At 47.9% G+C, this 57,065-nt stretch carries 58 protein-coding genes (1 of these 58 running past the window's edge); 20 read left to right on the top strand and 38 right to left on the bottom strand.

Translation table 11 applies throughout. The annotated features are described in order from the left end of the window. The 3 genes in view from PHW04_03545 to PHW04_03535 are tightly spaced (at most 4 nt apart) and all read left to right on the top strand, a layout consistent with a single transcriptional unit that may run on beyond the window. Positions 1-881, top strand: partial view of a CCA tRNA nucleotidyltransferase gene (locus PHW04_03545; GenBank protein ID MDD2714953.1) — the 3' portion only. It extends 424 nt beyond the left edge of the window; 881 of the gene's 1,305 nt are visible here — the last part of the coding sequence; its start codon lies beyond the left edge, outside the window; it ends in the stop codon at positions 879-881. Then, positions 878-1,954, top strand: coding sequence for a GDSL-type esterase/lipase family protein (locus PHW04_03540; GenBank protein ID MDD2714952.1), 1,077 nt, complete (start codon positions 878-880; stop codon positions 1,952-1,954). Before PHW04_03545 ends, PHW04_03540 begins: the two co-directional genes overlap by 4 nt. Before the next feature lie 4 nt (positions 1,955-1,958). Next, positions 1,959-3,731 carry a radical SAM protein gene (locus tag PHW04_03535; GenBank protein MDD2714951.1) on the top strand — a complete coding sequence of 591 codons (1,773 nt, stop codon included), beginning with the start codon at positions 1,959-1,961 and terminating at the stop codon, positions 3,729-3,731. Between the two features lie 210 nt (positions 3,732-3,941). Here the strand turns inward: PHW04_03535 and PHW04_03530 are convergent, their stop codons facing one another. Continuing rightward, positions 3,942-6,095 carry a glutamine synthetase III gene (locus PHW04_03530; GenBank protein MDD2714950.1) on the bottom strand — a complete coding sequence of 718 codons (2,154 nt, stop codon included), beginning with the start codon at positions 6,093-6,095 and terminating at the stop codon, positions 3,942-3,944. Between the two features lie 322 nt (positions 6,096-6,417). Here PHW04_03530 and PHW04_03525 point away from each other — a divergent pair, with 322 nt between their 5' ends. From PHW04_03525 to PHW04_03500, 6 genes are all read left to right on the top strand, one after another. Next, complete coding sequence (locus tag PHW04_03525) at positions 6,418-7,584, top strand: ATP-binding protein (protein ID MDD2714949.1); 1,167 nt, start codon at positions 6,418-6,420, stop codon at positions 7,582-7,584. A 320-nt stretch (positions 7,585-7,904) separates the two neighbouring features. Further along, on the top strand, positions 7,905-9,587 hold the full coding sequence (kdpA, locus tag PHW04_03520) for a potassium-transporting ATPase subunit KdpA (protein MDD2714948.1): 1,683 nt from the start codon (positions 7,905-7,907) through the stop codon (positions 9,585-9,587). Between the two features lie 7 nt (positions 9,588-9,594). Then, complete coding sequence (gene kdpB / locus PHW04_03515) at positions 9,595-11,679, top strand: potassium-transporting ATPase subunit KdpB (protein MDD2714947.1); 2,085 nt, start codon at positions 9,595-9,597, stop codon at positions 11,677-11,679. A 10-nt stretch (positions 11,680-11,689) separates the two neighbouring features. Beyond that, a complete protein-coding gene (gene kdpC, locus PHW04_03510; protein ID MDD2714946.1) occupies positions 11,690-12,262 on the top strand; it encodes a potassium-transporting ATPase subunit KdpC in 573 nt (190 codons plus the stop codon). Further along, positions 12,259-14,952 carry a sensor histidine kinase KdpD gene (locus PHW04_03505; GenBank protein ID MDD2714945.1) on the top strand — a complete coding sequence of 898 codons (2,694 nt, stop codon included), beginning with the start codon at positions 12,259-12,261 and terminating at the stop codon, positions 14,950-14,952. The genes kdpC and PHW04_03505 overlap by 4 nt, the downstream gene beginning before the upstream one ends. A gap of 3 nt (positions 14,953-14,955) precedes the next feature. Next, positions 14,956-15,639, top strand: a complete 684-nt coding sequence (locus PHW04_03500) for a response regulator transcription factor (protein MDD2714944.1) — start codon at positions 14,956-14,958, stop codon at positions 15,637-15,639. Positions 15,640-15,676: 37 nt separating this feature from the next. On the opposite strand, the gene PHW04_03495 is transcribed toward PHW04_03500, so the two are convergent. The 14 genes from PHW04_03495 to dapB all read right to left on the bottom strand — a co-directional run bounded on the left by PHW04_03495 (position 15,677) and on the right by dapB (position 26,617). Continuing rightward, a complete protein-coding gene (locus PHW04_03495; protein MDD2714943.1) occupies positions 15,677-16,162 on the bottom strand; it encodes a tetratricopeptide repeat protein in 486 nt (161 codons plus the stop codon). 14 nt (positions 16,163-16,176) lie between these two features. Beyond that, positions 16,177-16,965 carry an arsenite methyltransferase gene (locus tag PHW04_03490; GenBank protein ID MDD2714942.1) on the bottom strand — a complete coding sequence of 263 codons (789 nt, stop codon included), beginning with the start codon at positions 16,963-16,965 and terminating at the stop codon, positions 16,177-16,179. Positions 16,966-16,995: 30 nt separating this feature from the next. Continuing rightward, a complete protein-coding gene (arsB, locus tag PHW04_03485) occupies positions 16,996-18,054 on the bottom strand; it encodes an ACR3 family arsenite efflux transporter (GenBank protein MDD2714941.1) in 1,059 nt (352 codons plus the stop codon). A 69-nt stretch (positions 18,055-18,123) separates the two neighbouring features. Continuing rightward, a complete protein-coding gene (locus tag PHW04_03480; GenBank protein MDD2714940.1) occupies positions 18,124-18,795 on the bottom strand; it encodes an ABC transporter ATP-binding protein in 672 nt (223 codons plus the stop codon). Positions 18,796-18,805: 10 nt separating this feature from the next. After that, positions 18,806-20,023, bottom strand: a complete 1,218-nt coding sequence (locus tag PHW04_03475; protein MDD2714939.1) for an ABC transporter permease — start codon at positions 20,021-20,023, stop codon at positions 18,806-18,808. Between the two features lie 9 nt (positions 20,024-20,032). After that, complete coding sequence (locus tag PHW04_03470; GenBank protein MDD2714938.1) at positions 20,033-20,848, bottom strand: hypothetical protein; 816 nt, start codon at positions 20,846-20,848, stop codon at positions 20,033-20,035. Positions 20,849-20,924: 76 nt separating this feature from the next. Continuing rightward, positions 20,925-21,629: a cytochrome c biogenesis protein CcdA gene (locus tag PHW04_03465; GenBank protein MDD2714937.1), complete on the bottom strand. Its 705-nt coding sequence runs from the start codon at positions 21,627-21,629 to the stop codon at positions 20,925-20,927. Beyond that, positions 21,630-22,100 (bottom strand): thioredoxin family protein, encoded by a 471-nt coding sequence (locus PHW04_03460; protein MDD2714936.1) that lies wholly within the window; start codon positions 22,098-22,100, stop codon positions 21,630-21,632. Between the two features lie 19 nt (positions 22,101-22,119). After that, the gene (locus tag PHW04_03455) at positions 22,120-22,350 is read right to left on the bottom strand and encodes a thioredoxin family protein (protein ID MDD2714935.1); all 231 of its coding nucleotides are present in this window, start codon (positions 22,348-22,350) and stop codon (positions 22,120-22,122) included. 62 nt (positions 22,351-22,412) lie between these two features. After that, a complete protein-coding gene (locus PHW04_03450; GenBank protein MDD2714934.1) occupies positions 22,413-23,714 on the bottom strand; it encodes a permease in 1,302 nt (433 codons plus the stop codon). 35 nt (positions 23,715-23,749) lie between these two features. Next, complete coding sequence (locus tag PHW04_03445) at positions 23,750-24,064, bottom strand: metalloregulator ArsR/SmtB family transcription factor (protein ID MDD2714933.1); 315 nt, start codon at positions 24,062-24,064, stop codon at positions 23,750-23,752. Positions 24,065-24,169: 105 nt separating this feature from the next. Next, on the bottom strand, positions 24,170-24,988 hold the full coding sequence (gene dapF, locus PHW04_03440) for a diaminopimelate epimerase (GenBank protein ID MDD2714932.1): 819 nt from the start codon (positions 24,986-24,988) through the stop codon (positions 24,170-24,172). Continuing rightward, positions 24,985-25,869: a 4-hydroxy-tetrahydrodipicolinate synthase gene (gene dapA / locus PHW04_03435; GenBank protein MDD2714931.1), complete on the bottom strand. Its 885-nt coding sequence runs from the start codon at positions 25,867-25,869 to the stop codon at positions 24,985-24,987. The genes dapF and dapA overlap by 4 nt, the downstream gene beginning before the upstream one ends. Then, positions 25,862-26,617, bottom strand: coding sequence for a 4-hydroxy-tetrahydrodipicolinate reductase (gene dapB / locus PHW04_03430; protein MDD2714930.1), 756 nt, complete (start codon positions 26,615-26,617; stop codon positions 25,862-25,864). Before dapB ends, dapA begins: the two co-directional genes overlap by 8 nt. Positions 26,618-26,793: 176 nt before the next feature. On the opposite strand from dapB, the gene PHW04_03425 reads away from it, so the two are divergent. Continuing rightward, the gene (locus PHW04_03425; protein ID MDD2714929.1) at positions 26,794-27,495 is read left to right on the top strand and encodes a hypothetical protein; all 702 of its coding nucleotides are present in this window, start codon (positions 26,794-26,796) and stop codon (positions 27,493-27,495) included. Between the two features lie 27 nt (positions 27,496-27,522). On the opposite strand, the gene PHW04_03420 is transcribed toward PHW04_03425, so the two are convergent. Beyond that, positions 27,523-29,238, bottom strand: a complete 1,716-nt coding sequence (locus PHW04_03420) for an ATP-binding protein (GenBank protein MDD2714928.1) — start codon at positions 29,236-29,238, stop codon at positions 27,523-27,525. Positions 29,239-29,432: 194 nt separating this feature from the next. Here PHW04_03420 and PHW04_03415 point away from each other — a divergent pair, with 194 nt between their 5' ends. The 6 genes from PHW04_03415 to PHW04_03390 all read left to right on the top strand — a co-directional run bounded on the left by PHW04_03415 (position 29,433) and on the right by PHW04_03390 (position 34,967). Then, positions 29,433-29,792, top strand: a complete 360-nt coding sequence (locus PHW04_03415; GenBank protein ID MDD2714927.1) for a DUF6431 domain-containing protein — start codon at positions 29,433-29,435, stop codon at positions 29,790-29,792. Positions 29,793-29,915: 123 nt separating this feature from the next. Next, positions 29,916-30,911, top strand: coding sequence for a GNAT family N-acetyltransferase (locus PHW04_03410; protein ID MDD2714926.1), 996 nt, complete (start codon positions 29,916-29,918; stop codon positions 30,909-30,911). After that, entirely contained in the window at positions 30,908-32,443 is a 1,536-nt protein-coding gene (locus PHW04_03405) for a radical SAM protein (protein ID MDD2714925.1), read from the top strand. Before PHW04_03410 ends, PHW04_03405 begins: the two co-directional genes overlap by 4 nt. Beyond that, positions 32,433-33,182, top strand: a complete 750-nt coding sequence (locus PHW04_03400) for an enoyl-CoA hydratase/isomerase family protein (GenBank protein MDD2714924.1) — start codon at positions 32,433-32,435, stop codon at positions 33,180-33,182. Before PHW04_03405 ends, PHW04_03400 begins: the two co-directional genes overlap by 11 nt. Before the next feature lie 16 nt (positions 33,183-33,198). After that, a complete protein-coding gene (fabG, locus tag PHW04_03395) occupies positions 33,199-33,951 on the top strand; it encodes a 3-oxoacyl-ACP reductase FabG (protein ID MDD2714923.1) in 753 nt (250 codons plus the stop codon). Further along, positions 33,948-34,967, top strand: a complete 1,020-nt coding sequence (locus PHW04_03390; protein ID MDD2714922.1) for a beta-ketoacyl-ACP synthase 3 — start codon at positions 33,948-33,950, stop codon at positions 34,965-34,967. The genes fabG and PHW04_03390 overlap by 4 nt, the downstream gene beginning before the upstream one ends. Here PHW04_03390 and PHW04_03385 read toward each other — a convergent pair. Then, the gene (locus PHW04_03385) at positions 34,935-36,815 is read right to left on the bottom strand and encodes an ATP-binding protein (protein MDD2714921.1); all 1,881 of its coding nucleotides are present in this window, start codon (positions 36,813-36,815) and stop codon (positions 34,935-34,937) included. The genes PHW04_03390 and PHW04_03385 overlap by 33 nt on opposite strands. A gap of 151 nt (positions 36,816-36,966) precedes the next feature. Here PHW04_03385 and PHW04_03380 point away from each other — a divergent pair, with 151 nt between their 5' ends. Next, complete coding sequence (locus PHW04_03380; protein ID MDD2714920.1) at positions 36,967-37,686, top strand: response regulator; 720 nt, start codon at positions 36,967-36,969, stop codon at positions 37,684-37,686. A gap of 180 nt (positions 37,687-37,866) precedes the next feature. Further along, positions 37,867-38,511: a response regulator transcription factor gene (locus tag PHW04_03375; protein MDD2714919.1), complete on the top strand. Its 645-nt coding sequence runs from the start codon at positions 37,867-37,869 to the stop codon at positions 38,509-38,511. Here the strand turns inward: PHW04_03375 and PHW04_03370 are convergent. From PHW04_03370 to PHW04_03270, 21 genes are all read right to left on the bottom strand, one after another. Beyond that, positions 38,505-39,464: a response regulator gene (locus PHW04_03370; protein ID MDD2714918.1), complete on the bottom strand. Its 960-nt coding sequence runs from the start codon at positions 39,462-39,464 to the stop codon at positions 38,505-38,507. The genes PHW04_03375 and PHW04_03370 overlap by 7 nt on opposite strands. A 115-nt stretch (positions 39,465-39,579) precedes the next feature. Beyond that, the gene (locus PHW04_03365; GenBank protein ID MDD2714917.1) at positions 39,580-40,275 is read right to left on the bottom strand and encodes a hypothetical protein; all 696 of its coding nucleotides are present in this window, start codon (positions 40,273-40,275) and stop codon (positions 39,580-39,582) included. 9 nt (positions 40,276-40,284) lie between these two features. After that, positions 40,285-40,587 carry a gas vesicle protein gene (locus PHW04_03360; GenBank protein MDD2714916.1) on the bottom strand — a complete coding sequence of 101 codons (303 nt, stop codon included), beginning with the start codon at positions 40,585-40,587 and terminating at the stop codon, positions 40,285-40,287. Between the two features lie 13 nt (positions 40,588-40,600). Next, the gene (locus PHW04_03355) at positions 40,601-41,146 is read right to left on the bottom strand and encodes a gas vesicle protein K (protein MDD2714915.1); all 546 of its coding nucleotides are present in this window, start codon (positions 41,144-41,146) and stop codon (positions 40,601-40,603) included. 128 nt (positions 41,147-41,274) lie between these two features. After that, a complete protein-coding gene (locus PHW04_03350) occupies positions 41,275-42,081 on the bottom strand; it encodes a GvpL/GvpF family gas vesicle protein (protein MDD2714914.1) in 807 nt (268 codons plus the stop codon). Between the two features lie 2 nt (positions 42,082-42,083). Next, on the bottom strand, positions 42,084-42,350 hold the full coding sequence (locus tag PHW04_03345) for a hypothetical protein (protein MDD2714913.1): 267 nt from the start codon (positions 42,348-42,350) through the stop codon (positions 42,084-42,086). A 1-nt stretch (position 42,351) separates the two neighbouring features. Further along, entirely contained in the window at positions 42,352-42,588 is a 237-nt protein-coding gene (locus tag PHW04_03340; protein MDD2714912.1) for a gas vesicle protein GvpG, read from the bottom strand. Positions 42,589-42,590: 2 nt separating this feature from the next. Beyond that, the gene (locus tag PHW04_03335; GenBank protein ID MDD2714911.1) at positions 42,591-43,358 is read right to left on the bottom strand and encodes a GvpL/GvpF family gas vesicle protein; all 768 of its coding nucleotides are present in this window, start codon (positions 43,356-43,358) and stop codon (positions 42,591-42,593) included. Beyond that, a complete protein-coding gene (locus PHW04_03330; GenBank protein MDD2714910.1) occupies positions 43,358-44,125 on the bottom strand; it encodes a GvpL/GvpF family gas vesicle protein in 768 nt (255 codons plus the stop codon). The genes PHW04_03335 and PHW04_03330 overlap by 1 nt, the downstream gene beginning before the upstream one ends. Beyond that, complete coding sequence (locus PHW04_03325) at positions 44,125-45,219, bottom strand: GvpL/GvpF family gas vesicle protein (GenBank protein ID MDD2714909.1); 1,095 nt, start codon at positions 45,217-45,219, stop codon at positions 44,125-44,127. The genes PHW04_03330 and PHW04_03325 overlap by 1 nt, the downstream gene beginning before the upstream one ends. Position 45,220: 1 nt before the next feature. Further along, complete coding sequence (locus tag PHW04_03320) at positions 45,221-47,368, bottom strand: CDC48 family AAA ATPase (protein ID MDD2714908.1); 2,148 nt, start codon at positions 47,366-47,368, stop codon at positions 45,221-45,223. Continuing rightward, complete coding sequence (locus PHW04_03315; protein ID MDD2714907.1) at positions 47,353-48,297, bottom strand: ArsA family ATPase; 945 nt, start codon at positions 48,295-48,297, stop codon at positions 47,353-47,355. The genes PHW04_03320 and PHW04_03315 overlap by 16 nt, the downstream gene beginning before the upstream one ends. A 64-nt stretch (positions 48,298-48,361) precedes the next feature. Continuing rightward, complete coding sequence (locus PHW04_03310; protein MDD2714906.1) at positions 48,362-48,880, bottom strand: Hsp20/alpha crystallin family protein; 519 nt, start codon at positions 48,878-48,880, stop codon at positions 48,362-48,364. Between the two features lie 21 nt (positions 48,881-48,901). Continuing rightward, on the bottom strand, positions 48,902-49,216 hold the full coding sequence (locus PHW04_03305) for a hypothetical protein (GenBank protein ID MDD2714905.1): 315 nt from the start codon (positions 49,214-49,216) through the stop codon (positions 48,902-48,904). Then, positions 49,191-50,144, bottom strand: a complete 954-nt coding sequence (gene gvpN, locus PHW04_03300) for a gas vesicle protein GvpN (GenBank protein ID MDD2714904.1) — start codon at positions 50,142-50,144, stop codon at positions 49,191-49,193. Before gvpN ends, PHW04_03305 begins: the two co-directional genes overlap by 26 nt. Before the next feature lie 58 nt (positions 50,145-50,202). After that, a complete protein-coding gene (locus PHW04_03295; protein MDD2714903.1) occupies positions 50,203-51,009 on the bottom strand; it encodes a hypothetical protein in 807 nt (268 codons plus the stop codon). 57 nt (positions 51,010-51,066) lie between these two features. After that, positions 51,067-51,741 (bottom strand): hypothetical protein, encoded by a 675-nt coding sequence (locus PHW04_03290; GenBank protein MDD2714902.1) that lies wholly within the window; start codon positions 51,739-51,741, stop codon positions 51,067-51,069. Positions 51,742-51,837: 96 nt separating this feature from the next. After that, positions 51,838-52,044, bottom strand: coding sequence for a gas vesicle structural protein GvpA (gvpA, locus tag PHW04_03285; protein MDD2714901.1), 207 nt, complete (start codon positions 52,042-52,044; stop codon positions 51,838-51,840). 74 nt (positions 52,045-52,118) lie between these two features. Beyond that, positions 52,119-52,325, bottom strand: coding sequence for a gas vesicle structural protein GvpA (gene gvpA, locus PHW04_03280; GenBank protein MDD2714900.1), 207 nt, complete (start codon positions 52,323-52,325; stop codon positions 52,119-52,121). 46 nt (positions 52,326-52,371) lie between these two features. Next, on the bottom strand, positions 52,372-52,962 hold the full coding sequence (locus PHW04_03275; protein ID MDD2714899.1) for a response regulator: 591 nt from the start codon (positions 52,960-52,962) through the stop codon (positions 52,372-52,374). 254 nt (positions 52,963-53,216) lie between these two features. After that, on the bottom strand, positions 53,217-55,316 hold the full coding sequence (locus PHW04_03270) for an ATP-binding protein (protein ID MDD2714898.1): 2,100 nt from the start codon (positions 55,314-55,316) through the stop codon (positions 53,217-53,219). A gap of 217 nt (positions 55,317-55,533) precedes the next feature. Here PHW04_03270 and PHW04_03265 point away from each other — a divergent pair, with 217 nt between their 5' ends. Continuing rightward, positions 55,534-56,562 carry a type IV toxin-antitoxin system AbiEi family antitoxin gene (locus tag PHW04_03265; GenBank protein MDD2714897.1) on the top strand — a complete coding sequence of 343 codons (1,029 nt, stop codon included), beginning with the start codon at positions 55,534-55,536 and terminating at the stop codon, positions 56,560-56,562. Beyond that, a complete protein-coding gene (locus tag PHW04_03260; GenBank protein ID MDD2714896.1) occupies positions 56,555-56,977 on the top strand; it encodes a hypothetical protein in 423 nt (140 codons plus the stop codon). Before PHW04_03265 ends, PHW04_03260 begins: the two co-directional genes overlap by 8 nt. Positions 56,978-57,065 lie beyond the last annotated feature (88 nt).

The raw sequence follows: 57,065 nt of genomic DNA, 5'->3' as shown, positions 1-57,065 counted from the left end.
TCTCAGAAGACAGGCTCAGGATGCTGAGAGCAGTAAGAATTTTCACCACCCTTGATTTTACCCTCGACCAGGATCTGCTCGATGCCATCAAGCTCCAGGCAAACCTGATCTGTTCAGTTTCACCTGAACGCATCAGGAACGAACTGTTACAGATTATGGCTGCAACGCCCGGGATGCAGAGGCCAGGCATAGAACTGCTGAGGGAGACCGGCCTGCTGGCTGCCGTCCTGCCTGAGGTACAGAGACTGGTGGGGTTTGACCAGAGCAGCGTCCATCACAAAAAAGACGCGTACAGCCACACCCTCGATGTGCTGGAAAACCTGTCTGGAATTTCCGATTCCGCTCTCTTAAGATTCACGGCTCTGCTGCACGATATCGGTAAACCAGGCACCAGGAGTGGAAAACAGGGTGAATTCCATTTCTACGGACATCCTCTGGCAGGTGCCGAACTGGCAGCAGGGATCTGCTCCCGCCTGAGATTCTCCAGGAAAGATTCGAATCTGATTGAGACTCTGATCAGGGATCACATGCATTTCAAGCTTTTATCCCTCTCCCCCACACCCAGGGCTCTGGCTCGATTCATCAGGAAAAACGGGAGTCATCTTTCAGAACTTCTCATGCTGGGCAGATCTGACATTGAACTGGAAAGTCTGGACTGGCTGGATCAGAAGATCCAGGAGTTCCGCTCTGCATTCAATGGGTCACTCCCTGCCCCGCTGCTCGACGGTTTGGAGATCATGGAGATTTTGAAGATCCCGGCCGGTGCAAATGTCCGTAGAATCAAAGATTTTCTCCTTGAAGAGCAGATCAGGGGGGTTGTAACAACCAAGGAGGAGGCACACAGGATAATCCTGCAGGAATTCGGGGGGAAATTCTTATGAAAACCGGCAGAAAATTTGTATTTTCAACACTTATGATCCTGCTGATAATCCTGAATCTCTTTGTTTTCGGCGAAATCTCCCTCAGAATTTTCCGTCCGCATGCAGTTTTGACGCTCGTTCAGAAAGTGGTCTATCCAAGGGATTCAGAAGAATACAACCAGAAAGTCAGTGAATACAGAGTCGTTCCGGGAAATATCGGCATCATGCATAATCCGGACAGTCCGAATTTCAATCCCCTGGGTATTTACGGCAAGAAAATTCCCGTCAGCCGGGAAACGGGCACATACAGGATCCTGGTGCTGGGGGATTCAGTGACTGACCCGTTCGCCAGTTGTCATCCACCCTATGGCTATACTTTCGTCCTGCAGGACATCCTGAACCGGAAACTTCAGCGCAGGGTGGAAGTGCTGAATTCAGGGGTCGGTGGATACAATACAGTGCAGGAAGCAGCCTGGTTATCAGAATTCGGGCTCAAATCACAGCCTGACCTGATCCTGCTCGCCTATGTCAATAACGACACCTCCCTGGCCGAAAATTACCGCGAGGTCAGTGGAGGTCTCGAATTCTCTTACTACCAGCCCAGGAAAATTCCTCTGCTGATCGACTTTGGCAGATACAACCGGCTGGTCTTAGAGTCTTCGGAGCTGATTCCGTTCCTCTTCATCAGCCTGGAGCAGCTGATCAACAGGAGAGAAATCCGGTATAACTTCAATCTCTATGAACCAGGTTTTGATCAGAACTACGCAGCTCTGGAATCGATCTATCGGATTTCCGTTGAGAATGGCATTCCATTAATACTGGTGCATTTCCCGTTTTTCCATAACTTCAGGGAATATGAAAAAAATGATTTCTATGTCAGACACCTGCTGACAGCCGATTTCTGTGCGGAACGGAAAATTCCGCGGCTGGACCTGCTGGACGTTTACAGGCAATATGCTGAAAAAGAGGTCAGGAATGAAGAAGACCTGAATAAAAACAGCATCTCCAGTCATCCCAACCAGTTCGGGCATCAAGTCGCAGCTGAAGCCATTGCTGAATTTATCCTGAAAAATGTTTTCAACAAGGAAAAGTAATCAGATGATACTGCTCGTCAACCCGCTTCCCTCTTCCCTGGCTCCATTTCCAGAGCGCCTTTCCCTGTCGCTCGGTTCACTGGCAAGCTTCCTGCCGGCAGGGATGGCGGAAATTTTTTACGACAACGGGGATCAAGGCCTCTTCCTTTCCAAAGCGGAATCATTCGAATTCATCGGATTTACAGGCATGACCTATCAAGCCAGGAGGGCTCTGGCCCTGGCTTCTGCAGTTAAAAAGAGATTCCCGGAAAAAAGGACTGTCTTCGGGGGAGTGCATGCTTCGCTCAATCCCGGTATTCTTCTCGAAAATCCAGAGCTGGACTTTGTGATCTCAGGAGAGGGAGAAGAACCGCTCCTCTCGCTTCTCAGTGGCAATCCCGATCATCCTGGGATTTACAGGATCAGAGAAGGGAAAGTCTCTGGAAAACCTGCCGGACCTCATCCGGACATTACGAAGTTCCCGATCATAAACCGGAAACTGATTCCTGATCAAGGGATTTTTTATGATCAGGCTTTTTCAGAAAGGGCAGCGATTGTGATGTTCTCAAGAGGATGCGTGGGCACCTGTACATTCTGTGCGAGCCCTGCCATGTTCGGCCGTAATCCCAGATACAGAACTCCGGAGCAGGCTGTGGAAGAACTTAAATACCTGAGTTCTGAACTCGGTATTAGCAACTTCGCAATTGAAGACGACAATTTCCTCTCTGACGGGGAATTCGCAAGTTTCTTTATCCATCAGATGCAGAAAAGCGGTCTTGGAATACGCTTCAGGATCAACTGCAGGCTTGAGAATCTTAGTTTCGGCATCCTCTTGCACCTGAAAAAAATCGGGCTTTGCAAGATCACTCTCGGCATCGAGCAGATCGACCCGCTGATCCTCAGGCACCTCGGTAAGTCGCTCGATCAAAAAAAACTGGCAGAAGCACTTTCCTGGTGCGATAAGCTTGGCATACTGGCAGCACTGCTTCTGATAGCAGGTGCGCCAGGCGAGACCAGGGAATCACTCAGATTGGTGTCTGAATGGGTTTCAGGATTGAATCCTTCGGGAGGTTATGACTTTCAGATCCTGCAGCCGCATCCAGGGCACAGGATTGCTGAAATCTGCAGAAAGACAGGGAAAATCCTTACAACCGATACGGATGATTTCTTTTCAGACAACATCACTTTCCTGCCGGCAGGTTTCGATGATCCGGCAGAATTCCGCAATCTGGTTCGTGAAGTATCCGGAAAACCCGTCAAAATAGCGGGGGTCCAGGAGAAACCATTTTTAGAGCAGCTCAGGGAAAAAGGTGCGGAGACCCTGGTGATTAACCCGGCTGATTACTCAAGCTCAGATTTCAATCTGGTAACTACACACTGGCAGGGTTCAGAGCGTTGCAGCAGCGGACTCTCGATCATTAAATGCCGGGATTATGGAGGCATTGAATACAACTTTCAGATCAAGGATGCAGCTTCAATCAGCGGCTTTTTTCTCCACGGGCGCTTTGCTTCCCACCCAATGGGTTTTCCGAAGGGAGAGCGGTACAGTTCTGAAATCAAGGTCATTCTTAATGGAGTGGAAGTTTCCAGACAGGTTTTCAAATCCATTCACACTACAGGGGAATATTTGAGAATTTCAATTTACAGACCAGGCGCACTGAAGGAAGGGTTGAACACGCTGCGGCTGGAAGTCCCCAAAGACTCCAGACTCAAAAACGGCCTGAGCATTTTCTGCAAGCCCCTGAATCGGTTCTTCGAACCATATGAAATGCCGCTGATACTTGAAATCTTAAGGTAGCTTACATCAAGGCTGTTCAAAAATGGTCAGATGCAAGGCATGAGAGGCTCTAACAAACTAGTTTGTAAGAGCCTCTACACAACGAGGCAGATTGGCGTTTTTCAACAGCCTTTAATCCCGCTCCGCCTTTTTGTGCTTTGCTCAAAAGGGCTTCGGGGATAAGCAGCTGTAATCAAAATCCTCGCGTAAGCTCGGATTTTGAAACAGCTGCTAATAGTAAAACAGCATCTCGTAATACTTCGGCAGAGGCCACAGTTCGTCGTCAATCACTGTTTCCAGTTCGTCTACTGTCTTGCGCAGGGCATCCAGGCCTGGCATCACCATCCTGCAGTAGATCTCGGCCTTTTTATCCAGATCCTCTTCAGAAACTCCCCGATCCAGACGCTTTTCCAGATCGCCCATCACTGCAATCAGTTCGTTGATTTTCTCTGCGAGATCAGAAAGGAGTTTTTCCTGAACCTGTGATTTGGAGGCGATCATGATGCATCCGGCAAGCTGCCCCTGATAACGCAGAGCAGCAGGCAGTATTTTAGTTTTGGCGATGTCCATCGCTGTCTGTCCCTCAATATGCACTGTCTTACAGTATTTCTCGATTTCCACATGATACCTGGCATCGAGTTCGGAGTGCGAAAAAACTCCGTAACCGATGAACATCTTCTGAAATTCTGGTTTCTGATAAGCTTTCATGGCTTCAGGAGTGCTCTTCAGATTGGGGAGCCCGCGCCTTTTTGCTTCTTTCTGCCATTCATCTGAATAACCGTCGCCCTCAAAAAGTACGGGGCGCACTTCAGGGATCACTTCTTTGAGTACTGCGACCACTGCTTCAATCTGCCCGAATCCCCTGGCGAGTTTATCTGAAATCTTGTCCTTCATGAATTCCAGGGATTCAGCCACAGCAGTGTTCAGGAAAGTGACAGGAATTGAGATCGACTGCGAGGAACCGACAGCCCTGAATTCGAACTTGTTGCCTGTGAAAGCGAACGGTGAAGTGCGGTTGCGGTCAGTGCTGTCTTTGGGAATCTTGGGGATCGAGCGGATGCCGAGGTTGATTTTCTCATCGACTGATTTTTTCGATACTTTTCCCTGCTCTATGCTGTCCAGAACATATGACAGTCCTTTCCCTAGAAACACTGAGATGATAGCCGGCGGAGCTTCATTTCCTCCCAGGCGGTGATCATTGGATGCAAATGCGACGGAAGCTCTGATCAGTGCCGAATACCTGTAAACTCCACGCACAATAGCGATCAGAAAAGTCAGAAACTGCAGATTTTCTTCAGGATTTTCTCCTGGTTCCAGCAGATTGTGTCCGTCTGCAGCCAGAGCCCAGTTGACATGCTTGCCGCTTCCATTGAGCCTGGCGAACGGTTTTTCATGCAGACAGAGGAAGAGCCGGTGCTTGATGGCTTTCCTTTTCATCACTTCCATCAGCAGTTGATTATGATCAGTAGCCAGATTGGCATCTTCGAATATGGGAGCCAGTTCAAACTGATGAGGCGCCACTTCGTTATGTCTTGTAACAATCGGAATTCCCAGCTTGTAAACTTCCTGTTCCACGTCATTGATGAAATTCATGATCCGCTCAGGCATGCTGCCGAAATACTGGTCTTCCAGTTCCTGCCCCTTGGGTGGCCTGGCTCCGAAGATGGTCCGCCCTGTAAGCACCAGGTCTGGCCTGAGGTTGGCGAGGTCCCGGTCCAGCAGAAAAAATTCCTGTTCAGCACCGATCGTAGGAAATACTTTCTGTGGTTTGTTTCCGAACAGAGCCAGCAATTCCTTTGTTTTCTGGCTGATCAGTTCCACGGAACGAAGCAGTGGAGCTTTCTGGTCCAGGGAATCTCCGTGATATGAAATGAATACGGATGGAATGCAGAGGGTTTTCCCGTACTCGCCTTCCTTGATGAAAGCCGGCGAAGTCGGGTCCCAGCCCGTATAGCCACGGGCTTCGAAGGTGGCGCGCAGCCCGCCGCTTGGGAAGCTGGAAGCATCCGGTTCTTGCGTTACCAGCTGCCTGCCGGAAAAACGCTCGATCAGATTCCCGTCCTCAAAAGCCAGGAATGAATCGTGCTTCTCAGCCGTGGAGCCTGTCAAAGGCTGGAACCAGTGGCAGTAATGGGTGGCTCCCTTGCTGATGGCCCATTCCTTGATGGCATGCGCGACTTCAGTGGCGACTTCGATGGTCAGTTCATCCTCTCCAGAGATGCATTTCTGCAGCTTCATAAAAGTTCTCTGGGCAAGTTTTTCCTTCAAGGCCTTGGTGTTCAGCGTGTTTTCTCCGAAGTAGCGCGATACTGCGCCTTTTTCAATATAATTGGAAGGATTTGTTTTTTCGGATATTTCCCTGATGATTTTGACGCGTGGATTCATACTTTGCCCTCCTGACTAGGTAAGAAATACAGATGCATTATACTCAAACTTCTTTAATCTTTTCAAGGATGAACCACTAAACTTAGTAAGCTCCTTCTCCGTGCAGTACTGAATCTAAGCCCTTATTCTCCTCTTCAGAGCTGATTTTGACAGGTGTGATTTTGTTAATTATGAAAAGTACGATATAAGAAAAATGAAGGCGTAACCGGTTGCAAAGAAAACTGCCACCAGTTTCTTGACAAGAAAATCAGTTCAAGACTTTATTTTAGGCCAAATTGTCATTACAATTGACAATTTGGCCTAAACTGAATATATTTAGATTATGATTGAAAGAATCATGAACAGAAAAGCACTTGAACTGTCTGAAAAATTCCAGGTGATCGCAATCACAGGCCCGAGGCAGTCCGGCAAAACCACGCTGGCCAGAACAGCTTTCCCTGGAAAACATTACTGTTCTTTAGAAGATCCGGGAATCAGACGGGTCGCTCTGGAAGATCCGAAAGGATTTCTCGGGGCACACCCAGAAGGTATGATCCTGGATGAGGCACAACGTGTTCCAGAACTTTTTTCTTATATTCAAACTATTGTTGATCAAACTGGAAAATCAGGCCAGTTTATTCTGACAGGTTCGCAGAATTTTCTGCTGCACGAATCAATCTCGCAAACCCTGGCCGGAAGGGTTGCTATCCTGAAGCTTCTGCCATTCAGCTTGGAAGAAACAAAAGGAACCGAATTCGATATTCATAAACTTGATGAACTTCTTTACACCGGGCTTTATCCCGGGATGCATGACCGGAAAATACCGGCTGGAGACTGGTTTCCGAATTACATACAGACATATGTGGAACGCGATCTCAGATCTATTCAGAATGTTTTTGACCTGAACCTTTTTCAGAAATTTCTCAGGCTTTGCTCAGGAAGAGTAGGACAGCTGGTAAATTTTTCTTCTCTGGCTTCTGACTGCGGAATTTCACACAATACGGCAAAATCCTGGCTTGGGCTTCTGGAACAGAGCTATTTGATTTTTTTCGCCAGGCCATACCACAACAATTTCAACAAAAGACTTATCAAAATGCCCAAGCTGTTTTTCTATGATACCGGCCTCTTATGCGCGCTGCTAGGCATTGAAAACAGCGCACAACTGGAAACTCATTATCTGCGCGGATCTATTTTCGAGTCTTTGGTTGTTTGTGAACTTTTAAAATATCGCTGGAATCGCGGAATCGGAAACGGGCTGTACTTTTTCCGGGATAAATCAGGGCGTGAGATCGATTGCATCGTAGAAATCGGTGGTAAGCCGATCGCGATAGAAGTGAAAAGCGGGAAAACAATCGTACCTGATCATCTTGATTCGATTAAATACTGGGAAAAAATCAGCGGTCTGAATGGGCGGTCCTTTCTAATTTACGGGGGGGAGGAAAAATTGAAACTAAGGAATACCAGCATCCTGGGCTGGCACGATCTAACCGATATCTTCACAAGCTGTTGAAAACGACTATCTGTAGTGTTGCACTTGAGGTAAGGTGACGGTTTTTGACTTTGTGATTTTAATTTCTGTCAATTGTATAGACCCGGTGTATGGTACGTCTCTTTCTTAAGGAAAAAGAAAAGAATCCGAATTCGGGCTGATTTTACGGATTCCTTACGGGTTTGAGCTGCCTTTTTACTCGATTTGCCTAAGCATTCGCGCTATAGTTGAGTCAGGAAAAGAAGGGAGGCTGCCATGGAATTCATGCTGGCTGGAATCTCGGCTCTGCTTCTCTGCATCTATCTGATCTATACAATGCTTTATCCGGAGAAATTTTAACCATGGATAATGATTTATTGCAGATCAGCCTCTATGTCGCTTGTCTGATTGCCCTGACTCCGTTGACAGGAATCTACATGGCCAGAGTATTTGAGGGAAAGCTGAGCTCCATTCCTTTATTGGGATATCCCGAACGACTGTTTTACAAAATCTGCGGTGTGAAACCTGAAGTCGAAACCGGCTGGAAAGAATATGCCGGGAATCTGCTGATTTTCAATTTAATCGGTCTGATAGTTCTCTTTCTTCTGCAGTTATTCCAGTCCCGGCTTCCGCTCAACCCGAATCACGCCGCAGATGTGGAGTGGACCTTAGCCTTCAACACAGCGGTTAGTTTTGTGACCAACACCAACTGGCAATCCTATGCAGGTGAAACAGCCATGGGAAATCTGGTGCAGATGGCCGGGTTTTGTGTGCAGAACTTTCTGAGTGCAGCCACTGGCATGGCTGCAGCAGTGGCACTATTCAGGGGAGTGATCAGAAACAACACCCGCATCGGAAATTTCTGGGTGGACATGACCCGCGCCACAACTTACATTCTGCTGCCGCTTTCGCTTGTACTGGCTCTGGTTCTGGTTCAGCAGGGCGTTGTCCAGAGTTTTTCAGCCAATCAAGAAGCCACAACTCTCGAAGGCGTCAAACAGATTATTCCGATGGGTCCAGCAGCTTCGCAGATTGCCATCAAACAGCTCGGCACCAATGGCGGCGGCTTCTTCAATGCCAACAGTGCCCATCCGTTCGAAAATCCGACTCCGCTCTCCAACTTTATCGAGATGCTGGCGATTCTCATGCTGCCCGCGGGTTTTGTTTACACCTATGGGGTCATGGTCAATCAGAAAAAACACGCCTGGGTCCTATACTCGGTCATGATGGTAATTTTCCTGACCGGACTCAGCGTTTCTCTCTGGTCGGAATATAAGGCAGGCGGCGTAGTCGGCAGGATTGCCATGGAAGGCAAGGAAACCCGCTTCGGCACAGCCAACAGTATTCTCTGGTCCTGCGCCACCACAGCGGCTTCGAATGGTTCGGTAAACGCCATGCAGGAAAGCCTTTCTCCGCTATCCGGCAGTGTGGCACTGTTCAACATGCTGCTGGGGGAGATCATCTTCGGCGGGCTCGGCTGCGGGATGTATGGAATGCTGCTTTTTGTCCTGCTGGCTATTTTTATTTCCGGCCTGATGGTGGGCAGGACGCCTGAATACCTGGGCAAAAAAATCGAACGAAAGGAAATCCAGCTGGTCTGCATCGGGATCATTGCGCCGTCTGCCGTCATCCTGCTGGGTACAGCGCTGGCCTGCGTTCTTCCAGCTGCTCTTTCTTCGCTGTCAGCAAAAGGACCTCATGGATTCAGCGAGATCCTCTATGCCTTTACTTCTGCGGCAGCCAATAACGGCAGTGCCTTTGCCGGTCTTACCGCCAATACGAAGTTTTACAATCTCAGCTTGGGGATTTCCATGCTGATCGGACGCTTCGCTGTAATGCTGCCCTGCCTGGCACTCGCCGAATGCCTGGCAGTCAAACAATCTGTTCCTGCTTCCAGCGGCACACTGCCTGTAAACAATCTGGTCTTTGCCCTGCTCCTGATCGGAGTGATCCTGATCGTCGGCGCTTTGACATTCCTGCCCTCTCTAGTACTCGGACCGGTCGTGGATCATTTACTGTTTTTGAACGGCGGCTTGAAATTCTGAGGTGACTATGAACGCAAATGAAAGCTCCCTGAGTTACACTGCGATTTTGCAGATGGCAGCTAAAGAGTCTTTCCGGAAACTGAATCCTGCAGTCCAGTACAGGAACCCGGTGATGTTTGTGACCATGGCTGGAGCCATCCTGACGACAATTTCCTGCATCCACTTGATTCTGAGCTGGAGATTTCCAGGATTTGAAATTCAGATCTGCCTCTGGCTCTGGTTTACAGTGCTGTTCGCCAACTTCGCACAATCCGTAGCTGAAGGACGTGGGAAAGCACAGGCCGAATCGTTGCGCAGATCCAGGGTTGAAGTCTATGCCAGGCTTTTGAGACAGGGCATTGAGGAGCGTATCGCGTCATCAGAAATCAAAAAAGACGACCTGGTGGTCTGCGAGGCAGGAGACATTATTCCGTCAGACGGAGAAGTGATCGAAGGGATCGCCAGTGTCGACGAATCTGCCATTACCGGCGAATCTGCGCCTGTAATCCGCGAAAGCGGAGGCGACAGGAGCGCAGTCACTGGCGGTACCAGAGTAATCAGCGACAGGATCGTGATCAGGATCACAGCCGAACCGGGAAAAAGCTTTATCGACCGCATGATCGCCCTGATCGAAGGAGCGCAGCGCCAGAAAACTCCTAACGAAATCGCCCTCGGCATACTGCTCTCAGCCATGACCCTGATTTTCCTGCTGGCAGTGGTGACTCTGAAATTCTTTGCGGATTATGCCGGAAATTCAGCAGGCCAGGATCTTTCCGCCATTGTAACAGTGCCTGTGCTGGTCTCTTTGCTGGTCTGCCTGATCCCCACAACCATCGGAGGACTCCTGAACGCCATCGGGATTGCAGGCATGGACCGGCTGATCAGGCAGAACGTGATCGCCAAGAGCGGGAGGGCAGTTGAAGCAGCCGGCGACATCAATGTGCTGCTCCTGGATAAAACAGGCACCATCACCCTCGGCAACCGCATGGCTGTCGATTTCATCCCTGCACCAGGCATTACCGGCAGAGAGCTGGCGAATGCCTCTCAGCTGGCTTCCATGGCTGACGAAACTCCGGAAGGACGCTCCATCGTCATACTTGCGAAACGGAAATTCAATCTGCGCGGAGAAGAGTTCAAACCTGCAGATGCAGATTTCATCCCCTTTTCGGCTAAAACACAGATGAGCGGAATCGACATGGAAAAATCCGGCAAAATCAAGCGGTGCATCCGTAAAGGTTCGGTAGATGCGATCAAGAGAGAGCTGATTAAATCCGGTGGCGTTTTCCCTCAGAATCTCGAGGAAAGTTATCAGGAAATCGCCGGAAGCGGCGGTACTCCTCTCGCTGTGATCGACAATGGAAAAGCCCTGGGGCTGATCCATCTCAAGGACATTGTAAAGGGTGAAATCAGCGAGCGCTTCGCCAGACTCCGCAGAATGGGCATCCGGACCGTGATGATCACAGGCGACAATCCTGTGACAGCCGCAGCCATTGCAGCCGAAGCCGGAGTCGATGATTTCATTGCCGAAGCTACACCGGAAGCTAAGCTCACCCGCATCCGGCAGGAACAGCGGGAAGGGAATCTGGTGGCCATGACCGGAGACGGCACTAATGATGCACCAGCGCTTGCCCAGGCTGATGTCGGTGTGAGTATGAACACCGGTACTCAAGCTGCCCGCGAGGCAGGCAACATGGTGGATCTGGAAAGCGATCCGACCAAGCTGATTGAAATCGTGGAAATCGGGAAACAGCTTCTGATGACGCGCGGAGCACTGACCACTTTCAGTATCGCGAATGATGTGGCCAAGTACTTTGCGATCATCCCTGCTCTTTTTGCCACGCTCTATGCGGTAAACGGAAAAACCGGCCCTTTGGCCGGCCTTAACCTGATGCATCTGTCCTCCCCGCAGAACGCGATTCTCAGCGCAGTGATTTTCAATGCCCTGATCATCATCGCTCTGATCCCGCTGGCTCTGAGAGGAGTGGAATATCAACCAGAACCGGCTGAAATTCTGTTGAAGCGGAACCTGCTGTTCTATGGTGCAGGAGGGATCATAGTTCCCTTTATCGGGATCAAACTGATTGACATGATTATTGCATCTGCAAGCTTGTGAGGCGATGAACATGAAACAGATCTGGACTTCAGTTATAATCTATTCCATGCTGACAGTATTGACCGGTTTCTGTTATCCACTGTTTGTCACACTGGTCTCTCAGTCATTTTTCCCGTCTCAGGCTGAAGGCAGCCTGATCATCAGGAATGGTGCAGTCGTCGGCTCCACTTTGATCGGGCAGAAATTTGCAGGACAGAATTATTTCTGGCCCAGGCCCTCGACCACAGATTACAACACTATGCCTTCCAGCGGAAGTAACTTGCCAATTGCCGGTCAGGCCTTATCCGACCAGATGACACTCAATTCAGGGAAATTCAGCGCCGCCAACTCGCTGCCTGCTTCGGAAACCGTCCCTACGGAAATGCTCTTTTCGTCTGGAAGCGGGCTTGATCCACACATCAGTGTCAGGTCAGCAATCCTGCAGGCCGGCCGCGTGGCAGCGGCAAGATGTTTTGACAAGTCCCGTCTTGACAGACTGTTCGGCTTGATCAGGGAGACGGCTGAAGAACGCACTCTGGATATTTTAGGTGAGCCGAGGATCAATGTCCTGAAACTGAATCTGGCTCTGGAAGGAATCAAATGACCTTCAGCGATGAAACCAGGCCTGATCCGCAGCTTCTGCTTGATTCGATCAGGCAGGCGGAGAAACAGAAGCAGCTGGGAAAGTTGCGCATCTTTTTCGGCATGTCTGCGGGTGTCGGTAAAACTTATGCCATGCTGCAGGCGGCGCATCAACTGCGCAAAGCCGGCCTGGATGTGGCAGTCGCTCTGGTGGAAACCCACGACAGAACTGAAACTCAGGCCTTGCTCGCCAATCTTAGGATAATCCCGCGTAAGAAAACCGAATACCGCGGGATGACTCTTGAGGAACTGGACATAGACGCAGTGCTTGCGTGCAGGCCTCAAGTGGTGCTGGTGGACGAGCTTGCCCATACCAATGCCCCGGGTTCCAGGCATGAAAAACGCTGGCAGGATGTACTGGAAATCCTTGACAACGGGATCGATGTATTCAGTTCCTTGAATGTCCAGCATATCGAGAGCCGCAACGAAGACGTGGAATCGATCACAGGAATCAGAGTAAATGAAACGGTCCCTGACTCCCTTCTGGAGCAGGCCACTCAGATCGAACTTGTGGACATCACTCCAGCGGAATTGCTGGACCGGCTCAGAGAAGGAAAGGTCTATCTAGGCGAGCGGGCAGCCATTGCCACTGAAAATTTTTTCAAAGTTGAAAAACTGACTGCCTTGCGGGAGCTGGCTCTAAAAATCACTGGAGAAGTCGTCAGCAACGAATTGCTGACCCTGGCAATATCCGAAGGACACAATGCATCCACAGCCGGCAGAGGAGCGCTGATGGTCGCTGTCAGCCACAGCCCGCACTCGCAGAAACTGGTCAGGGCGGCCAGACGGTTAGCTTTTGCAGCGGAAATGCCCTGGGTCGCCGCCAACATAGACAGCGGTGTTGTTTTAAACGACGAGGAAAAGACCAGGCTTTCAAAAAATCTTGAACTTGCCAGAAGCCTTGGCGCCAGGATCATCACGACTTCGGACACTGATATAGTTCTGGCTCTCAAACGCATCGCAGAGCAGCAGAATGTGTCGCAGATCATAGTAGGCAGGCCGAGAAGCACCTGGATCAGAAATCTGATCACAGGCGGGACCCTGCTGGACCGCCTGGTCAAGGAAACCAACATCGATATCCACGTATTGCGTGAACATAAGATCACCCGCTCTCTACCGGCGACCAGATATCCGGGGATCTGGCTGCTGACAGCTACAGGCAGTGATTATTTAAAAGCACTTCTGATCATCGCAGCCATCACCATGCTTAATTCCTTCCTGATGAGATTCTTCACTTATCAGTCGATTGGTTTTGTCTATCTGCTGGCAATCATGTTCATCGGGTCTTTCTCCACCCTGGGACCTCTTCTGCTCTCTGCTGTTTTAAGCGCCACCTTGTGGAATTACATTTTTATTCCGCCGACTTTTACTTTCTTCATTTTCAAAACAGAAGATATCATGATGTGCATCGCCTATGGGTTTACAGCAATTATCACAGCAGTTCTCGCCAATCGCATCCGAAAAAACAGACTTCTCCTTCAGTCCAGGGAAGCCAGGACCGAACTGCTGTTTGAAATCGTGGAGATCATTGCTCAAGCCGCCGGCCGGATAGAATGTCTGCAGAAACTGTCGGTAAAGCTCGGGACTCACTTTGATGGTGCTTGTTCCATCATATATAAAAAAGCCGACAGAGGACTTGAAGAAATACCTGTGCCGTTTTCCAGCTGGCTTTCCGATCCAAAAGAATGGGCAGTGGCCCAGTGGTCGTTCGACAACAACCGGCCTGCAGGCTGGTCCACAGATACCCTGTCACGGGCCAATGCCATCTATTTTCCTCTGAAAGGACCCACTGACGTTCTGGGAGTAGTTTCTCTCAGTCCGCATAATCCGAAAAGGCCGTTTACGATCGACGAAAAAAACCTTCTGGCTGCAATTGCCTGGCAGTGTTCGGCATACCTGGAACGCGATCTTCTCAAGGAAAAGGTCCGGGAATCCGAACGCCTGAAGGAGTCAGAACGGCTGCACCAGACAATTCTGGATTGCATTTCTCATGAAATCAAGACCCCGCTTACCGCTATCATAGGTCTGACTTCCGTACTGGAAAATGAGCAGTCCTTTAAGGATTCAGAACTGCGCGCTCAGATTCTGGAAGAACTGGGGGAATCAGTCGAACGGCTTAACCGTGAAGTCAACAACATTTTGGACATGTCACGTTTAAACTCAGGTGTAATCAATTTGAAGCTGGACTGGAATGATTTAAGGGAGATCATCGACACAAGCCTGACCAAGCTGGACAAATTTCTGAAAGGCCATCAGATCAGGCAGAATATCGCAAAGGATCTTCCTTTTGCCAGAATCGACTTCTCGCTGTTCGAATCAGCACTTACCAATCTGTTGATTAATGCCGCTAAATATACACCAGAGGATTCCTGCATCGAGATATCCGCATTTGAAAAAGAAGAGTATATTATAATGACAATTGCGGACAATGGGCCTGGAATTCCGGAAGACCATCTGCCTTCAGTTTTCGACAAGTTTTACCGTGTGCCTGGTACTTCGTCAGGTGGCACAGGGCTGGGGCTCAGCATTGCCAGGAGCGTGATCGAAATGCATGGAGGGACAATCGAAGCTCATAACCGGCAAGCAGGAGGACTTGAGATCATGATCAGCCTTCCTCTGGAGAAACAACCGAATCTTGGTTCTGAGGAGTAATCTATGCCTAATGGTGCTAAAATTCTGGTGATAGACGATGAAAAAGCCATCCGCCGTTTCCTGGAAATAAGCCTCGCTGCTCAGTACAAAGTCATTACTGCAAAAAACGGGCGGGAAGGGATCAAATGTACGGCAGACCATCACCCTGACCTGGTGATATTGGACTTGGAGCTTCCAGATACCAATGGCCTGGAAGTTTTAAAAACGATCCGCGGATCTTCCTCGGTTCCCGTGATAATTCTCACAGTGCATGATTCCGACAAAGACAAGGAAACTCTTCTGGATTCAGGTGCGGACGACTACATGGTCAAGCCTTTCAGTATGACAGAGCTACTGGCCAGAGTCAGGGTAGCCCTGCGGCATGGAGCCAGTCTGAAAGATGACCTGACCTTCACTTATGGTCCGCTGTGTGTTGATTTCAACACCCGCTCAGTAATGCTCGACTGCAACGAAGTCAAGCTTACCGCCACTGAGTTCGATATTCTGAAAATTCTGGTCAGACATGCCGGAAAGATTGTAACCCAGACCCAGATGCTGAAGGAAGTCTGGGGGCCAAATGCTGTGGAAAACTCGCATTACCTGAGGATCTACATCAGCCAGTTGCGCAGGAAGCTCGAAATCCACCCTGATTTAAAAGGCAGGATTGTAACAGAACATGGGGTGGGCTATCGTCTGGATGTGATCTGAATTCCGGATTTTTGGTCAAACTCAGCCTGAACATTGTTCAATCCCATTTCTGATCAAGCTTATCCGCATAAAAACGCAGAGCCCGCTCATATGAACGGATGTTCTGATCACCAGTTGTTTCAATCAGATTCAAAAGCAGAATCCTGGTGGCCTCATTATTTTGGTTTAAATTGTAAAGAGTCAGGGAAAGGAATACCTGCAAAGCTCTGTCTTCCGGAAAATGCCTGATCCCTTCCTGCAGATATTTCAACGATTCGTCGTACCTTCCCAGGCAGCGCAGAGTACTGCCAAGGCCAAGGTACGCTCCTCTCAGGTCAGCTCCGGACAGTCCATACCTGATGGCATTTTCATAAAAAGGCACAGCTTCTTTTTCCAGTCCCAGGCAGTCGCAGGCCCAGCCGCACTGATAACAAAGAGCGGGATTTCGAGGATCATTCGAGAGAAGACCGATCAACAAATCCCTGGACTCCTCCAGCTTGCCTTCACTTCTTAATCTCAGAGCATTTTCTAACGTGGTATCCATATTTTTCCCGGAGGTTATTTCACAGCTTCGATCGTCGCTGATGCCACATAGTTTTCGGCTCCGCTGCCAGGGAACCAGTCTTTGATGAATTCACGGCTTTTTTCATTGACACTGATCCTGATTTTCACGAATCCGGCTTTTTCAAGCATCTCCTTGATTTCACTGACCAGAGCAGCACCACCCACACAGCCGCCGTAAGTGTCCAGATCTGATTTCAGCTTCTTTGTAAGCGGCTTCAAGGCCACCACATCTGAAATCGCGATCCTGCCGCCTGCCCGCAATACCCGATGTGCTTCACAGTAAACAGCAAACTTGTCGGGTGAAAGATTAACCACGCAGTTGGAGATGATCGCTTCTACAGAATTGTCAGCTACAGGTAGATGCTCAATCTCCCCCAGCCTGAATTCCACGTTCGAGAGCTTGCTCTTTTTCAGGTTTTCTCTGGCTTTGGCAAGCATTTCAGAGGTCATATCCACACCGATTACATGCCCCTCAGGTCCAACTGCACGTGCTGCCAGGAAACAGTCAAATCCTGCGCCTGAGCCAAGGTCAAGCACTGTCTCGCCTGGCTTGAGGTCTGCAATTGCCTGCGGATTGCCGCAGCCCAGGCCGAGATTTGCCCCCTCAGGAATTGATTCGAGTTCATTTTTATCATACCCGAGTGCCGTTGAAATCGCTTCCGGGTCAGGAGTCCCGCAATCAGAGCCGCAGCAGCAGCCGCTCTTCTTGACTATCCCCGCATATCTTTCCCTGACCTGGTCTCTCAGATTGTCAGCTGAATCCCTGACTGACTTTTTGCTCATGATTTCCTCCAAATCCGGTAGATTTTATCATCAAATTCCGCCTGCATACCAGCTGCGTGAACGGTTGCAGATTCCGCAGACAGACAGCATCACAGGCACTTCCACCAGCACGCCTACCACGCAGGCCAGGGCTGCGCCTGATCCGGGCCCAAAGAGTGTGATTGCCACAGCCACTGCGAGCTCGAAAAAATTGCTAGCGCCGATCAGCGCGCCAGGGGATGCCACATTGTGGGGCACCCTGAACATGCGCATCAGCAGATAAGTGAGTCCTGAATTGAAATATACCTGGACCATGATCGGCACTGCCAGCAGGAACACTGAGAACCATCTGGTTGTAAGATTCTCTGCCTGGAAGGCGAAAATCAGCACCAGTGTCGCCAGTAATGCCACAACAGTCACCGGATGGAATACTGGCAGGAATTTCTGTTCGAACCAGTCTTTTCCATGCGTTTTCAAAAGAGCCGTACGTGTAATAAATCCGGCAGCCAGGGGGATCACGATGAACACCACCACTGAAGTGATCAGCACTTTAGAAGGGACAATCACATTTGCCACGCCACATAGGAACATCACGATCGGGGCAAAGGCGACCAGCATGATCAGGTCATTTACTGCCACTTGGACAAGCGTATAGGCAGGGTCTCCGTCTGTGAGATAGCTCCAGACAAAGACCATGGCTGTGCAGGGTGCGGCAGCCAGGATGATCAGGCCTGCAGTGTAGTTTCTGGCCATTTCAGTGTCGATCCATGCTGAAAACAAGTGCTGAATGAACACCCAGGCAAAAAAGGCCATGCTGAAAGGCTTGACCAGCCAGTTGACAAACAGAGTCACGAGCAGGCCTTTCGGTTTCTTAGTGACTCCCAGGAGTGAACCGAAGTCGATTTTCAGCATCATCGGATAGATCATCAGCCAGATCAGGATCGCAATCGGCACATTGACCTGCGAGCCCTCGCCGAATTCGATCCTGCTCAAGGCAGTCACTGCGCCGGGCAGCAGTTTGCCGAATCCCACCCCGACCAGCATGCAGACCAGCACCCACAGCGTCAGATACCTTTCAAAAAAATTCAGGCGCTTTGCAGTCTGTTCCATTTAATGCTCCTTCCAGTCTGTTTTGTATAAATTCTGCATCTGAAATACTTTAAAATGTGGTAGATCGATTCAAATATTCCCCTTTTCCACAGGGTGAACGAACCCGTTTTCAAGTCTGAGCCTTTTCTTAGCTCTCTCTGCTGCTGCATGATCGTGAGTTACTATTACAACTGTCCTGCCCTCTGCATTGAGCTGCTCCAGAAAAGACAGGACTTCTTTTCCAGTATCAGGGTCCAGATTGCCTGTTGGTTCGTCAGCAAGTATCAGAGACGGTTCATTGGCCAGCATCCGCGCCAGCGCTACTCTCTGCTGCTGCCCGACACTGAGTTCCCCTGGTTTATGATCCAGCCTGTCTGATAAACCCAGTCTTTCCAGAAGCTGCTTTGCTCTTTCCTGCTGCCTTGCTTCCGAAGCGCCGGCCAGTAACAATGGGACCTGGACATTTTCCAATGCTGTTAAATAAGGGATCAGGTTGAAAGTCTGAAAAACAAATCCGATTTTCTCCCTGCGCAGCTGTGCCCTTTTGACAGGAGCAAGATCGTATAAAGATTCGCTGCCAGCCATTACGCGTCCTTTTGTAGGAGTCAACATTCCTCCTAGCGTCAAAAGCAGTGTACTCTTCCCGCTGCCGCTGGGACCTACAATCGACAGATAATCGCCATCACAAATTTCGAGATTCGCATCCTGCAAGGCATTGACAGTTTTTCCGCGCCGCCTGTATTCTAAACAAACCTGCTCCATTTTATACACTTCATACCTCCTGAAGCGCTGTACAGGGATCAAGCCCTGCAGCACGCCTGGCAGGAAAATAACTTGCACACATTGTGATCAGCACTGATAAGCCGATGCTCCAGACAGCCAGAATCGGCATGGGCAGAACCGGGATCTCGGCTATTTCAGGACCAATTATCACTGCCAGTAAAGTTCCCAGCAGGTATCCTCCTGCACCGCCCGCTATTCCAAGAAAAAAAGCTTTAAGCAAAAACAGCCTCATCACCAGAGAAGAAGTGGCTCCCATAGCCATCAATGTTCCGATTTCACGCCTGCGCTCAAACACATTGGCATACATGTAATTAGCGATACTCGCTCCGCCCAGCAGAACTATGATGCCTATGAAAATCGTTGAAAGCTGCGCCATCAGGCGATTGGTCCTGATCTGTGTATCTACAACCTGATTGATGGTCATCACTTTGGCTTCCGGGAGCAACCCATTTATTTTCTGCACCAGACCTTTGGAGATTTCGTTACAGCAGCCTACGATCTCAATTGCATTGAGAACTGTTCCTTTGTTCAGCAATCGTTGCAGGGTGTGCAGATGGATAAAAACCCGTGCATCATCCACTGTCCCTGTCTGAGGGAGAAGTGTGGACACTGTGAAGGTTTCGCCAAAGAGAGTCAGATTCCCACTCTGAACAACACGCAACCTGGAAGCAACGTCAGCCCCAACCAGCGCCTCATGTTCGTCAAAAGTGTCAATGGTTCTTTTCCGTGCTAACGCCTTTTTGGAGGCTTCACTCTGTCCGGAAGTTGTGATCACTGTGCCGCAACCTTGAGGTCGCATGAAGATCCCAGCTCCCTGCCAGGCAGCTTTGGCCTGAAACTCGCTCTTGGGAAGGATTCCAGTCACTGTGACAATGTTCCCACCAACCTCCACACGGGTGGAGAGCTTTGGAGAGAGATTGTCCAACCCCTGCAGATCAGAAGTCGTCAGCCTGGTCACGTATTCCTCAGGAAAAGTATCGTTCTGCATGTCTGCGCTGTAGTAATCCTGAACTGAGGCGGATTTCGGCAACACCAGAATATTGGCACCCAGTGCGTCAAGTTCAAGTGCCACAGCTTTTTCAGAATAAAAAGATACATTCCTGATGGAAACAACAGCTGTGATTCCCAGAAGGATAGCGAAGAAGCTCGTCAGCAACTGACTCCTGCGTTCGAACAGCTCTCTTCTAACCAAAGTTTTCAGCAGCATTCAAATCACCTATTTGCATCCACCGCTGCCACAGCCAGAACCGCAGGATGACATGGCTGCAGTGAGCGCTTTGACCAGCATATCTTTATCAGTTGCTCCGGGAAATGCAGCTATCACAGCTCCCGGAGGGCCGAGAAACACTGTCACAGCTTCTCCGCCCTTATATTCAATCTTGAGCTGAGTCATGAAACTGATTTCTCTGGTATCTGCCGGATCTAAAATTATGTTCACTGTAGCTGCCGAATAAAGGGGATCACTAATGAAATCTGAAACTCCTTTCATCGCAGCATCATTAGATTTAGTTTTGGAATTATGGACGCTGAGCAGAACCAGTTTTTGATCCTGCAGGGCTTTGAGACATTTTTCCATGCAGGGGGAAACGAATGATCCCAGGATTTGTTCTGAATTGAATTTAGTAGGAAATCCTCCGGTAACAGCACCGTTAGGAGCAAGCACCAGCACCAGAGGCATTGGAGCACGATCCACTCCGAATTTCTTTACAACAGAAATCTCTGCACTATCTTTTATGTTTATCTCGACACTGTTGGCCCGGTCAGCAGCAGTTTTAGCTGCAGTCAGGAAAACCTCCCTTAATCGCTTCACTTCATCAGTATCTTCACTAAAAAAAAAGGCGAAAAGGTATTTTCCAGCACTAGAAGCCTTTTGAACAGCTGCCATTCCTGGACCTGCAGCAATCTCCACAGTACCAGAAACCTGAGAAATGGATGATTCCCCTGTTTTCCCTGAATCAGCTGCCCATCCGGAACAGACACCCCAAAAAACAACCAGAAGCAAGGTAATAAGTTTCACCCAGTTTGAATACATATCTTCTCCTCTCCCATAAACTTCTCTGTAATCCATTTAAATCAAACAGCAAAAACCGCAATGTTAAGAAAACCAGTCATCTTACTGTATAGATCAGGTAGACTCCTCCGGCAATCACTAAGAGTCCGCAGGCTTTTTTAAAAAGATCCAGAGCCCGCGATTTTTCCCCGAAATCCAGGTACTTCTGCACCAGGCCTGCAGAGCCGCCTGCTACAGCGATCACACCGCAATGGCCGAGGCCGTAAGCAAAAACCAGGCCAAAGGCGAACAACGGGTTTGTAGACCCGTACTGAAACACCAGCCCTAAAATCGGAGCCATGTATGCGAAAGTGCATGGCCCGAGCGCCACGCCGAAAATCAAACCCAGCAGAAAAGCACCGCTGTATCCGGAGCCAAGCGCTCTGGGCGCAGCTCCTGAGATGTTCGACAGCCAGGGCAGGCAGCCAAGAAGGTAGAGACCGACAACGAAAAACACGGCTGCCACCGCATAATTTCCCCATTTCCCCAAATCCCCGGCCATTCTCCCGAGCCCGGCCGTTACTGCGCCGATCACGGCAATCGAAACCAGAATCCCCAGAGAGAAAACAAGCGACATCCTGAAAGCCTTGCCAGTGGTTGACCTTCCCTGCCCGCTGATGAATCCGATAATCAATGGAATGCTGGAAAGATGGCAGGGCGAAAGCAGCACGCTGAGCATTCCCCAGCCCAGCGCAGCTGTCAGGGCCAGACCCCATGACCCGTATAAAGCCTGGGTCATGTTGATGAAAATCTTTTCAATCATTCATTTCTGCCCTTTTAAACTGACTCCTAATGATTTCCATTTTGCCAGAATTTCCTCGCTGGCGAAAAATCCCTCATGCCTGAACAGTTCTTTTCCGTCCTGATCAAAGAAAATCTGGGTAGGGATCAGCTTGACGCCGTATTTTTCGCCTGCAGACCTGTCTTCCCAGACATCGATGAATACGACTTCCAGACTGCCTGCATAGTCTTTTTTCAGGTTTTCCAGCACAGGCATCATCATCTTGCAGGGGATGCATGTCTTTGCGCCAAGGTCGACTAGTAGGGGCACAGCATGCTGTGCCCCTACATTGCTGACAGCAATTTCACTGGTAGAAACCATAGCTGCAGGTACAGCAGTCTCGCAGGTGGCTCCGGATTTAACCTCGCATGTTCCACCTCCGCAGCAACCTGCCCAGGCAATAGTTGATGCTGAAAATAAAATCAAAGCAGCGAAAAGTCCGATGTTTTTCAAAATATTCCCTCCCTGCCGGTCAGCCCAGCATTTTTTTTATTTCTTCAGTTGTCAGTACTTTCCCCGCTGATTTCACCTGCCCGTCGATCGCCAGCGCTGGCGTGATCATCACTCCGAAATTCATGATCTCGTCCAGCTTTGTGACTTTTTCCATCTGATAGTCAAGCTTCAGTTCTTTGGCGGCCAGCTCAGCGTTCTCAGCCAGTTTCCTGCATTTCGGGCAGCCTGTGCCCAGGATCTGGATTTTCATAGCCTGTCTCCTTTCAATGAACCTCAGGATCGGACGGAAACGGGGTTCCGCCCCTGCATTATTTACCTTGCCACTGCCCCGAACAGCATTCCCGTAATCGTAGCCATGATTACTACCAGGCTCACAAATACGACTGTTTTTTTCGTGCCGAGTATACTCTGGATCACGAGCATCGAAGGCAGGGAAAGCACCGGGCCAGCGAGCAGGAGACCCAGAGCCGGCCCTTTCCCCATGCCGCTTCCCAGCAATCCCTGCACGATCGGCACTTCTGTCAATGTGGCGAAGTACATGAAAGCACCGACGATTGATGAAACAAAGTTCGCCAGCAGGGAATTACCGCCAACCGAAGTGGCGATCCAGGCCGATGGAATCAATCCTTCAGTACCTGGCCTTCCCAGCAGCAGGCCTGAGATGAAAACACCACCCAGCAGCAGCGGCATGATCAACTTGGCATAACCCCAGCTTTCCGCGAACCACTGTTCTGCCTCTCCTGCGGTTGTCGCAGTGATCAGCGCCAGTCCGATCACACCTGCTGCAAAAGGGATCAGAGGTTCAGGCGGAAACAGAAAATGCAGCATAGTCACTATAGCTGCAGTGAGTATAATTTTCCAGGTTCTGCAGCCGTACCATAAGACTAAAACAAATCCCAGCGCTGCGGACAGAATGCTTGTGATCAGCCATTTAATCATGAAAATCGCGTGCCAGGTTCCGGTTTCTTCCATGGGTTTTGCCCAGTTGGCAAAAATGAGTATCCCTGACAGCAGAAAGAAGAAAAACGCAGTCTGCCATAAAGGCCTGCCTGCTTCAGGTTCAGGCAAAGCCATCTGCGCTTCAACTTTCAGGTTCTCTTCAGCCCTGAATATGAAATGCATGATCAAGCCGATTACTATGGAAAAAATGATTGCTCCGGCAGCACGCCAGATCCCGATCTCCAGGCCCAGTATCCTGGCAGTCATGATGATCGCCAAGACGCTGATGGCAGGGCCTGAATAGAGAAATGCGATGGCAGGGCCAAGACCAGCTCCCATTTTATAAATACCGGCAAACAGCGGCAGAACTGTGCAGGAGCAGACAGCCAGGATCGTGCCTGACACAGCTGCTACTCCATAGGCCAGTGTCTTATTGGCCCGCGCACCAAGGTACTTCATCACTGAGGCCTGGGATACGAAAACAGCGATACCGCCTGCAATGAAAAATGCAGGCAGCAGGCAGAGTATCACATGTTCACGGCTATACCACCGCACCAGCTGCAAACCTTCGTTCAGGGCATTGTCAAATCTGGGTGAACCGACAGGAAGAAAAAAACAAACTAAAAATACTGTTGTGATGATGAGCAGTGTTTTGAATTCTTCTTTCCAGTCCATCCTGCCTCCTGATTTTAGTAACAGTAAAACTTGTTTTACATCTCTTCGTCTTTCAGTCTTTCATTCAAAGTCTTTTCAATGCAGGGAAAAATCTCCATAATGCACGGGCAGACGATTTCGTAAAACACCTGGTTCCCAGTTTTTTCAATTCTGAGTATGCCTGCTTCCTTGAGTATCGAAAGGTGCCTGGAAACAGTTGAAATATCTGCGCCTACAAGTTCAGTCAGTTCGCAGACGCATTTTTGTTCCTTGCTTAGAGTATCTACAATGAACAGGCGGGTAGGATGACCGAGAGCTTTTAGAATTCTGGCTCTTGTTTCATATTTCCGGGGAATTTTTTTCTGTTTCATATCGCCCCTCTATTATTCTATTTTGCCAAATAGCCAATCACTTGTCAAGAATGTTTTATTGCTGAATCGAATTGGCAGCTTTACAACTTGATTGCTTCTGGGGATCTAACGAAGATCTTTCAGCTTCCCCTCAAAGACGAATTCCGCAGGGCCGGTCTGGTAAGCATGGCCGTCCTCTGCCCATTCCACTTCCAGGTCTCCGCCATTGAGGTGCACAAGAACCTTCTTCCCTGTGAAGCCGTTGAGATTCGAGGCTACCGCCGCAGCTGTGGCACCTGATCCGCAGGCCAGGGTTTCGCCTGTGCCCCGCTCCCAGACCCGCATCCTGATCTCATCGTCATTGATGACTTTTATGAATTCGACGTTAATGGAATTCGGAAAATATTCAGATTTTTCAATTTTCGGACCAGCCAGCTGTATCTCGAAATTTACCGCTAAATCCTGAAAAATGACGCAATGAGGGTTTCCGATCGAAACCAGGGTGATTCTGTACATTTCGCCTTCGATCAGCACTTCTTTGCCGATCACACGTTCCTCGTCAAAATACCAGTCCGCAGTTTTAAACAGCGGCTTCCCCATATCGACCCTGACCCTGTCGCCCCTGATCCAGGCTTTTAATCTCCGTTTCCTGGTCTCCAGCTCCACTTCCTCTGCTTTGAGCAGTTTAACTGATTTCAGGTAGCGGACAGCGCATCTCGTCCCATTGCCGCACATTTCAGCCTGCGATCCGTCCGCATTGTAAAAGGAAAGGCGGAAAGGAGCCTTATGGCCTTCTTCGATCACTATCACCTGATCGCACCCTATCCCGAAATGCCTGTCAGCAGCAGCCCGTGAAAAATCAGGCAGATTTTCCGGCAGAGCCTGAGAAATGCCGTCTAATATAATGAAATCATTGCCTAATCCATGCATTTTTACGAACTTCATATCAGTTTCAGCTCCCTGAGCACTGAATCGATCCTGTTTCTGGACGCTTCCTCAGGATCGCACATGGGCAGCCTGTAGGTTCCTGAAGCCAGGCCCAGCCTTCCGCAGATGTATTTGATCGGCACAGGATTGGTCTCGATAAAGGCGATCCTGGTGACTGGCATGATAATCTCATAATGCATTCTGGCTGCATTGGTGAAATCGCCGCTCAGCCCGAATCTCACGAATTCGGCAACCTGTGCCGGAATCGCGTTGCTGATTACTGAAATCACGCCTTTCCCGCCTAGAGACATCAGCGGCAGGGTCAGTCCGTCATCGCCGGAAACTACTGTGAACGATTTTTTCCTGGCGATCTGCTCGATCACGTCGGACATCTGGGCCACATTTCCTGATGCCTCCTTGACTCCAGCCACGCCCTTGATTTCGGCGATTCTCTTCAGCACAGGGGTTTCAATGTTTTTGCCTGTCCTCCCCTGGATATTGTAAACGAAAATCGGAATCCCGATCGAATCCGAAACAGCCTTGAAATGCCTGAACAGGCCTTCATTAGTCGGCTTGTTGTAATAAGGCGTGACTACCAGCACTGCGTCTGCACCAAGTTTTTCAGCAATTTCACTGCGCCTGATGCTTTTGGCTGTATCATTGGTCCCTGTCCCGACCATTACAGGTACCTTTCCTTTTGCCTCTTCCACAGTGATTCTGATCAGCTTTTCCTGTTCTTCCTCGTCGAGCGTCGGCGTTTCTCCGGTAGTGCCGAGTGCCAGCAGTCCGTTGATCCCGGATTTGATCTGGAAAAGCAGATTCTTCCTGTATCCTTCGTAATCCACTTCCCCGTTTTTCAGAAACGGCGTGATCAGAGCAGTGGTTGCGCCTTCAAACATGGGTCCTCCTTACTATGTTCTCCATCAGATCCCCGATTTCAAAGCAGCCTTTTTTCCCTTTGATGAACTCAGCAGCCAGCACTGCGCCAAGCGCGAATCCCTGGCGGCTTCTGGCTGTATGCTTTAGTTCTATCGTATCAGCTTCACTGTCAAAACTGACAATATGCGTACCAGGCACAAACCCGCCCCTGGTGCTGGAAACATGCAGCTCGTCCGGTTCAATCCTGCGGTCCAGCTTGTCATAGACAGCCTTTTTCTTTCTCCTGATATTTTTCAGCAGCAGGTTGGCAAGCGTCTTGGCCGTTCCGCTTGGGCTGTCCTGTTTTCTGTTGTGGTGTAACTCGTGTAAGAACACATCATACTCCGGAACATTGTCCGCGATCTGAGCAGCTGCTTCCACCATCTGATAAAAAAGATTCACGCCTACTGAAAAATTTGAGGACCAGATCATGCCTGTGCCTGCTTCAGATACGATTTTTTTCACTTCCTGAAGATGCTCACCCCATCCTGTTGTGCCGATCACAACATTGGTCCCTGCTGAGGCGTAAGTTTTCACATTTTCGAGCACTGATTTGGGCAGTGTAAAATCGATCGCTGCCTCAATCCCGCTTAAAGTTTCAGGTTTCAGTTCCTTGAATTGGGCTGTATTATCCTGGACATCAATAGTGATATATTTATGGCCCCTGGTTTTCAGGATCTTTTCCACTTCATGTCCCATGCCGCCATATCCGACAATTGCGACTTTCATAAATACTCCTCTGATTTTATCTCTAAATGTTATCGGATTATCTCTTTTTAATCCATGTGCAGACATTTCCATGGGACTGACCAGATTACTGGCTGGGCTGGCCCCTGTGCTTGAAAAAACAATGTTTCCGGGTATAATTTTATTAATAATATACAGAATACAGAATGAGGTGGACTATGAATTTAAATTTTAAAATCATTGCCCTGGCCGGCTTGGTTTTCTTCAGCAAGTCCTGTTTCGCGATCACCATGGACCCGGTCATACCTGGTGTCAGTTACACCGGGATAGTGAATGTCGTATTTTCCAGGCCTTCATATGCGAACTGGACCCAGCCGGGCGACGAACTGCCGATCCCTGAGAGTGTTCCTGCGCCTTCAGTCACCAGGGATCAGGCTATCCTCGACGCCATAGCAGTCAAAGATACTGTGATCCAGGACGCCATCCGCAAAGCCACTTATACGATCAACGCCTTTGGGGACCCGGGAAAATACAGGCTGGAATTCACCTATCAGCCGGTCTACCCTCAGATCTGGAAGGGTCCGGTCCGCCTGATGCCCGGCCTGACCGTTCTTGCAGTGGTCAATGTATATGTCTGGCAGAATATTCCGGTGCAGCCCGGAGTTCAGGAACCACCCAGAATCAAATATTTTTACGAAGTCTGCCTTGGATCATACGGAAGCACTTCCCAGGCCATGGATGCCTGCAGCCAGGGTACGCAGCGCGCAGTCCAGGCGGCACTGGCAGCCACATCCCTCAAGACCGGAGTTCCAGTTGATCAATTGAAATCTGAAACCTCGCCCAGGGATTTCATCATCCCGTCCGCAAGCGCCTTTACCCAGGCTTACTGGAAATTCCCGCATGTGATCAAATTGTGGTGAGAAGAAAACCTCCCTGCGAAGTGGGAGTCACCGAGGCTGCAGTTCCTCTTTGATAGTTTTCAGCATTTTTTCAACCTCGCAGGGTTTCGAAATGAATCTGAACCCCTTGGCTTTGATCTCCTCAAGCCTGATCTTCTCCTGGTCGAAATATCCGCTGATGAAGATTACCTTCAATCTTGGGTTCTGATATTTACACCTTTTGGCGAGGGCTAATCCGTTGCCGTCCGGAAGCATCATGTCTAAAACCAGCAGCCTGAAATCCCCGAACTCATTTTTAAAAATTACCTCAGCTTCTTTCAGGGAAGTCGCGGTTTTTACCTGATATCCATTGAGAGTTAGGAGCATGGAAAACATCTTCAAAATATCGGGATCATCCTCGATCAGGAGAATCCGCTCACCTTTACCCTGCTCGATCTTTTCCGGATCCTTTTTCAGGGAATTGCCTGATATCATCGGGACTGCAGGCAGGAAGATCTGGAAAGCAGTTCCTTGGCCCACCTGACTTTTGACATTGATGACGCCATTGTGCCTGTTCACTATGCCGTAAACTACAGGCAAGCCGAGACCTGTACCCTTGCCTTCAGGCTTGGTTGTGAAAAAAGGTTCGAAAACTCTGTCTATCAATTCTTCCGGGATGCCGCAACCTGTATCCGAGACTGTGAGTATGATATATTCGCCCGGAGTCGGGATACGGCATCTGGTGCAATCCGCGGCCGAGATCTGCACAATTTCTGTTTTGATCAGAATGTTTCCACCTTCCGGCATCGCGTCTCTGGAATTGATGATGAGGTTCACAACCACCTGTTCAGCCTGAAAGGGGTCACCCTTGAAAGCGGCTGATTGCGGGCAGAGCAGCATTTTCAGCTTGATATTCTCACCAATCAGCCTGGAAAGCATTTTCAACAGTTTGCGCAGCAGGCTGTTGAGATCGACGATTTCCTCCCGCATTTCCTGCTTGCTGGAGAAGATCAGAAGCTGTCTGGTGAGTTCAGCGGCCTTGATGCAGGCAGATTCGATTTCACCGAGACGTTCCGGACAATCCCGTGCCTGATTGTTCGAATGTTTGAGCAGGGACGCATTGCACTGTATCACCATCAGGCTGTTGTTGAAATCATGGGCTACTCCGCCGGCAAGAATTCCGATTGCTTCAAGCTTCTGGGATTGCAATAATTCCTGGTTGGATTTAGACAGGTCCTTGATGGCCAGATTCAATTTTTCATTGCTTATCTGGAGGCATTGCGCCTTGTTTCTCACCCTGCGCGTGCGGATTTTCACAAGTTTCCGAAGATCCCTGGAAGTTTTTTTTTCTGCAGTCAGAACAGCGGCCTGCAATCGTTCTTTCTCAGAAACGTCATTGGCGATCAGGGTTAAAAACCTCTTTTTCTCAGCCTGGAACGGCACGAAGCGGCAGTCCAGACAGACTTGTTTTCCGAAAGAGGAGATCAGCTGCACGACTTTTGCGCTTGGATTGCCTGTCGCAAGGACTGATTCCGCAAGCTCCAGCAATCCGGATTTCTTCCAGGATTCGAGATTTCTGAAGTTCTGGGCCTTGACCTGCTCTATTGTGGCTCCAATGGCTGCGGCAATGGCAGGGTTGGCCAGCACGCACTGACCGGACTCGTCGTAAACCAGGATCCCGCAAGGCGCATGTTCCAGGACAAGTGAGGACAGAAGAGCAATGGTTTGAGATGAGCTGAGGACAGGCGATGAGGATTTAAAAGGGGTTTCCCATTTTACAGACATGCTTGATTCTATTTTTTTATCTCATTTAATTTTCTGCAAACTCTATATTCTAATTATTATAATTATTATCCTCAAATTGCAAGTTATATTTTTCTTGCCTGCTTCCAACCATTTATTTCTTCGAAAACAACCATTTTAGGGGATTCCAAAAGAACTCTTATCAGGTAGATTATATAAATAAAGGCGGTGCGATCATGATTATCAGCGTAACTATGGATTTAAAGAATCTGATTGAACTGGGAAAAAACTATCCCTGGGATGTTCCAGGCCCATGTCCCGGATGCGGTGGGGAGCTCTGGTCCCATGGATTTGTGAAAAGATATTTCGAAGAAATCCAGAAACCCGTGTTCCTTAAGCGATACAAGTGTGTGAAATGCGGCTCAATCCATACCCTGAGACCAGACGATCATTTCCCGGGAATGCTGGCCAGCAAAGCAGACATGCTATGCAGCATGTTGAAGAAATCAAACCTCAATCGCTGGGAAAAAAATTTCAGCCATCAACGGCAGTTGCACTGGTTCAGGCGGTTTTCCAAGGAATTCAAAGATGCATAAGATCCTTCAACAGAGAATTGTGCCGGGATATTTATGCCGTATTGCCCTTGCAAATAAAGGCTTTCAGGCACTCCACCTTTTTTTTGCGTTGAAACCCGGAAAAGGGCGGATATCATTAATTTCATGATCAAGATCATCAAAGCTGAACCTGTGCATGCAGAACAGATTTCCGCAGTTTATCACAGACAGTACGGAAATTATTATCCTCACAGGGAATTTACAGTCCCTGAACTGATCCGCAAACAGATGAACAAACCTGATCTGATCTGGAAACTGGCTCTGGACAGTGAGAAAGTGGTAGGCACCATGCTGGGTCTTCTGAATCCCAGCAATCGGACTTATGAAGGCGGCAGGGTAGTGATAGACCACGATCAGCGTGGACTGGGGATCGCCACTCTCCTGCATGAAGCGATCTGGGAAGAAGCAGGTTCCAGGGATTACGAACTTGTCTATTACACGATGAGGGAAAAAGTCGGGATCTCCGCAGCAGGCGAAAAGCTCGGATTGACTCTTTGCGGCTATCTGCCCGGGAAGCACAGGCTGGCCGGAAAGCGCCGTGAGAATCACCCTTTTTTCATTAAAATCTCCCAAGGTTTTTCTAAAAAAAGAAGGGCACCGGATCATAACCTTTATCATCAGAATTCATATCTGATGGATATTCTGGACAGCCTGTCTCTGGAAAACAGAAGTTATCCCTATCCTTCAGCCTGCATGGCAGATTGCTATACAGACAGGTGCTGCACACTGCGCTCAGGAATAGTCCACTATTCTTACAGCTCTGATGAAGAAAGCCTGTCCATCGGAAAAATCGTTTCAGACAATCCTTTGCAACTGTTGATTGATCTATTCAACCCTGACTCTCAGGAATCAATTCCGGAAATGGCTGATGCGAAATACATAGAGCTGGACGTGCTGGCCGATAAGTCGGATCTGATCGCAGATCTGGAAAAAATCGGATTCAGACGGTTTGTTTTTCTGCCTGGCTGGTTCCTAAAGGACGGATTAAGGTTCGATTGCTTCAGGATGGTTCACAATGAAGCTTACAGCCGCGACGAAGCAGTGGCTGAAATAGTCTCAAAGGTCCAGAAAGAATTCACCCATAAAGGAGCCGCAGATTGAAGATTGTATTTCTTTCCTACTCAGGTTATCCGCAGCACTCAGATAATTTCATCCCTAATCCCGGTCCTGCGATCCTGGCAACGCTTTGCAGGAATCACGGGCATTCCGCTAAAGTGCTCGACCTTAACAGGCCGGAAATTTTCAGCCAATGCCCGGACGAGCACTCACTCACAGATTATCTGATCGCGGAATTCGAGCAGGACCTGCCCGATGTACTCGGAATTACCACCTGGTTCAACGCTTATCAGGACACTGCTGTCATCCTGCAAAAACTGCGCAGGAGATTCCCGGCACTTTTCGTGGTTGGTGGAGGGTATCACGCCACCTGGTTCGAGGAAGATTTTTTGCGCACATTGCCTGAAATAACTGGAAACGACAAGCCAGTCTTTGACATGCTGCTGCTCGGCGAAGGTGAAAAACCGATGCTGGAACTGCTGGAGCATCTTGCAGGCAGGCGGAAAAAAAAAGAGATCGCTGGAGCCCTCTATGTCGAGGGCGGCAGCATCCGGCGCGGAGCCCCGCAGATTTTCCACGATCTCACCGATGAGTCTGTCTCCCCGCTTCCTGACTGGAGTCTGTATGGACAAAAGGAAGGGATGTGGCCGATTCTGATGCTGGATCTCTCCAGAGGTTGCTTCAACCGCTGCATCATGTGCGGCCATGAAGCAATGTCAGGCCATGGGATCCGTCCCCGCAACATCCGGAAAGTAGTGGATTCGATGAAGAGCGATCATCAGAAATTCGGAGTCTCGCATTTCCGGGTCACTTCTTCCATGCTCAGCCTGGAGCTGATCGAGAGTTTCACTTCCGAAATCCTGACCAGAACAGATTTTCCGGCACTGACCTGGTCCTGCTTTTCCGAAGCCCATGAGCTCAAGGGAAGGCAGGATCTTCTCGAACGGATGAAACTAGCCGGCTGTCTGGCCATTTTCTTCGGTCTGGAATCAGCGGACAACAGGGTGCTGGGCAGGCTCAACAAGAGGAACACCAGGGAAGATCTGGAAGAAGTGATCCTGGGAACCAAAAAAGCCGGGATCAAGGCGATCGCCAGCATCATGGTAGGCAATCCCGGCGAATCTGAAGAAAGCCTCAAATCCACAGTGGATTTCATCCTCAGGGTCAGGCCGGACTCAGTGCCTTCTGTTCCGATCGCGCCTTTTCCCCGCACTGAACTGACTGCCCACCCTGAGCGGCATGGCTATGTTCTGAACCCTTTATGGAAAAAAGCCATGATGACGATGCGGGTTGAGCATATTCAGGACCCTGATAAATGGACTTATCCCGCGGATTTTTACAAGCATTCAAGCGGGAAATCCTTTCTCGATTATTCGAAAATCTGCGGAGATATCAGCCGCAAGTTGTATGATCACGGCATCAGCAGAGTCTCGGACGAGGTTTATCTGATGGCAGATCTATTGAAAAAGGATCCGAATACCGTTTATCTCGAACATTCTACAAAGCTGAAGGAAAGGGACATGAATTTCTTCAGCCGGGAAATCCAAAAATGCAGGGAGAAGAGCGATGAAATTTGAAACACTGCTTTTCAGGGAAGCAGGACATATCGGACATCTGATCTTCAACAGACCTGAAAAGGGCAATGCCATTAACAGCCTCATGACAGACGAGCTCCTGCAGCTGACCTCTGAAATCAGGGGCAGCGCAACGATCAAGGCTCTGATCCTCTCAGGCAGCGGTTCAAACTTTATCACAGGAGCTGATATCAACGAATTCGCCAGAATCGATCAGGAGCCTGAACTTGTGCACAATTTCCTGGAAAACGGCCGCAGATTCATGCGCAGCCTGTCTGAAATCCCGCAGCTGACTATCGCTGCTGTTTCAGGCCACGCTCTGGGAGGAGGCCTGGAAGTGGCTCTGGCCTGCGATTACATCCTGGCCGGAGAATCCGCCAGATTCGGTCTCCTGGAAATAACGCTGGGCTTGATTCCCGGAGCCGGAGGAACTCAGCTTCTACCACTGAGAGTAGGGCCGGGCATAGCGAGAAGAATGATCCTGACCGGTGAAATCATGGATTCTGCGACAGCCCTGGCCTCCCGGCTGGCCGACAGGGTAGTTCCTGACAAGGTTCTGCTGAAGACGGCCGAAGAAATTGCCGCTCCGCTTGCGAAAAGTCCGCTCTATGCCCTGAGGCTGGCCAAGAAAGCCCTTTCGCACGGCGACTATCTTAACTTCGAATCCGAGAGCCATTGCTTCAGGGATTGCCTGAATCAACCTGAGTTCAGGGAAAGAGTCAATAAATTTATCAGTAAATAATAGTGGAAGGTAAATTATGGAATTCGCATTAAAAGGAAACGTAGCTCTGGTGACTGGCGCATCCAGGGGGATTGGGGCAGTGATCGCAGAAACGCTGGCCGGGCAGGGTGCCCGGGTTTTCATTAATTACCTGGAGCAGCGGGAAAAGGCGGAAGCAGTCAGGGACAGGATCGTCGGGCAGGGCGGCTGGGCTGAGCTGATTCAGGCCGATGTCTCCAAGCTTATCGATGTCAGGCGGATGATCGACGTCTGCCGTGAAAAATGCGGGAAAATCGAGATACTCATAAATAATGCCGCCATTCCAGGGCCTCAGAAAAAAATCGAGGAAATCACGGCTCTGGAATGGGAGACAACGATCTCGATCAATCTGAACAGCGTTTTTTATCTGACGAGTTCGGTGATCCCATTGATGAAGGCTCAGAATTATGGCCGGATCGTCAATCTGGGGTCTATTTCAGCTGAACTGGGAGAGATGGGTATCTCCGCCTATGCGGCGTCCAAAAGCGGACTGTACGGACTGACTAAAACCATGGCCCTGGAACTTGCCAGGCACAATATAACAGCCAACATAGTATCGCCCGGATACATTGACGCTGGGATGTCTAAGACTCACACGCCTGATAAAATCCGCGAAAAACTGCTGCAGCGAATACCTTCCAGGAAGTTCGGCACAGCCGAAGACGTGGCGGCTGCGATCCTGCACCTTGTTTCGAAAAGCGGAGGCTACATCAACGGACAGGTAATCAAAATCAATGGAGGCGCGGCATGAACAAAATCATCGGAATCGGCAGTTATCTGCCTCTGAAAACTCTCAACAATGAGGAGCTGGAACAGACAGTAGACCTGAGCGGATATGACGAAAAAAAAGGCGGGCCATACGGAAAATGGGTGGAACGGGTGATGGGATTCAAAAACAGGCACATAGCTTCGGACATTGAAGCCACATCCGACCTGGCACTGGAAGCCAGTCGCAAGGCATTGCAGGAAGCAGGAATACAGCCGGAAGACCTGGACCTGATCATAGTCACTACCGCCACTCCAGATAAAAAAGGCCCGAATACTGCTTCGATTCTTCAGTCAAAGCTCAACGCCGGCAATAATTCCTGGGCTTTTGATGTGAATGCCGCTTGTCCGGGTTTCGTTTATGCCCTGTTCGTGGCAGACAGCCTGATGAAATCAGACCCGAGTTTCAAGCACGTGCTGGTGGCTGCCGCGGAAAAGATGTCCACAATCGTGGACCGCAGCGATTACATTACAGGTGCCACTTTCAGCGACGGGGCAGGGGCTGTGGTACTGGAAAGGTCGGAAAGCGAGGAGTCCGGGATCCTCGGATGTTATGCCCGCAGCGACGGAGAAAAAGGGGAGTTGCTTGACGTGCCTGCAGGCGGCAGCTCAATGCCCATTACCCCTGAAAACTGTAAGGACATCTATAAAAATAAAATGCACTGCCTGAAAATGCACTCACATGTAGTCAAGGAATTCGCTGTGGAGAAACTGATGGAATCAACGAATGCGGTGCTCAGAAAGCATTGCCTGGGATATGCCGACATTTCTTACTTTCTTCCGCATCAGGCAGGTAAAAGCATCATCAATAAAAGCAGTGAAGCCATGGGATTGTCTGAAGACAAAGTACTGACCAATTACAGTACAGTCGGCAATGCTTCCATGGCCTCGATCCCGATTCTGATGGATGGGAACAAGTCCCTTTTCAAAAAAGGCGACAATCTGCTGCTGGCTGCAATGGGAGGGGGCTTAGGCTGGGGCGCAGTGCTCTATCGCTGGTGAATCCAGGGAATCCCTGACGCCCAGCAGCAGGTCCTCTGTACTGAAAGGTTTGATCAGGAGCCTCACACCCTTGTCCAGAATCCCATGTTGTAAGATCATCTCGTTTGTATAGCCTGAGATGTAAACCACTTTCAGGTCTGGAAGCATGGTGGAGAGCTTGCGGTAAAGTTCCTTGCCTGAGAGATACGGCAGCACCACGTCCGACACCATCAGACTGATTTCAGACCCGTGCTGCTTGGCAAGTTTCAAGGCATCCACCGGGTTTAACGCTTCCAGCACCCTGTATCCGCCTTCTACAAGCTGGCAGCTCACCTGCTTGAGCACTGCCGGATCGTCTTCGATCAACAGCAGAGTCTCATACCCTCCACAGACAGCCTTTTTCAGGACTTTTTTCTCTTTTTCAATTTTCCCTTCTGCCATTGGTATCAATACCTTGAAAATACTGCCTTTGCCTGGTTCGCTTTCCACCATGATCCTGCCGCAGTGCTGCATCACGATCCCATAAACTGTAGACAGGCCGAGTCCTGTTCCCTTGCCGATTTCCTTGGTTGTGAAAAAGGGTTCGAATATTTTCCCGATAGTTTCATTATCCATTCCGCAGCCGGTGTCGCTGACTGTGAACATTACACATCTGCCCTTCAGTTCACCTCTGGTTATCCGCTCGGCTTCCGCCTCTGTCAGGCTGGAACTCTCCACTGCGATCCTCCCTGCGCCTGAGATGGCATCCCTGGCATTCAGCACCAGGTTGATCAGCACCTGCTGCATCTGCACCTGGTCTGCCAGAATTTTCATGGGCTCAGGGGAAAGCCTGGATTCGAAACTGATGTTCTCAGGCAGGAGCTTGAAATAAGTTTTCTTCAGGCCCTCAATCAGGGAGTTTGGATTAAGCACTTTCATTTCCAGCACCTGTTTCCTGGAAAAAGCCAGCAGCTGGCCTGTCAGGCCTGAAGCCTGCCTGGAAGCTTCCAGTACGTTGTTGACCAGATCCGTATGGACACGATCCTGTCTGAATTTGTCCTTTAACATGCCGGCACTGCCAGTGATCACCTGCAGCATATTGTTGAAATCGTGAGCAATTCCTCCTGCAAGCTGGCCGATTGCTTCCAGTTTCTGTGACTGGATCAGCTGTTCAGTGAGGGATTTTTTCTCTGCTTCAATCTTTAGCAGCTCAGTCAGGTCATTGAAAAAAATGATGAAGCAATCATTTTCAGCGAAAGTGCTGCTCAGGTTCACTTCCCTGCACCTGCCGTTTTTACATGTGACATGATATACTTCGTCGGATAAGATGAATTTTTCCTTTTTCTGTACGTCTGCAAACCATTTCGCCAGAATCTTATTCCTGTATGTTTCATCAGGGAAAGCCTTTTCGAACCAGGCTTGTCCGGTAGGTATGTCGTCCAGAGTATATCCGAATGTGTCAATGAATTTCTGATTCACATAATCAGCGCGATCCTTTCCCACAATGATGATCGGAAACGGCGACAGCTCAACCAGATTCTGCAGCCGCTCCCTGTTCAATTGTGCTGCTTTGGCGTCAGTAATATCTTCAACCACTGCATGGTATTCCAGCAGTTCGCAATTTTTCTCAAAAACAGCTGTAAACTGAAATTTCATCCAAGTCTCCCTGTTGTCAGGGGTTTGCACGTCCTGCTCGATAAAATAGTTTCTGGGAGTAAGCAGGCCGAGTTTCTGAGCGATCAGTTTCTGTTCCTGCTCAGGAAAAATGCTCAGAATTGAATCACCGTACATTTCACGGGTTCTGCAGAAATAATCCTTGAATTGCTGGCTGGTGTAAGTTATCTTGAAATTCCGGTCAAATTTGCAGAGCAGTAAATCAGTTTTGGACATAAAGTATCACCTCTAGTGTAGAATCCAAAACCTTATCACACGAATTGCCTTTAAATAAATTATACCTTATAGTATTGTAAATTGCAATAGCCCTTGCAATTTGCAAAACTGCGGATTGACATGCAGACATGTATTGCTTAATATATGACAAATGACTCAGATCCTTTTTGTTAAGCTGTATTTTTTTCAGATCATAACCTTGATTTTATTGATTGCACTGCTGACAGGCATTTATCTACTTTATCAGAAAATTCAAGAGCTTTCTAAAAGAGCCAGTCTGATGGCACATGAAGTCAAAAATCATTTCTGGGGGATTCTACTGCAGGCTGAAATCGGACTGGATGAATCTACCACTGCCAAGAAGGACGAGTATTTGAGACGGATCACAGCTGCAGCAGGGGAATCAGTGAAGCTGGTTGAATTGTTGGAAGCGCAGCCTCGAAGGCGGGAAAATTCCGGATCAATTGATCAGATTCTGAAATCGGAAAAAACTTTTCAGAGGAATTTTACAGGGACTGCCCTGCTGGTTGAAGATCAGGAAATCTTCCGCAGCTTAGGCGAAAAAATGCTCGGCCGGATGGGATTTAAAGTCCTCGCTGCAGGGAGCGGGGTGCAGGCGCTTGGAATTTTCAGAGTGCTGGGAAAGGAAATCAGCCTGGTGCTGCTTGACATACAGCTGCCGGACATGAAGGGAACAGAAATCTTCCGCAATTTGAGGGAAATAAATCCGGCTGTCAGGATCCTTCTCGTTTCCGGAGGCAGCCTAGATCAGGAAATTTTCACTCTAATCCAGGATGGAACTGCAGGTTTCCTGTCCAAGCCGTTTGATGAACTTGACCTTGTCAAAGGGATCAATCACATCTTGACTTGAAACAATTCCCTCTGCTCTGAGATAGAATAATAAGACAGGAACCTGTTTGACAGTTACAGAAAATTTCAAATGGTGAATAGTGAATGAAGAATGGAGAATGGAGAAAAGTCAAGGTGACCGGCAAAATCTGTAATTCGGAATTTGAAATTCAAGATTCAAAATTTTGTAAGGTCTACTAACATGCAGATAACAGTGACTATTGCAGATGATCATGACCTGATCAGGCTGGGGATCAAGACCCTGATCGAAAAAAAAGCCAAAGATATCACTGTGACCGGGGAAGCATCAAACGGCGAGGAAGTCCTGGCCCTGGCAAAAACAAATCCGACTGATGTGTATATCCTGGACATTTCCATGCCAGGGCTGAACGGAATTGACGCGATCCCCAGAATCCTGAGAATTTCCCCTTTGAGCCGGATTATCATTCTTTCAATGCACGACAACAGGGCCTTAGTTGAAAAAGCAATGCTCTCAGGTGCCAGAGGATATCTCCTGAAGACCGGATTGCCTGACGAGATTATCAAAGCAATCAGAACCGTGAGTTCCGACAAATTCTATCTTTCTCCTTCGATCACTAAATATATCGTGGAAGGATTCTTAAAAGGCCGCGCAGAATGCCGCGACTGGGAAGGCCTTTCTCAGCGGGAACGGGAAACAGCGCAGCTGATTGCCGAAGGATTCAGCAGCAAGGAAATTGCCGCAAGATTTAAAATCACAGTCAACACGGTCAATTGGCACAGAAAGAACATCATGGAAAAGCTGGGCCTGCATAAACAGTCCGAACTTACCCGCTGGGCAATCAGCGAAGGTCTGATAGATCACTGAGACTTTAACAGTGAACCGACTTTTTCAACCAGATCATCAACATTGAACTGCTTTTCAATTAAATCATCAGCACCGCAGGCAATTATTTTTTTCCTGATTTCTGCAGTATACTGGCCTGTGATCCCCAGTATTTTGGTTGTTTTATATTTTTCCCTGATCAGTTTGCAGACATCGAAACCGCTGATCCCTGGAAGCATGATATCCAAAATCACAAGTTGAGGTTCAAATTCACCGATGGCTTTTCCAGCCTGAAATCCGTCAGCAGCCAGCTTTACCTGGTACCCGTTTTCCTCCAAAATCAATTTAATGATCTTTAAGACTGATTCATCATCATCCACAACCAGAATTTTGATTTTTCCCAGATCATTCAGGGATCCGCTGATCGGCAAATTATCATCGTTTAACAATGAATCGACTTTTTTCAACAGATCATCATTGGTAATGGGTTTTGCCAGCAAATCCGCCGCACCTGCAGCCATCAGCTTATTTTTGCTCTCTTCAGAATAATGGCCTGTGATCCCCAGTATTTTTGTTTTCTTATATTTTCCTTTAATCGCCTTGCAGACAGCAAATCCGTTGATTCCAGGCAGCAGGATATCCAGAACCACAAGCTGAGGTTCAAAATCATTCAGCGCATCACCTGCCTGAAACCCGTCTTTAGCAAGATAAACAGCGTAGCCGTTTTTCTCCAGTACCTGTTTGAATGTCTTTAAGATAATTTCATCATCATCCACTACCAGAATTTTGATCTCTTTTTCGCAGGTGAGGGTTACAGGGACCGGCAGGTTGTATTCCTTCAGGAATGCCAGCAAGTCCTTGGCCAGGACTCTGTTATGCCCTCCCGGAGTAATGAATGACTTTAATTTACCGGCATTTATCCACCTGGTTACTGTATTCGGATTCACTTCCAGAATCCTGGAAATATCGAACGTAGTAAAAGTCTTGATCCTCAATGTCTATCCTTTAGCCACATCATCTCTAGCTGCCATTTTCAATCAAGTGTTTAACGTCGGTTTGAAGATTGATACTATGTGGTTATTAGAACAATACTAAATTTAATAACAATAGTCAAGATAAATGCATTTTATCGATCTGTGAGACAAGATATTCACTCAGCTGCTCAAACCTTTGCCTGTCCTTATGATAAGACGGCAGGAGGAGCTGGTAATCTCTGACTTTCCGGATGCTTTTGATCTCTATTATCTTGAAGTTTTTCGATAATTTACTGATCAGGTCGTGCAGGGCACCGATGAAAAGGATCCCAGTTTCATCCTGGCCCAGAGTTTCCTCGATTCTCTGGATTATGTAATTATCTCTTTTTTTCAGCAGCCTGCTTTTGACGATTTTATATTTCAGGAAAGCATACAATTTCCTGCAGATGGATTCCGCCCTGGTCAATTCCATCAATCTGTCGTATTCTGCTTTGACTAATTTCAAGTCTTCAGTTTTAACTAAAACAGCTCCTCTTTTCAGGAGTTTCGAAACCACTGCATAATTCCTGCTGCCTGATTTAAGGCTTTCTTCGACAATTTTCATCCCCATTTCGCCGTCAGCAATCATGCCATCCTGGTATATTTTCAATCCGGCAGGATCCAGAGTGTCAAAATAATCAGTGATTACATCCCAGAAGCCTTCAACTGTACTCTGATGTTTAACCCAGAAATCTTCCCCCAGGTCTGCGATCCCGCGCCTGGTTACATCGCCCGCCAGAGAGCCGAGATCGGCACTGGTGTGAATTATCGGGACATAAATCAATGTTCTCATTGAGCCTCTCTATGAGTTGTTTATCTTTTTTTCCAATTTTGTCAATCTCTTTTTCAGTTCGGAATTTTCTTTCTTGATCTCTTTATTCTTTGATTTTGTTGATAGATAAGCATCTTCCTGCCACCAGTTTATTCCCATCTCCAGCGCCTTATCCACTGAAGCAACCAGCAGCCTGATTTTGATGGTGAGCAGATCGATATCTGCAATCTGAATCTTGATGTCTCCTGCAATCACGATTCCCTTATCTAAAACACGCTCTAAAATATCCGCCAGATTCGTGGCATTCACTGCATGCGTCATTTGTTCAGACATCTAAAAAATCTCCTTACATCAGATTTCCAAGCGGACCCAGGTCCAGATTCAATTCTTCATCCTCAAGCCCGAAAATCAGCTGAATTTCCTTGATCTTTTTCTTAACAGCTTTGAGGCTCAGACCCAATTTTTGAATTTCAGGATTGGACAGTGTTCCTTTTTTAACTCTGCGGAAAGCTTCTTTTTCCATCAATTTTCTGATCAGTTCTACAATCGTCAAAACCAGCTTGGCTAAACCCTGCTCCGCCTTTCTGGGACTGCCCAAATCAATCATGCTAGGAATGTTTTCTTCGGTCTTTCTGATTTCGTTCTGCAGGTTTTCTATATATTCCAGGTCCGCTGGAGTGAATTCATTCTGATCACTGTAATTTTTACCGGATATTTCTTCAGCTTTGGAGACTGAGGTCAAAATAAGCCGCAGCCCTAAAAAAACAAGGTCTACATCTGCCATTCTCAGTACAATATCTCCATTGATGACCGCTCCAACCTCTAAAACTTTATCTATGGCATCCACTAAAGTGACGTTTTTGTTTTCATGGCATGTCTCGTTCCTATACATGATTTAGTCCTTTCTCAGTGGGCTGTATCATAAATTTTGAATGTTGAATTTTAAATTGCGGATTTTACATATCATCTTGATTCCTTCCTCCATTCAACATTTAACATTTAAAATTAAAAATTGTGTTCCTAATAATTGGTGAAATTATAAGCAGGCCAGGGACCGCTGGATTCAAGATAAATTCCATCCGCCTGAATCTCCCTGTTTAATCTTCGCAGATCTTTTTTAAAAATTTCCACATCTGCTTCAGGAATCAGACAGGCTGAATTCAGCACCATCGGCTCCCGTCTTCCAGTCAGCTCTTTCCCTAAAACATTAATTTTAACTATCTGAGGAATCTGTTTTTTCAGGTTTTCGTAAAGACTTTCCGCAATCCTGGTTAATTCCTGATCCAGTACTTCGGAAACTGCCTGATTCAATTCCTCTTCCATAAAAAAAGCAGTTCCTTCAGGTAAATCAGCCATATTTTTCTCGGCTTCCCTGATGGTTTCATTGTTTTTTCTGATCAGCTGCTCGAATTTCTTTCTGTCTTTCAGATATGCCTTGACCGACCACTCCTGCTTGCCGCGAGTAATTTCCAGGACTTTTTTGATCAGAGGATAATCCTGGTCCAGGGCTTCTTTCAAGCCGGCTTCCTCTTTGAAAATCGTTCCGAATTTCATGGGTATCAGATTTAATAACTTGCCGTTACAGTTCATCGCGGCTTCGATGATCATTTCGTGGGCAACTGCTTTTTCCTTGATCCAGGCCAGGTTCTCCAGGGCCTTGGTCCGGATCTCGGGCCCGAATTGCTCGAGAGACACTCTGCTGACTGCTACTTCCAGATCGCGATGGCTGATGATTTTGACATCTTCAGATCCGCCAATGCCTGAGCCGGAAATTTCAGCAGCTTCTCCGCTTTTTTCTCTGATGCAATAGACGTACAATCCTTCCACCGCTATTTTTCCTCCTGCCCTTCAGTACCCTTAAGACCGTATGAATCTACTTCCAGGTTCTCGTTCAGCTTGACCAGATAAACATTCCTGTCCTGGACTTTAGTGGACAGTCCCAGGGCCTTGATGAATGAGCTTTCCTCATAAACCTCTGCCTCTACATTCCAGTCAGTACCATTTTTCGCCATCCTGATCACTTTCGCATCCCTTGCTCCAATGGTCTTTTTCAGAAACTCGACGACTGCTTTTCTGGCATCTCCGATGTTGGTCATTTTACATACCCTCCTTTAATTTCCTGATTTCATCCAGGCGCTCCAGCAGCTCTGTTTCCAGCCTGGTGTATTCACTCTCGCTGATTCTGTCCAGTTCAAAGTTCATCTGCAGTTCCATCAGTTTCTCTTTCAAAAGTCCTTCATCGGAAAATTCCCTGTCAGCTGCCTCCCCGATCTTGTCTCCCAGCCAGATCAGGCCCTTCAGCGGGGCCACCAGGATATCGTCAATTAAAAACATTTCTAATCTCCCGCCGTACGAATCACCACATTTACGAAATTAAATGGCGGGAGATTTCCGGTATACTTGAATTTCAATCTTGCACTTTCTTTTTCCGACAGTTCCTGGACATTCCGGTCAAATTCAGCTTCCCTTTCTTTTTCGATCAGGAAAGCGGCGTTGATGATCATCAGCTCCCCATAGCTGTTGTTGACTTTTACCTCTTGCGCAATCGGCGAAAGGGTATTGATGATCTCTTCTTTACAGGCGTTTTTCTCTTTCTGCAGCGCTGCTTCAACCATTTTCCCGATTTCCATCCTCTGAAAGTAAGTCTTGGCCAGGGGTTCGGCAGAAATTGCAGACTTCAACTTCCTGATATCTTCGCTTTTTTCCAGGATTTCTTTGTAGATCAGGTCATCCTTAAATATCACCTTTAAGCCGAGCTCTTTTTTGCCCTCGATTTTTTTCAGCAGTTCGACAAACTTATCATGTTCTTTTGCCAGGATTTTTTTCAGCTTGTCTGCGCTTTCTGCAATCGTGTTGAATCTGACAGGCAGTACGGCGCGTTCCTTCATTACTTCCTCAATCGCCCTTTCATAGGTAAGCACATTTTCCCGGGAAACAGGATAAGTCTTGATCGGCGAGTTGCTGACTACAGCTGAAACATCGTTAAAAACGACTGTGTGCAGCTCGTCGCCTCTTCCGCCGATCCCCAAAGGGCCAAAGGACTGTACTCCGCTGGACGCGATGATGCAGTAAATGTACTTGCCTTCCTTGCAGGAGTCTTCCATTATTTCTCCCATTCCTCAGGATAAATCACGATGTTCACAAAATTGAAGATCGGCAAAGGCCCCACATACAAGAACTTTGTCCGCTCCTGATACTTTTCGCTCAGTTCGTCCATGATGTTGTCGAACTCCTTTTCCCTGCCTTTGCCCACCAGGAAAGCCGCATTGATGAACATCTCGTCGCCGATGGGTTGATTGAGCCTGTAATCAGTGGCTGCAATCCTCAAGGTATCCACAACGTTTTCCGCTTCTTTTCTTTTCTTGATCGAAAGAGCCTTTTCCACTTTCTTGCCCACTTCCAGTTTGGCCTGGTTGCTTTTCAGATTGGTGCTCTCGATCTCTTCCTTGGCTTTTTTAATCACTTTGTTCTCATCGATGATTTCCTGATAGATTATGCCCATGTCCTTCCAGACGCCTTTGACGCCAAGCTCTATCTTGTGGTCAGCCTCCATCAATGCGGTCTTGAACTCCCGGTATCTTCTGTCCAGAAGATTCCTGATCTCTTCCGCGTCAGATGCGATGGTCCCGAATCTGACCGGCAGCACAGCGCCGAATTCCTTCATCACTTCTTCAATCACCCGCTCATGTGTAAGGATATTTTCCCTTCCTACGACAAATTTAATCAGTGGGTGACTGCTCACGACCATGCTCAGGTCATTGTAATTTATTGTCAGAACGTCATCCCCTCTTCCGCCGACACCGATCGGTCCGAAATTCCGCTCCTGGGACGTGGCGATAATGCAATAAATATATTTCCCTTCTTTTTCCATTATTCTCTCACCCTTATCAGCATAGTGTTCTCTTTGAACATTTCCCGGCACAGGGGGATCTGGTCCTGATGCTCCTGTTCCAGCGCAATGCAATAGGTGGAGATTATCTTGTATGCTTTGTTCACTTCATTGAATTCCGCGACTGCACAGGACTCCCCCGGATTCTTGTCCGGATGAGTGGAAAACGCCTGTTTCTGATAGGCTTTTTTCAGCTCATCCCTGTTCGAAACATCGTTGGAAATCCCAAGTCTTTTCTTTGCCCAGTCGATTTCCTCGAATTGCATTTTTTTTACTTCAAGGGTGAAGAAACTGTATGGCGGCAGCGGTCCCACGCATCTGAAATTCAATTTATCCCCGAATTCGGCATTTAAAGTTTCCACTTTCTGATCAAAACTTTCCCGTTTTTCTTTATCAATCAGGAATGCGATGTTGATCACCATCTCGTCATTCATAAGCTCATGGGTCTTGATATCCACGGAAAATAATTTTAAATCATCCAGAATTTTACCGGCGACCAGTTCTTTTTTCCCATTGAGAGCTTTTCCAACCATGAAACCCATCTTCATCTGGTCATCAACTGTGATCCCTTTGGGATTGGTCAGCAGTTTCTCTTTATATTCTTTGATTTCCCTGTCTTCCCCCGCTTCTTTAATCACTGAACTGAAATCATTCCAGCGGGCCACGACATCAATCTCAACTTTATCGCTGATTCTTTGAAAAATCTCTTTTGTGATGCCGTATCCCTTGGACAGGATATCCCTGACTTCCGCCTCATCCTGAGCGAAAGTACCCAGTTTCATGGGAATAACTGCTGCATGTGAATTCAGGACTCGTTCGATCACAGTTTGATGGCACACCAGCAGCCTGGCCAGGATCTCTGTCCTCATGTGCGTGTAATCGACTATTTCAGAGGCTGAAACCAGAGCTGAGATATCCTGATATGAAACTGTATGCACTCCCCGCCCGAATTTACTTTTCCCCGGCGTTTTTGGAAGAACTCCTCCCGCATCGGAAGCTGAGTCTCCGGGATTGGCAAACTGCAGATCTGCAGCAGAATTTACTATTCCATAGATGTAAACTCCCATCTTTTTCATATCAAGCTCCTTTCCTGATTGCGTTTTTGGTAATCATCAGCCCTAATGCTTCTGCAAAGTGCTGTTTCGTAATCTTAAGTTCGGATTTCGGATTTTCCAGATATTCCCTGATCGCCAGCATTGAAGCTTTCCTGCAGATAAATTCGATATCAGCTCCGACTCTTCCTTCGGTCTGTAAGCTTAATTCTTTGAAATCCACATCAGAGAGAGGTTTATTTTTAGTGTGAATTTTGAAAATCTCCTCCCGCGTTTTCTGATCGGGTTTCGGCAGCTCAAACAAAATGTCGAATCTGCCGCTGCGCAGGATTGCGGAATCGACCAGATCAAGCCTGTTGGTGGCAGCCAGGACCATCACCCCTTTCAATTCCTCGATCCCGTCCATCTCAGTCAGGAACTGGCTGATCACCCGTTCAGTGACATGGGCGTCAGTGGAACTCGAACCGCGCATGGGCACCACACTGTCGATCTCGTCGAAGAAAAGCAGCGAAGGCGAAGCCTGTTTCGCAGTCCTGAAGATATCCCGGATCGCCTTTTCGCTTTCACCTACAAATTTGGAGATCAGGGAAGGGCCTTTCACTGAAATGAAGTTGACGCCGCTTTCATTGGCTATGGCTTTTGCGAGCAGCGTTTTTCCTGTGCCTGGAACTCCATACAGCAGAATGCCTTTGGGCGGATTAGTTCCCGCCTTTTTAAAAACGTCCGCATACTTGAGCGGCCATTCCACAGCTTCTTTCAGTTCCTCTTTGATGTTATCCAGGCCGCCGACATCGCTCCATTTCACGTCCGGGACTTCGACAAACACTTCCCTGATTGCCGAAGGCTCGACTTCTTTCAGGGCGTCCCTGAAATTGTCCATTGTCACTTCCAGGTCCATCAGGGTTTCATATGGAATTTCCGCCATTTCGAAGTCAATTTTGGGCAGGATCTTCCTGAGTGCGCTCATCGCAGCTTCACGCGCCAGAGCCTCCAGGTCGGCTCCCACAAATCCATGGGTGATCTCAGCCAGCTTTTCCATTTCGACATCTTCCGCTAAAGGCATGCCCCGCATATGGATCTGGAGTATCTCCAGTCTCCCTTTTTTATCAGGGATCGGGATTGATATCTCCCGGTCGAATCTGCCTGGCCTTCTCAGTGCAGGATCTATGGTATTGGGTATGTTTGTCGCCCCAATTACAATAATCTGGCCTCTGGACTCCAATCCGTCCAGAAGGGACAAGAGCTGAGCCACGACCCTCCGCTCAACCTGTTTCTCGCCGCCCATTTCTTCTCTTTTGGGGGCGATTGAATCTATCTCATCGATGAAGATGATCGCAGGTGCATGGGTCTGGGCATCTTCGAATACGCTTCGCAAACGGGCTTCGCTTTCACCATAAAATTTACCCATGATCTCAGGGCCTGAGATGTGGGTGAAGTAAGCTTCAGTCTCATTGGCCACTGCCCGGGCGATCAGAGTTTTGCCTGTGCCAGGAGGGCCGTAAAGAAAAACCCCCTTCGGCGCACAGATCCCCAGTCTCTCGAATACCTGTGGATATCGTAAGGGAAGCTCGATCATTTCCCTGATTCTTTGGATCTGGGTACCGAGCCCGCCGATATCTTCATAGGAAACCGAGGTTGCTTTTGCCTCCCCTTTTTTCGTCTCCAGCCTGATTGATGTTGCTGCATTTATCAAAACCACTCCGTCAGGACTGGTATCCATCACTTTGAAATCACACGACCTGGAACCGAAAAAATTGGTTCTGATCCTGTCACCTGCTGAAACCGGCAGTCCCTCGATCAAAGAACCGATGTATTTGGTATCATTGTCCCTCTGCTGCAGGCTGGAGATAGTCAGCGGAGCCAGGGTAATTCTGACAGCAGGATGGGCGGCAATTTTACTGATCTTTACTTTATCGTCCAGCCCGGTTTGGGCGTTCTCCCTCGAAATGCCGTCGATCTGGATGATCTTTTTACCCCTTTCATCTGCATAGCACGGCATTGCTTTCGCAGATGTCTTTCTTTTACCATTGATTTCAATAGTATCGCCTACAGCCAATCCGAGATTTTTCATGTCCTCAGGATCGATTCTGGCGATTACCCGGCCCACGTCCTTGGATAGCGCTTCTTTGACTTTTAACACAATCACTTTATCCGTTTTTAATTCTGGCGACATAAAAATTCCCCCAAATGATTTAAACACTCCAGTCCTCTGACTTCGTGAGGTTGCAAAGGCACAATGGTAAGTTTCAAGTCGGAAAACTGAACCTTGATCTGTTGGATGTATTTCTGCTGCTCTTTATGCCTTTGCTTGCAAAATTCACAATCACTTGATTCGTAATAATTATTGACTATCAATTGCTTAACCTTTATCCCATAGTTGTTTAAAGTGTTGATCAGTCTTTCAGTTTCCGAAATTGCCATCTCTTCCGGGATCGTCACTGCTACAAACTCACATTTATTCTGGTCTCTGAGCAATTTCTCAATATTCTTGACGGTTTTCTTCATTTCCATCAGAAAATCATCGCCATCGTCGGAATTGTATCTTCCGGAGAAAGTCTCAACCATGTATCTGTATTTCCAGCGCATTTTCGCTAAGACCTTGATCCATTCGTCAAGAAGTGTGGGCATAGTCAACAGCCTCAAGGCATGACCTGTAGGTGCAGTGTCCACTATGAATTTTTCGAACTGGGCCTGTTCGATCAGATCTATGATTTGTTTGAATCCCATCACCTCGTCTATCCCTGGGATCGGAAGTGCGAAAACAGCATCAATATCTTCCTGATCAAAAGCAGTGGAGGTATCAAAGATCTTCCTGATCTGTTTTTCGTATTTTTCTTTGAACTGCATCAGAACTTTTTGAGCATTTATTTCAAGGACTGACAGGCCGATCGCGCCCATTCCTTCTGTTATGTCATCTCCGGTTTCCTGCCCCAGACTGTCTGACAGAGAATGCGCGGGGTCAGTGGAAATGACCAGCACTCTGTTGCCTTCTCTGGCCAGGTGAAGACCTGTGCTGACCGCACAGGTCGTTTTTCCCACGCCGCCCTTTCCGCCGAATAAGATCAGCTGGAGAGCATTTTCTGATAACCCGGTCAATGCCATGGTTTATTCCTTCCTCAGTTCAAAGCAGTCACTTTGCAGCGTAATCAGGATTTCCTTTCAGTGCTTACCTGGATTTTTTCAGCATAATCTCCAGCATGCCGTTTTTGTAGCTTGAAGTTAAATTCCCAGGCAGTATTTTTACTGGAAGCAGAATTTCCTTATGATACTTCCGGTTGCCGTTCCGGGCTGAAATATCCAGGATATCTTCCTTTAAATCAAGCTTGATATCCTCTTGATTTACACCAGGCATCTCGGCATAGATTTTTACTTCATCAGCTTCGTCAAAAACATCGGTGATCGGCTCTCTTTCCTCTTCCACCTTAGGTCCCTGTGGAGTTTTTTTGATGTTGCCGAACGGCTCGACTACTTGTTTCCCGCCGATAGCGGTCTTGATGGAAAAGCCGAATACGCCTTTCATGCCTTCCTTGAGCTGGCTGAGGTCAAGCTCCCCTTCTTTTCTGATTTCTCCGCCTGAACTTTTTAAGCCTTCAGCCAGATCCACCAGTTTTTCAATCCCCTTGAATAAACCTCCGATGCCAAAATCAAAGTTTTCCACTTCCTTTTTTTTCTTTTCTCTTGCCATTCTGATTCCCCTTTCCGGTGATTAATACTTCAAAGAAAACGTTTTCAACGGCTTGGCCGGAACATTTCCAGCCATGTTTAAAGTCCTGGGCTTTTGCTTTTCGAAAATTTCTTTCTGCAATTTCTCGATCCAGTTGTGGATGGTATCCAGACGTCTGCGGATCGCGTTTCTTCTTTTATCCAGCGAAAAAGCCTCTTTCTCCAGTCTGTCTTTCTCCCGTGCCAAAGTATACAATTCTAAAAAGGCGGATCTTTGAACCTTGGGCACGCATCTCCCGCCTATCGTCTGCATGCTTTTGATGTCCCTGATATCAGTTAACTGCTGGATTCTCTTCATCCGGTTTACTCCCTCTGGTATGTTTCTCGACCAGATCCTTGACTATGTCTTTCACCCTGCTTTGATTGGTTTTAGAGCCGACCCTGCTTGTTTCTGAGGCCAGGATATCCTGGCAGACCTGCAAAAAAGCTCCGTTGGGTTTCGCTCTAGAAGCGCCCTGGATCTTGAATGTTTTGGCAATCATGATGCTGCCGCGGATCGTGGGTGAGAATTCGCACTTCCCGGATTCCCTTAAACCCCTTACGATATTCACTATCATCTCTGTGTCTGCTCTGGAAAGTTTGGATTTTGATTGAGTGATGGCTACCTCTGTCTCGTAATCGAAATGATCCAGGTCCATGGTTATCATCCTGTCCCTTAACGCATCCTGGCTCCTGTGGACTCCGGCGTATTCCTCGGGATTGGAGGTAAAGATGGAGGTGAAGTCAGGATCAACCCTCAGGTACTGTTCTTCGCTGCCTCTTCCGACAGGCAGATCCATCATCTTCTCCTGCAGAATCGAAAGCAGAATATTGTTTGCCTCAGGCCTGGAGCGGGTGAATTCATCATAGATCAATGTGAATCCGTATTTGCATGCTACAGTCAGACGATTGTCCACCCAGCGCTTGACCATGTCTTCATCGGTTTTCACAACCCGTGAGACATACCTGTCCACGACTTTCCTGAGCCTGTAGCCATATTCTCCACCGACAAGGTTGGAAGTCGTGAATTCCTCGTCCCCGTGGATCATCACCACAGGTCTGTTGACTTTGCTTGCCACATGCATGGCAAGTGTAGTCTTGCCTGTACCTGAGATCCCTCTGAAATGGACTGGAAAACCAGCCTTGATATATGAAAGGGATCTCTCTGTGACGGCTTTGATGTATTTAGTTTCTACAAAATCAGGCATCGGACTGGCCTCAAGCACTGTAATCATCTCATCAATCATTTTCCTCACCTCTTTCCAGGTTTATTGATATTCTCATCTTTGACAGGAACCTGTCTTCCTACTCAGGGAAATATAGATTCTCCTCTTTCCTGACCTTGCCTTCATCCAGAAGTTTTTTGGCTACCTGGCCGAGCCTGGCCCGCATCACTCCAAGTTTAGTTTCCATATCTCCTACACTGATACCCTTGTGATGCTTGCTGATCAGCTTCAGAACCGTGCCGTGCAGGTCACTTCCGGTTTCCCTGGCTTCCACCTTTTCTTCCACAGACTCTTTTACTGTTGAGGCTTTTTCTACGGCAGGTTTAGGCGCTGAAACTGCTTTTCTGGTTTTGATGGAAGCAGTATCCCGATTCTGCCAGGCTTCTTTAGCTTTTTTCATGTCAGCACTATATTCACCTACCAGTTTCCTGGCATTTTTCCGGAGCTCTTTCGTGTGATTCGCGATCTCCCTGACATTTTTCGCCAGATCATTTTTTAAATTTTCAGACATCTGGACATGAGCTTCCTTGAACTCTTTCACTTTCTGATTGGCTGAGGTTTTAATTTCCTCTACTTCTTTGGAAAGATTTTTCACAAAGTCCGCCATTTTTTTTGCCTGCTCCTCGCTCATATCTTTGCGATTCGTCTTGAATTCAGTCAGCATGGACTCAACATTTTTGGACAGAGTCCCGGCGAAATCGGAAAGATTCTTGGCCTGCTCCTCAGCCATTTTTTCCCGATCCTTTGAAAAGTCCTTTACAGTGTCCCTGGCTTTACTCAAAATCGTACGGGTGTCGGAGAGTATTCCGACAAGTGTTTTTGTCCGTTCCTGTTTGGAACTGGCGATGTTTTCGGCGATACCTTTCATGCTTTCAGAGATTCCCATTTTGTTCCTCCTTGTTCGTGATTGAATTATTAGCTCTTCCTGGTCCGAAACTTTTCTTTAAGTCTCTATATGGCTGACCTCCGTTGAATTTTTTATTCGTCCAAGCAGTATGTCTACTTCTTTTCTTCTTTCTTTCCTGCGAGCCAGCCGCTCTTTATGCTGAACCATGAACTCGCGGAACATTTCCTTGAGATCCTTGATCCGAAGCTGATTTCCCTTGATTAAAAGTTCCTTAAGTTTTTTTGCCATCTCCTGCTGCTCTTTCTGAAATTCCTTCAACTTGGAATTGGCTTCTTCTTTCCTGAAATCCTGACTGGCCAGGATCTCTTTGATCATTTCCTGAAATTTCTTGACCCTCTGCAGATCGCCTTTGACAAGGGCGGCTTTAAATTCAGCCAGATTCTCCCTCAGAGTACGCGACATTTCCCGCTGCTGATTAAGATAGCTTTTTAATAAATTCTTGACTTCAGTTTCCAGCTCTTCCTGGGCGGAGATTACATTGTGCGTTATTTTGTCAAAGTCTTTTTTTCTCAAGTGCTCGTTCTGGGCAAGGATGTTCCGCAACTCAGTCTTGATTTTTTGACCCTCTTCCTTATCTTCAAGAAAGGCTTCCTGAAAATTGTCAAAAATCTGGGTGTTGTCGAAAACCGCTCCTACGCTGTCGATCTTTTCTTCATAAAATGAAATGACGTTCTCAGCTGCGTTCTTCAGATCCGTTACTTCCGGTCTCATAAATACTCCGCTTCGGGAAGGAACTTCTTGGCGAATCATGCTCTGGTCCTGCTTGGGATGTGAGGATGACCCGGCAAGCTCCCCCCTGATGTCAGTTTATGCTGCTGTTGCAGTTAAGCCGATGGCTTCCGCATACTTCAGGTAAGTTTCGACTGATGCCACTACGACTCTGGCTTCAATCGCAAGGATCTCGATGCCGACAAGTGATACTCTCACCCATGCATCAACTACCACGCCCTTGTCAAGAATCCTGTCAATAACCTCGACCAGACTGCTGGAACCGATTGCTTTTTCGACTGCCATTTGTGTCTCCTTGTTAGATTTTTCTTACGGACTGTTGCATCTTACTGATGCTGCAGTCCGTTAGTGCGCGATCCTTACGCCGCTGTCGCCGTCAGGCCGATGGCTTCCGCATACTTCAGGTAAGTTTCGACTGATGCCACTACGACCCTGGCTTCAATCGCGAGGATCTCGATGCCGACCAGCGAGACTCTGACCCAGGCGTCAACTACAACGCCCTTGTCAAGAATCCTGTCGATAACCTCGACCAGACTGCTGGAACCGATTGCTTTTTCGACTGCCATGTTTTTCACCTCCCTTCACTGAGATTGTCAGGAATTTCGATCCTGTTCACTTGAAAAACGAACCGACTTTTTTCACCAGTTCACTGGTTACAACGGGTTTTACCATTAAATCATCCGCACCTGAGGCAAGCATTTTGCGGATATTCTCCTCTGTGTCATAACCAGTGATCCCAAGTATCTTTATTTTTTTATGCTTTTCTTTGATCATTTTGCAGACGTCGTAGCCATTGATCCCTGGAAGCATGATGTCCAAAATTACCAGGCCCGGTTCAAAATCGCTGACTGCTTCCCCGGCCTGGAATCCATCCTTGGCGATAAATACTTTGTATTTTCTTCTTCCTTCCAAAATCTTTTTGATCAGCTTTGAAACAACTTCATCATCATCAACGACCAGAATTTTCTTTTCGTGGTTCAAGGAATCAGGGATCGGCATATCATACTTTTTTAAGAATTCCAGCAGATTTTTATCTGAAACTCGTTTATGGCTGCCTGGAGTGTTGAATGCTTTTAATTTTCCTTCGTTTATCCATCTGGATACAGTGCTTGGATGAACTTCAAGGATCTTTGAAATATCAAAAGTAGTGAAAGTCTTGTTTCTAATTGTTTTGCCCGTTTGTTTCGTTAGCAGACTTAGCATACATTGTTAGTTATATCTTGATTGCAGTTTATGCATCGTTTGCTGATTTAACTATAGCACGAAAAGTTGTCAAGTCAAATCCTTTTTTTTAGATTTTCCCTGACCTGATACTAAGGTGATAATCTGTAATTAAAAATCCCGGGTATCCCTGTGAAATCCGCCATTGGCATGATTCCAGACCCTGAAATTCAAGCACAGCCTCAGCTGTTTTTGATCAGCCTTGAAAAGGAGTTTTCTCTTGACTATTGTTTGGATTATTGAAATGTCCGATCATTAAATCCATCGGATTCAGTGTTCGTTCTAAAAAGATTTTTTCCTGTTTCCGGCTGCCCGGCTGGGAACAAGGTATTGAGCGCTTTCTGCATTTCAGTTAAAGTGATTGGTTTAGGCAGGCTGAGATCTGCAGCGCACGACTCCTTCTTCTTTTTAAGGCTCGGATCGAATCCGCTGAACAGGATCACTTTGAGCCCTGGACAGATCTTTTTGGCTTCTTCGGCAAGCTCAGTGCCGCTCATGCCAGGCATGCCGTCATCTGTGATCAGAAGGTCAGGCCTGTATCTGAGCATTGATTCCAGTGCTTCCTTAGCCAGGCTGTAAGTGCGCACCTTGTGGCCGTCTGAGAGAAGCATGAGGGACAAGGCCTGCAGAGCCCGCAGATCGTCTTCCACTGCAACGATCGAGAGGGTCCTGCCTGCAGCTCCTGTTTCCGGCTTATCCGATCCTTCCCGACTTTTCGCGGCAGACAGAAGGATCGAGACTGCAGTGCCTTTGCCTGGCTCGGACTTCACACTCACCCTGCCATTGTGCCTTTCCACTATCTCCTTCACCATGCTCATGCCCAGGCCTGTCCCGTTCTCACCCTTGGTGGTGAAAAAGGGCTCGAATAACTGAGCAAGTGTTTCGCTGTCCATGCCTGTGCCTGTGTCTGAAACTTCGATCAGGACATTCTCTCCTTCCGGAACCATGCGCAGAGTCACTTCCCCGCCTTCCCTGCAGGCGTCCACTGAATTGAAGATCAGGTTTAGCAGGATCTCCTTGAGCTGGCTCTCAATGCCTGCCACCAGCGGCACGTCCTGGATTTCGGAGTGCAGGGAGAGTTCCCGACCTCCCACATAGGATTCAAGGGCAAACCTGGGCTGTACGAGCTTGACCACTTCCCTGGCCATCATTTTCAGGCTGACAAGCTGGGGCGCAGCATTCTCATCCTGCTTGCGGTAGAACTCGCGCATGCGTGTGACCAGGACTGCAGCATCACCTGCTGCGTTGAGGATCACTTCAGTATTTTCCCCGATCCGCCTGTCATTGTACTTTTTGGCATTGTAATCATGAAGTGACTCTGCATAACCGATGATAGTGGAGAGAATATTGTTGAAATCATGGGCGATTCCGCCTGCCATCTGGCCAAGGGAAAACAGGCGCTCCCTGTTCTGGGCCTCGGCCTGAGCCTTTTTCAGGGCACCTGTCTTGGCTGAGAGTTCAGCGGTTTTCCGGATCACCTGGCGACTCTGAAAATAGGAATACACAGCCAGTGCGATTAAAAAACAGAAAACCACGAAAAGCAGAGATCTGAATCTGTTCGAGACAAGCGGCACCTGAGCGCGGTCAGTCCATTTGCGTAATGCCTTGTAATATGCAGAGTCAGGATCCTGCTGAAGTTCCTTGAGGCAGCGGTCCATGCTGACGATCAGGTCTGCATGCCTGCCTTTTGTATAGGCGAAATGCAGGCGTGTGGGATTGAAGATCACAGGTGTTTCCCTGATCTGTCCGGCCAAATCCCCGGAAGGGATGAAATAGCGGTTGAAAATCGCAAAATCAACTTTCCCTTCAGCCAGTGCTGATACGAGCAGCGGATAATCGTCCAGCCCGATGACTTCAGGGTTGATCCCGAAATCGCGGCTCATGTTCACGAACATGTCCTGCTGTACGGATTGCGCCAGCACTCCGATCCTGTGGCAGTTCAGGTCAAGGATGGAAGTGACAGGTTCTTTCCTTCTGGAGTACACCTGGAACCAGTCTGACAGTACCGGTACGGCACCGAAATCATACAGCTGGGCCCGGGCTTCCGTATAGCACACATCAGGCATGATGTCGATTTCGCCGCTTGAGAGCCGGCCGAGCCCCTGCGGCCAGTTGCCGTATACATATTCGATCTGCAGATGTTCTCTGGCAGCGATGTCTGCGAGTATGTCCGCGAAGATCCCGGCAGCCTGTCCTTTTTCATCGCGGAAAATCTTGGGTTTGTTATCGTAAAGCCCTATTTTCAAGGTATCTGCATAAGCTGAGACGAGCGTAAAAAAAAGGACAAGAGCCAGAACAAGTTCTTTATGGGTAAAATGGAAATTGTGTTTGATCATTCCTGCTCCTTTTTCAGCCTCTGCGGTCACGGATCTGACAGCGGGTGATTTTTCTCATTTTATCCAAATATTGTAAATAAGTCCATCTTAGAAAAAAACAAAGTGTGGCACTTCTCAAAAAAATACAATCAACTTGTCTAAATTATATAACTTGACAATTAAATCAAGTCCTGGTATTTAAACAAGCATGAGGTACAAATCTGAGCATATTTCGATGATGTCTAAAATCCCCGAGACTTTTGCTGCTATTTTAGGGGTCACAAACGAACAATTAGATTTTCATAGAACCGAAAGTATTTCAAGCGATTTAACACTTAAAGCACTCGGAATGACTTTTCAAGTGAATTTTATCATAAATACAAGTGCCGCAAATATAAACTCCACTATTCAATATCTCCAGCAGCATCAAATTGTCAATGGGAAATCGGATAAATATCCACTTATAGCAGCAGCATACATGGGCGAAGTTGGACGTAAGGTCTGTGAGCAAAACAATATAGGGTGGTTTGACCTCAGCGGCAATGCGCATATAATTGCCCCAAAACTCAGAATCATCATCTCTGGAAATCGAAATCAATTTCTTAACCAGGGAAGGCCTGCAAATCTATTCGCCCCGAAAAGTTCCAGGGTAACCAGATGGCTGCTTCTCCACCATGAAAAATCATTCACGCAACGTGAAATTTCCCGTGCTACATATCTGGATGAAGGCTTTGTGAGCAGAATCGTGACACGTCTATTGAAGGATGGTTATCTGCAGAGAAATAATGAATCTGCTGTAAAACCAAAAGATCCGGAATTATTACTGTCTTCGTGGAGGGAATCCTATAAGCTTGATAAGCACATTATCATTCGAGGTCATGCGCCAGCACGCTCCGGGGATGAACTTCTAAAAAAAATAGCTGAAATCTCTGTTGCGAACAATGCAAAGTATGCCGCTACGGGACTGGCGGCAGCTTGGGCATATACAAAATTCTCTGGATTCAGGATATGTTCTATTTACGTGGAAAAAGAACCCGATCAAACGTTTTATGAAAAAATCGGTTTTCGTAAGGACCCACGTGGCGCTAATCTGTGGTTGCTTATTCCAAACGATACCGAAGTTTTCTTGGGTGAAAAAAAAATGGAAGACATTAACTGCGTACATCCATTACAAGTTTATCTTGACTTAAAGGCGCATCCTGAAAGATCAGAAGAAGTGGCGAGCGAATTGAAAAACAGATTCCTGAATTGGAAAAATAATGCTTAATAAACCCGCGCTTGCTTCTGAATATAAACTCGAACAATTTGAACTAGTAAAACAAACTTGCTTACATGTTGCTACCAAACTCGGAAATTTAATGGATGAAGTAGTAGTCGTGGGAGGATTGGTCCCCTCTTTGTTAATCGACCAAGACAGACTTCCAACAGGTGCGGAAACGCATGCCGGTACAATTGATCTTGATATCGGTTTGTCATTAGCATTGTTCAAAAAAGAATTGTATAAAACTTTTTCAGAGAACTTACGTGATAACGGTTTTAAACCGGATAAAAATCCTAATGGTCGTAAAACTTCCCAGAGATGGCGCGCGCCTGGATCAATACCTGTAACCGTAGATTTTCTAATTCAACCTGACTCCGAATTTGATAAAATCCCCGGAAGTGGTGTAAAAAAAGCAGTCTGAAAATATAATAGCCATCGGAAACTCCAAAATTTCCACGACCAAGTTTCAATAAAGGAGCAAACCGATGGCCAAAAAAACTATAGCGTTG

The sequence above is a fragment of the Candidatus Wallbacteria bacterium genome (assembly GCA_028687545.1).
GTDB lineage: Bacteria > Muiribacteriota > JAQTZZ01 > JAQTZZ01 > JAQTZZ01 > JAQTZZ01.
This window is presented reverse-complemented; position numbering and strand designations above follow the sequence as displayed.

What these genes read in the sequence shown, in the direction of transcription:
- PHW04_03540 (MDD2714952.1), top strand. Translation starts at nt 878, where the DNA reads ATGAAAACCGGCAGAAAATTTGTATTTTCAACACTTATGATCCTGCTG.
- PHW04_03535 (MDD2714951.1), top strand. Translation starts at nt 1,959, where the DNA reads ATGATACTGCTCGTCAACCCGCTTCCCTCTTCCCTGGCTCCATTTCCA.
- PHW04_03530 (MDD2714950.1), bottom strand. Translation starts at nt 6,095, where the DNA reads ATGAATCCACGCGTCAAAATCATCAGGGAAATATCCGAAAAAACAAAT.
- PHW04_03525 (MDD2714949.1), top strand. Translation starts at nt 6,418, where the DNA reads ATGATTGAAAGAATCATGAACAGAAAAGCACTTGAACTGTCTGAAAAA.
- kdpA (MDD2714948.1), top strand. Translation starts at nt 7,905, where the DNA reads ATGGATAATGATTTATTGCAGATCAGCCTCTATGTCGCTTGTCTGATT.
- kdpB (MDD2714947.1), top strand. Translation starts at nt 9,595, where the DNA reads ATGAACGCAAATGAAAGCTCCCTGAGTTACACTGCGATTTTGCAGATG.
- kdpC (MDD2714946.1), top strand. Translation starts at nt 11,690, where the DNA reads ATGAAACAGATCTGGACTTCAGTTATAATCTATTCCATGCTGACAGTA.
- PHW04_03505 (MDD2714945.1), top strand. Translation starts at nt 12,259, where the DNA reads ATGACCTTCAGCGATGAAACCAGGCCTGATCCGCAGCTTCTGCTTGAT.
- PHW04_03500 (MDD2714944.1), top strand. Translation starts at nt 14,956, where the DNA reads ATGCCTAATGGTGCTAAAATTCTGGTGATAGACGATGAAAAAGCCATC.
- PHW04_03495 (MDD2714943.1), bottom strand. Translation starts at nt 16,162, where the DNA reads ATGGATACCACGTTAGAAAATGCTCTGAGATTAAGAAGTGAAGGCAAG.
- PHW04_03490 (MDD2714942.1), bottom strand. Translation starts at nt 16,965, where the DNA reads ATGAGCAAAAAGTCAGTCAGGGATTCAGCTGACAATCTGAGAGACCAG.
- arsB (MDD2714941.1), bottom strand. Translation starts at nt 18,054, where the DNA reads ATGGAACAGACTGCAAAGCGCCTGAATTTTTTTGAAAGGTATCTGACG.
- PHW04_03480 (MDD2714940.1), bottom strand. Translation starts at nt 18,795, where the DNA reads ATGGAGCAGGTTTGTTTAGAATACAGGCGGCGCGGAAAAACTGTCAAT.
- PHW04_03475 (MDD2714939.1), bottom strand. Translation starts at nt 20,023, where the DNA reads ATGCTGCTGAAAACTTTGGTTAGAAGAGAGCTGTTCGAACGCAGGAGT.
- PHW04_03470 (MDD2714938.1), bottom strand. Translation starts at nt 20,848, where the DNA reads ATGTATTCAAACTGGGTGAAACTTATTACCTTGCTTCTGGTTGTTTTT.
- PHW04_03465 (MDD2714937.1), bottom strand. Translation starts at nt 21,629, where the DNA reads ATGATTGAAAAGATTTTCATCAACATGACCCAGGCTTTATACGGGTCA.
- PHW04_03455 (MDD2714935.1), bottom strand. Translation starts at nt 22,350, where the DNA reads ATGAAAATCCAGATCCTGGGCACAGGCTGCCCGAAATGCAGGAAACTG.
- PHW04_03450 (MDD2714934.1), bottom strand. Translation starts at nt 23,714, where the DNA reads ATGGACTGGAAAGAAGAATTCAAAACACTGCTCATCATCACAACAGTA.
- PHW04_03445 (MDD2714933.1), bottom strand. Translation starts at nt 24,064, where the DNA reads ATGAAACAGAAAAAAATTCCCCGGAAATATGAAACAAGAGCCAGAATT.
- dapF (MDD2714932.1), bottom strand. Translation starts at nt 24,988, where the DNA reads ATGAAGTTCGTAAAAATGCATGGATTAGGCAATGATTTCATTATATTA.
- dapA (MDD2714931.1), bottom strand. Translation starts at nt 25,869, where the DNA reads ATGTTTGAAGGCGCAACCACTGCTCTGATCACGCCGTTTCTGAAAAAC.
- dapB (MDD2714930.1), bottom strand. Translation starts at nt 26,617, where the DNA reads ATGAAAGTCGCAATTGTCGGATATGGCGGCATGGGACATGAAGTGGAA.
- PHW04_03425 (MDD2714929.1), top strand. Translation starts at nt 26,794, where the DNA reads ATGAATTTAAATTTTAAAATCATTGCCCTGGCCGGCTTGGTTTTCTTC.
- PHW04_03420 (MDD2714928.1), bottom strand. Translation starts at nt 29,238, where the DNA reads ATGTCTGTAAAATGGGAAACCCCTTTTAAATCCTCATCGCCTGTCCTC.
- PHW04_03415 (MDD2714927.1), top strand. Translation starts at nt 29,433, where the DNA reads ATGATTATCAGCGTAACTATGGATTTAAAGAATCTGATTGAACTGGGA.
- PHW04_03410 (MDD2714926.1), top strand. Translation starts at nt 29,916, where the DNA reads ATGATCAAGATCATCAAAGCTGAACCTGTGCATGCAGAACAGATTTCC.
- PHW04_03400 (MDD2714924.1), top strand. Translation starts at nt 32,433, where the DNA reads ATGAAATTTGAAACACTGCTTTTCAGGGAAGCAGGACATATCGGACAT.
- fabG (MDD2714923.1), top strand. Translation starts at nt 33,199, where the DNA reads ATGGAATTCGCATTAAAAGGAAACGTAGCTCTGGTGACTGGCGCATCC.
- PHW04_03390 (MDD2714922.1), top strand. Translation starts at nt 33,948, where the DNA reads ATGAACAAAATCATCGGAATCGGCAGTTATCTGCCTCTGAAAACTCTC.
- PHW04_03385 (MDD2714921.1), bottom strand. Translation starts at nt 36,815, where the DNA reads ATGTCCAAAACTGATTTACTGCTCTGCAAATTTGACCGGAATTTCAAG.
- PHW04_03380 (MDD2714920.1), top strand. Translation starts at nt 36,967, where the DNA reads ATGACTCAGATCCTTTTTGTTAAGCTGTATTTTTTTCAGATCATAACC.
- PHW04_03375 (MDD2714919.1), top strand. Translation starts at nt 37,867, where the DNA reads ATGCAGATAACAGTGACTATTGCAGATGATCATGACCTGATCAGGCTG.
- PHW04_03365 (MDD2714917.1), bottom strand. Translation starts at nt 40,275, where the DNA reads ATGAGAACATTGATTTATGTCCCGATAATTCACACCAGTGCCGATCTC.
- PHW04_03360 (MDD2714916.1), bottom strand. Translation starts at nt 40,587, where the DNA reads ATGTCTGAACAAATGACGCATGCAGTGAATGCCACGAATCTGGCGGAT.
- PHW04_03355 (MDD2714915.1), bottom strand. Translation starts at nt 41,146, where the DNA reads ATGTATAGGAACGAGACATGCCATGAAAACAAAAACGTCACTTTAGTG.
- PHW04_03345 (MDD2714913.1), bottom strand. Translation starts at nt 42,350, where the DNA reads ATGACCAACATCGGAGATGCCAGAAAAGCAGTCGTCGAGTTTCTGAAA.
- PHW04_03340 (MDD2714912.1), bottom strand. Translation starts at nt 42,588, where the DNA reads ATGTTTTTAATTGACGATATCCTGGTGGCCCCGCTGAAGGGCCTGATC.
- PHW04_03335 (MDD2714911.1), bottom strand. Translation starts at nt 43,358, where the DNA reads ATGGAAGACTCCTGCAAGGAAGGCAAGTACATTTACTGCATCATCGCG.
- PHW04_03330 (MDD2714910.1), bottom strand. Translation starts at nt 44,125, where the DNA reads ATGGAAAAAGAAGGGAAATATATTTATTGCATTATCGCCACGTCCCAG.
- PHW04_03325 (MDD2714909.1), bottom strand. Translation starts at nt 45,219, where the DNA reads ATGAAAAAGATGGGAGTTTACATCTATGGAATAGTAAATTCTGCTGCA.
- PHW04_03320 (MDD2714908.1), bottom strand. Translation starts at nt 47,368, where the DNA reads ATGTCGCCAGAATTAAAAACGGATAAAGTGATTGTGTTAAAAGTCAAA.
- PHW04_03315 (MDD2714907.1), bottom strand. Translation starts at nt 48,297, where the DNA reads ATGGCATTGACCGGGTTATCAGAAAATGCTCTCCAGCTGATCTTATTC.
- PHW04_03310 (MDD2714906.1), bottom strand. Translation starts at nt 48,880, where the DNA reads ATGGCAAGAGAAAAGAAAAAAAAGGAAGTGGAAAACTTTGATTTTGGC.
- PHW04_03305 (MDD2714905.1), bottom strand. Translation starts at nt 49,216, where the DNA reads ATGAAGAGAATCCAGCAGTTAACTGATATCAGGGACATCAAAAGCATG.
- gvpN (MDD2714904.1), bottom strand. Translation starts at nt 50,144, where the DNA reads ATGATTGATGAGATGATTACAGTGCTTGAGGCCAGTCCGATGCCTGAT.
- PHW04_03295 (MDD2714903.1), bottom strand. Translation starts at nt 51,009, where the DNA reads ATGGGAATCTCTGAAAGCATGAAAGGTATCGCCGAAAACATCGCCAGT.
- PHW04_03290 (MDD2714902.1), bottom strand. Translation starts at nt 51,741, where the DNA reads ATGAGACCGGAAGTAACGGATCTGAAGAACGCAGCTGAGAACGTCATT.
- gvpA (MDD2714901.1), bottom strand. Translation starts at nt 52,044, where the DNA reads ATGGCAGTCGAAAAAGCAATCGGTTCCAGCAGTCTGGTCGAGGTTATT.
- gvpA (MDD2714900.1), bottom strand. Translation starts at nt 52,325, where the DNA reads ATGGCAGTCGAAAAAGCAATCGGTTCCAGCAGTCTGGTCGAGGTTATC.
- PHW04_03275 (MDD2714899.1), bottom strand. Translation starts at nt 52,962, where the DNA reads ATGCTAAGTCTGCTAACGAAACAAACGGGCAAAACAATTAGAAACAAG.
- PHW04_03270 (MDD2714898.1), bottom strand. Translation starts at nt 55,316, where the DNA reads ATGATCAAACACAATTTCCATTTTACCCATAAAGAACTTGTTCTGGCT.
- PHW04_03265 (MDD2714897.1), top strand. Translation starts at nt 55,534, where the DNA reads ATGTCTAAAATCCCCGAGACTTTTGCTGCTATTTTAGGGGTCACAAAC.
- PHW04_03260 (MDD2714896.1), top strand. Translation starts at nt 56,555, where the DNA reads ATGCTTAATAAACCCGCGCTTGCTTCTGAATATAAACTCGAACAATTT.